The organism is Ramlibacter sp. (assembly GCF_035655895.1).
Lineage (GTDB): Bacteria > Pseudomonadota > Gammaproteobacteria > Burkholderiales > Burkholderiaceae_C > Ramlibacter.
On the sequence record NZ_DASRTN010000008.1, the window covers coordinates 330,152 to 386,494 of the forward strand.

Consider the following 56,343-nt stretch of genomic DNA (forward strand, 5'->3'; position numbering starts at 1 on the left):
CCGGGTTGTGCGACGGCGCCGTGGTCGAACTGCTGCGTCCCCGCGCATGACCGCCTTGCAGCCGCTTCCTCCCACGCCGACCGGGCGCTACCGCCACTACAAGGGGGGTGAGTACGAGGTGCTCGGGGTGGCCCGCCACAGCGAGACGCTCGAGGCGCTGGTGGTGTACCGGCCGATCCATCCCGGCGCGGCCTGCTGGGTGCGGCCGCACGCCATGTTCTTCGAGCAGATCGAGGTCGACGGCCGGCTGCAGCCGCGCTTCGTGCGCATCGAGTCCGCCTGACCGCGGCGCCTGCCCGGCCCTGCGTGCGGCCCGCGCCGGCCGCTGGCGTGGTCGGGCATGGCGCCGGGCCATGCCTGCCCGGCTGCCCCGCTTGCAAGCCGGCGGTGGCTCCCTACACTGGACCCGGGAGGGCGTGCCGTCCACGTGCCTCGACCGCGACCAAGGAGCTTCGCATGACATCTCGCCCGATCCAGCCCACCGCACCCCCCGGTGGTGTCGGCCTGCCCGATCCGATCGACATCGCGCTGCGGGCCCTGCGCTCCGCACAGGTCGAGCTCTACTGCGACCACGAGTCTGCGGCGCTCACCGCCGTGCGCGCCGCGCGCACGGCGCTGGCGGGCTCGATGGCCGGCGGCTTGCAGGTGCGCTTCCTGGTCGAAGCGGCGGTGTGGCACGTGCGGCACCACGAGTTCGCCCTCGCCCAGCATGCGCTGGCCGACGCCAGGCTGCGGCTGGCCTAGACCACTGACTTCTCGATGGCCGGGAGGCGAGGGCCGCCCGGCTCCCGCAGCGCCCGTTCAGCGGCGACCAGCCGTGCCCTTGAGCTCCGGCGGCAGCCGTCGCAGCAGCCATCGGATCGCGAAGGGGACGACGATCAGGTCGTCGAGCACGCCCAGGCCCGGGATGAAATCGGGAATCAGGTCGATCGGCGACACGAGGTAGAGCGCGATCAGGGCCGTGCCGAGCTTGAGCCAACCGGGCGCGGCCGGATGGCGCAGCGCGAACCACAGCTGCCGCGCGTCTCCGCGCAGGACGGTCCACAACACGGTCACACGTTTCCACATGGCGGGTTCCTCGTGAATGCGGCCCGGAGTGGCGCCGCGTCCGGGCCATCTGGCGCCGGACGCGGTGCACGCAAGGGCCCACGCGCCGACGTTACATTCGGCGGACACAGGAGGTCCCATGTCCGCAAGGCGCGACGGCAGGTTCCGAGCCGGTCCGACGGCTCTGCTGGTGGCGGTGGCGACCGCCGCGGGCTGCAGCCACGCGCCGCCGGTGCCGGTCGGGCGCTGCGCCCTCCGCCCCGCGGGCGCCGCTGCCTGCCTGCAGGGCCCGCCGGCCGCCGCGACGGTGCTGCCCGCGGGTGAACGGACGGTCCGCGTCGATGCCCTTTGCGAATGGAACGGCACCGGCGTGCTGCTGGAGCCAGGCGGCCGCTACGACCTCACCGTGGCCGAGGTGCTCGAGCCATGGGTCGACTGGTGGGTGCCGTCGGACCTGGCCACCGGCTGGCGCGGGATCGCACGCTGGAGCGCCCCGCTGGCGCAGCGCCGGGCCCGTGCGCCGGGGCTGCCGATCTACTCGCTGGTGGGGAGCGAGGGCCCGTCCACGGCGACGGCGTTCGCGGTCGGCTGGTCGGCCCGCCTCGTCGCCACCCAGCCCCAGGAGTTGCTGCTGTTCGCCAACGACTGGTGGGGGCGCTACGGCAACAACCAGGGCTGCCTCGACGTGCGGATCCGGCGGGTGCCGTGAGGCAGGACGCGTCGTGCCGCCCTGCCGCCCGTGCGGACGAGGCAGAACGCGCCGCATGCGGCGCGTTCCGGCAAGGACGGTTGGAAGATCGATGGCCCGGCAGGGCGCCGGCCGCTGCCCTTACTTGGTCGCGACTGGCTGGAACGACGGAACGGGGCGGCCCTTGGCGCTGGCGGCCAGACTTTCCCAGCGGGCGATCTCCTGCGGCATCGCATCCCAGTGCGAGCCGTACAGGTCGGGGCCGTAGCGCAGCATGAACAGGCTGGCGCGGGCGGCGTCCGGATCGCCGGCGTTCGCCAGCGCGATGAAACGGCCGTAGGCTTCGGCGAACTCGCCGCGCTGGTGCTGCACGACGGCCTGCTGGTACGGATCGGGCTCGCCGGGCGCACCCCAGGCGGATGCCAGCAGGGTCGCGGTGGCGATCAGCGTCAGAGCAACGTGTTTGGCTTTCATCGAAAACTCCAGTCTTGGTTCGGTTCAGGCTCGGACGGGCGCGGGCAGACACAACGGCGGGCAACTCGCAACCGCGGGCACCGCGTCCGTGCCGAGCTTCCGGAAAAACCAGCCCCGATTGCTTGAGTGACTGAACGTTACCAGTCGTAACTCAAGTAAACAAGAGAAAAGATTGAAACTTGAGATTGGGGGATACCCTGGTCCCGGCAGTCCAAGGTTCCCCGCCGCGAAACGACTACAGGCGCAGCAACCAGCAAGAGTGTCCGCTGACATCTGCGCTGATTTCGAATCCCGCGGGTCAAGCGTCAGTGCGAACGCGTAACAAATTTGGGGCGCAGGGCTCTTCCGGGACCGGGCTGCGCCAGGTGGATGACGGGCGCCGAAACCAGCGGACGCCAGCAATGCCCGAATGTCCCGAGGCCGCGACAGCGGCGGCCCACTGTCGCGGCTCAGTGCTCGCGGACCACCTGTTGGCTCGCGCGATGCACGAGAGTTCGTCCAGCGGCCATCCGGGAAACCCCTTGTCCGCGCAGCGCCACAACGGTGGGGATTCGGACCCTCCAGCGCATTCCCATTCGGACGGCCGATCGTTACATTGTGAAACGGACTGGCCGCTGCCATTTGGCGAGCCACCGCATCACCAAGGAAGGACCCCGGAATGACCCGATCCACTGTGGCCTGCGCCGCCGGCGCGCTGGCCTGGCTGGTTGCCCTCGCGCCCCTCTCCGCCGCCGCCGACATCGTGCTCGGCCACTCCGGCGACCTCACCGGCATCTCGCAGGCCGTCACCAAGGACTACCTGCGCGGCATGAACGCCTATTTCGATGAGCTCAACCGCAAGGGCGGCATCCGCGGCGAGAAGATCAAGCTGGTCAGCATGGACGACGCGTTCAATCCGGACAAGACGGTGGAGAACACCAAGGAGCTGATCGACAGGAACGTGCTGGCCCTGGTCGGCTATCGCGGCACGGCCAACGTGCAGAAGATCATCCCGGTCATCCAGGCCGCCGGCATCGCCGAGATCGGCAACACCTCGGGCGCCAAGTCGCTGCGCGACCCCCACGTTCCCAACCTCTTTCACGTGCGCGCCAGCACGACCGACGAGGTCGAGGCGGCCGTCAACCACGCCTGGACCATCGGCGTCACCCGCATCGCGGCCGCCTACCAGGACGATGCCTTCGGCAAGGAATCGCTCGACGCGATGAACGTCGCGATCAAGAAGCGCGGCGGCGCCCCGGTGGCCATCGCGCCGGTGCCGCGCGGCACGGTGGACGTCGCCAAGGCCGTCGAGGTGATCGCCGCCTCGAATGCGCAGGCCGTCTTCTACTTCGGCCAGGCCAAGCCGGCCGCGGCGCTGATCAACGGCATCCGCGCCAAGGGCTCGCGCCCGCAGTTCATCGTGACGAGCGTCGCCTCGGGACTGCACGCCGAACTGAAGGAAGCATCGGCGGGCGTGATCGTCAGCCAGGTCGTGCCCTATCCGTTCACCGAACTGGGCAACCCGGTCGTCAAGGAGTACCAGGCCACCATGGCCAAGCTGGACGAGAGCAAGCCCAGCTACAACAGCATGGAAGGCTTCCTGAACGCCAAGGTGGTGGCCACCGCGCTCCAGAAGACGCCGCCGCCGCTCACCCGCGCCAAGCTGATCGCCACCCTCGAAAGCCTGAACAACGAAGACATGGGCGGCTTCTCCATCACCTACGGCAAGCAGAGCAACCTTGGTTCGCGCTTCGTCGCGCTGACCATGATCCGCGCCGACGGTTCGTTCGCGCGCTGAGCGGGCGCGCGCCGGTCACCGGCGCGCGAACAGCGGCTGGTCGTAGTGCCCGACGCGCGTGTCGCGCCCCGCGATGCAGACCTCGCGGAACTGGTACAGCACCGCCGCGGTGGGCGCCGCGATCCAGCCGTCGCCCACCGGCATGCGCAGGATCTGCCGGGAGGGCTCCTCGGAGGGCTCCAGCAACGGCGCGTCCTGGCGCATGAATTCGCGAACCGGGATGCGGTGGATGCTGGCCACCTCGGCCGGATGGGGCACCGGCGCGCGCGCCGCACCGGCCCACACCACCACCGGCGTGATCACGAACCCCGAGCGGGTGACGTAGTCGTCGAGGCGCCCGAGCACCTGCGAGGGATCGATCTCCAGCGCGACCTCCTCGGCCAGTTCCCGCAGGGCCGCCGCCTCGGCGCTCTCGCCCTCGTCCACCCGCCCGCCGGGCAGCGCCCACTGGCCGGCATGGTTGCTGAGGGTGGCCGCCCGCCGGGTCAGGAGCAGGGCGGCCTCCCGGCTCCAGCCGACCGGCGCCGCGATGCCGGCCAGCGCGGCACCCGGTCCTTCCTCCACCAGCGCCACGGCGACTGCAGCCGGCCGGTGCTGGCCGGTGTCGGCACGGTGCACCTGGAACGCGGCGAGGTTGCGCACCACGGTCTCTCGCAGCGAGGCATCCAGCAGCATGCGTCGATTGTGCAGCGCCGCGGCGCCCTTCAGACGCGCGGCGGATCGGTCTCGCGCCCGACGTCGTGGTGCGCCACGAGCGCCGACACGGACACGGGCGTGCCATCGTCGGCCTCGTCCGCTACCGGCATGTTGCTGCCCACCGGGTCCCAGTTGCGCTGGGCGGCGCAGAACCTGACGCGATGGTGGCGGCGGCCGTCCCTATGATCCGGGGCATGTCCGTCACCATCCGCCCGGCCACCGCTGCCGATGCCGACACGCTGGCCGCCTTCAACGTGGCGATGGCCCTGGAGACCGAGCACCGCCGCCTGCGCCCGGACGTCGTCGGGCGCGGTGTGCGCCGCCTGCTGGCGACGCCGGCCCTGGGCTTCTATCTCGTGGCCGAGGCAGCCGGGCAGGTGGTCGGCTCGGCGATGGTGACCAGCGAGTGGAGCGACTGGCGCGACGGCCGCTTCTGGTGGATCCAGAGCGTGTATGTGCAGCCGGCCAGCCGGCGCCAGGGCGTCTTCCGTGCGCTGCACCGGGCGATCCATGCACGCGCCGCGGACGAGCCCGATGTCTGCGGACTGCGGCTCTACGTCGAGCAGGACAACCAGGTCGCGCTGGCCACGTACCGCAGCCTGGGCATGGCATCGACCGGGTACCGGCTGCTGGAGGAGCTGCGACCCGGCCTGCGCTGGCTGGCCGACGATGAGGGGCGGTAGCGCTCACGCCGTTACGGGTGTTGCAACTGCCGCCTTGCATTGCCGCCGATGCGCGGCCAAGCTCAGCCATTCGAGGAACGGATGGGAGGACCGGCTGTGGATCGCAAGCACGCCACCAGCACGACAACGAATCAGCAGGAGGCAGCGCCCTCCCACGGCCTGATCGCCCGGCTGCTGCGGACCTGGGGCGCCCCGGTGCTGCTGCGGGTGCGCGGGCAGCCGACGGCCGACCTGCGACCGGCCGGCTCGCGCAGCGGCCACGGCTCGGGCAGCATCGAGCCCTACCTCAGTCAGGGCCGCAGCACGCGCCCTGGCGACCTGACGTGATCCGCGCAGCAGCGGCAGGCCGTGGCGCCACCACCGATGTGGCTCTGCATGTCTGCCCTCGGCTGCTAGAGTTGCGTGCGAGGAAACAGACCGATGCGCCCTTCGTCCACTGTCGAGCTCAAGGCAGTCGCCGTGCAGCTGCTGGCGGAACTGGATGCCTATGAGCCGGATCTGGACCGGCTGATGCGGGCGGCCGACGACGAGGCGCTCTACGCCCGCAACGCCGCGCAGTTCGACGCGATCCGTGCCTTCGCCACCTGCCTGCCCAGCGTGCAGGTCTGCTGGGTCGAAGTCCTCATCAGCCGCTTCGAGCTGATGGAGGAACTCTGGCGCAAGCACGAGGCCAAGGCTCCCCGCACCCGCACCGTTGCCCTGCACGCCAAGCACAGGGCGGCCTTGCGGATCCTGCGGGACCTCTGCGCGCGCAAGTACGCGGGCGCCGGAAGTCCCGGCGCCGCCCACTGACGGATCGCGCGCGGGCGGCCCCGGCCACTCGATGGGCGCTTCGCGCCCACCGCAGGCCCGCAAGATGGTGTGTTCCCGCCGTTGGCCGGCACGTCGCCCGCGGTGCGGCCTCGTAGGGGCCGTCCTATCCCGCGGTGGGCGAACGCCTGAACGCCTGATGCGTGTCGACCGGCAACCGGGGCGCGTGCCCGCAGGTACAAAGAAGCATGTCGTCGCACACCGCCCTTCTCAAGAGCATCCTGAGATTCCACGGGCGCGACCCGCAAGGCTATGACGTGCAGCTGCAGGAGGACGGCACGGTCAGCGTCCGGGGCCCGGGCGCTGCGGCGTTCTATCCGCAGCCGGCCTGGACGACGAAGTTCATCCGGCATCTGCTGCGCGGCTTCTACGATCCCGTGACGTCGCCGGCCGGCCAGGGCGCCGGAGTGACCGAGCGCTGAAAGCGCCCGCGGTCACGCGCCATCGTGCCGCGTCGCCTGTGTCCGCACCGCGTCCGCCTTCAGGACTGCGGAAGATGGGTGAACAGCTCCACTGCCCAATCGACGAAGGCCCGCACCTTGCCGCTCAGATGCCGGTTGGGCGGGTACACCACGTGCACGGGGATCGAGGGGCACGACCACTCCGGCAGCACGCGGACCAGCTGCCCCGACGCGAGGTAGGGTGCCGCGACGAAGGAAGCAGTCTGCGACAGCCCCAGTCCGTGCAGAAGCCCTTCGAGGTGCGCATTGCTGTCGTTGACCGAGAGCTTGTAGCGGCCGGTCCATTCGATGGTTTCGCCGTCCCGCACGAACACGTCCGGATAGAAGCGGCCGGTGCGCTCGGAGAAGTACGCCAGCATCGCGTGCCCCTGGTCCAGGTCCGACGGGTGCCGTGGGACGCCATGCCGGCGCAGGTACTCGGGTGAGGCCACCGTGATCACGTCGAGATTGGCGATGCGGCGCGCCACCAGCGATTCGTCCACCAGGTCGCCGCCGCGGATCACGCAGTCGATGTTGTCGGTGATCAGGTTCACCGGTCGGTCACCCACGCCCAGGTCCAGCTGGATCTCGGGATACCGTTCGTAGAACGCCGGCAGCGCCGGGATGACCACCAGCCGCGCGACCGACGCACCGACGTCCACGCGCAGCCGGCCGCTGGGCATGGCATGCGCGTTCATCATGCTGGCCTCGATGTCGTCCAGGTCGTTCAGCACGCGGGTCGCGCGCTCGTAGTACACCGCTCCGTCGGGCGTGACGCTGACGCGCCGGGTCGTGCGGTTCAGCAGCCGCACCTTCAGGCGCGCTTCCAGGTGCTGCACGAGCTTGGTCACGGTCCCCTTGGGCAGGTCCAGCGAGACCGCGGCTTTCGTGAAGCTGCCGGCTTCCACCACGCGCGCGAACACCCGCATGGTCTGAATCTGATCCATCCATCCTCCTCCTCGGCTGGTGGTCCAGCCCGGCCGCATTGTTCACGGACTTGAAACAGAGAACTGGTCGAACACGGCTTTATCCGCTCCCGGCGCGTGCCTATAGTCGTCGCCATGTCACAACCTGCCCTTGCTCCGAACGCGCCCGGCGCGATCGCCGAGAAGCCGGCCAGCATCGCCGTGGACGGCTTCGGTCCGGTGGAGGTCCGCATCTACGGCCGCAAGCGGCCGGGGGCTGCGGCGCCGCTGGTGCTGCATTTCCACGGGGGCACCTTCGTCAGCGGCGGCCTGGACAACGGGGCCTGGATGGCGCGGATGCTGGCGCAGCTGGGCGCGGTGGTGGTGTCCGTCGCCTACCCGCTGGCGCCGGCGCATCCGTTCCCCCAGGCCGTCGAGGCCGGCTACGCAGCCCTGGCCTGGACCTACAAGCAACGCACCCGGCTGGCTGGCGCCGGCGCCAAGGTCTACCTGGCCGGCGAGGAAGCCGGCGGCAACCTGGCCGCGGCCGTCGGCATGGTGGCGCGCGACCGCGGCCACCCGCCGCTCGACGGCCAGGTGCTGGTCGCGCCCATGCTCGACCCGTGCGTGGGCACCGCGTCGCTGCGCCAGCGCCAGGCGAGCGACACCGTCTGCAAGTGGGCCGATGGCTGGCAGCAGTACCTGCGCAGCCCGCGTGACGCCGAGCATCCCTACGCGGTGCCGGCGCACGCGACGCGGCTGGCGGGGCTGCCGCCCGCGCTGGTGCTCACCGGCCAGGACGATCCGATGCGCGACGAGGCGTTGGCCTATGCGCAGCGCCTGCGCGATGCCGGCATCCCGGTCACCACCGGCGTCCTGGGGACGACCACCGGCTGGCCGGACGCGCTCGCCGAGGTGCCGCCCCCGCCGTGCCCGTGCGAGGCCGCAGTGAAGCGTCACCTGCACGCGTTCCTCTATCCGGCGACGCCACCGCCTTCGTAGAGGCTCCCCTTCCACCTCCAGACCGGTCGGCGGCCCGCCGTGCGACCTCCCCGGTGTCGACCCGCGCGGTCGGCGCCATGGCCCCCTTTTGCCCGAAAACAACGTCCAAGGAAGAAACCATGACCACCGACCGCCAACATGTTCGCCACCGCAAGCTCTGGACCGCGGTGGGCTCCCTCACCGCCCTGGCTGCCGTCGCCTCCGCGCTGTTCGCCACCGCCGGCAGCAAGGCCGGCAGCCCCGCCGATGCCGGCGTGCCGCCGCCCACGCCCGTGTCCGTCGCCGCAGTCGCCGAGAGCGAGGTCACCGTCTGGGACGAGTTCTCCGGACGCCTGGAGGCGGTCGAGCGCGTCGACGTGCGCTCCCGCGTCGCCGGCGCCGTGCAGGCCGTGCACTTCCGCGAAGGCGCGCTGGTGCGCAAGGGCGACCTGCTGGTGACCATCGATCCGGCGCCCTACGCGGCCGAGGTCGACCGCGCCGAGGCGCAGCTGGCAGCCGCCCAGGCGCGGCTGACGCACGCGCAGAGCGACCATTCGCGCGCGCAGCGGCTGTGGAACGAGCAGGCCATCTCGCAGCGCGAGTACGAGGACAGGACCAATGGTCTGCGCGAGGCCGAGGCCAACGTGCGCGCCGCGCAGGCGCAGCGCGACGTCGCCCGCCTGAACCTGGGCTATACCCAGGTGCGCGCCCCGGTCGCAGGCCGCATCGGCCGCATCGAGGTCACCGCCGGCAACCTGGTGGCGGCGGGGCCGGGCGCGCCGGTGCTGACCACGCTGGTGTCGGTCTCGCCGATCTACGCGAGCTTTGACACCGACGAGCGCATCATCACCCGCGCCCTGAAGGACATCGGCAGCCCGGGGCAGGGCGCCCGCGCCCTGATCGAGCGCATCCCCGTGCAGATGGGCACCTCGGGCGGGGAGCTGTCCCACCTCGGCCGGCTCCAGCTGATCGACAACCAGGTCGACGCCAGGAGCGGCACCGTGCGCGTGCGGGCGGCCTTCGAGAACAAGGACGGGGCCCTGATGCCGGGCCAGTTCGCGCGCATCCGCATGGGCCAGCCGCAGCCGGTGCGCGCGCTGCTCGTGAACGAGCGCGCGGTCGGCACCGACCAGAACAAGAAGTTCGTGCTGGTGGTCGGCGAGGGCAACAAGGTCGAGTACCGGGAGGTGGCGCTCGGGGCCGCGGTCAACGGCCTGCGCGTGGTGCAGGACGGCCTCAAGCCGGGCGAGCGCATCGTGGTCAACGGCCTGCAGCGCGTGCGCCCGGGCAGCGTGGTGCAGCCGCAGGCGGTGGCGATGGACGCCAAGCCGGAGCTCGCCGCGGCCAAGCCGGCCGGCGGCAAGTCCTGAACGGCGGTCCGGAGACCTCGCCATGAACCTGTCCAAGTTCTTCATCGACCGGCCGATCTTCGCCGGCGTGCTCTCGCTGCTGATCTTCCTCAGCGGCCTCATCGCCCTGCGGGGCCTGCCGATCTCGGAATACCCCGAGGTGGTGCCGCCCACGGTGGTGGTGCGCGCGACCTATCCCGGCGCCAACCCGAAGGTGATCGCCGAAACCGTGGCGACGCCGCTGGAGGAGGCCATCAACGGCGTGGAAGGCATGCTCTACATGGGCAGCCAGGCCACGACCGACGGCCTGATGACGCTCAGCGTCACCTTCCGGCTCGGCACCGATCCTGACAAGGCGCAGCAGCTGGTGCAGAACCGGGTGGCGCAGGCCGAGGCGCGGCTGCCGGAGGAGGTGCGCCGGCTGGGCATCACCACCATCAAGAGCTCGCCCGACCTCACGCTGGTGGTGCACCTGCTGTCGCCCGGCAACCGCTACGACATGACCTACCTGCGCAACTACGCGGTCCTGAACGTGAAGGACCGGCTGGCGCGCGTGCAGGGCGTCGGCGACGTGCAGCTGTTCGGCTCGGGCGACTACTCGATGCGGGTCTGGCTCGATCCGCAGAAGGTGGCGCAGCGCGGCCTGTCGGCCGGCGACGTCGTGCGCGCGATCCGCGAGCAGAACGTGCAGGCGGCCGCCGGGGTGGTCGGCGCCTCGCCGGGGCTCAAGGGCGTGGACCTGCAGCTGTCGGTGAACGCCCAGGGACGCCTGCAGAGCGAAGAGGAGTTCGGCGACATCATCGTCAAGTCGGGCGCGGAAGGCGCGGTCACGCGGCTGCGCGACGTGGCGCGCCTCGAGCTGGGTGCCGCCGGTTATTCGCTGCGCTCGCTGCTGGACAACAAGGACGCCGTGGCCGTGCCGATCTTCGCCGCGCCCGGCTCGAACGCGATCGAGATCTCGAACGGCGTGCGCGCCACCATGGCCGAGCTCAAGCAGTCGATGCCCGAGGGCGTGGACTACGAGATCGTGTACGACCCGACGCAGTTCGTGCGGGCGTCGATCGAGTCGGTGGTGCACACCCTGCTGGAGGCCATCCTGCTGGTCGTGCTGGTGGTCATCCTGTTCCTGCAGACCTGGCGTGCCAGCGTGATCCCGCTGCTGGCCGTGCCGGTGTCGGTGGTGGGCACCTTTGCCGTCATGCACCTGCTGGGCTTCTCGATCAACGCGCTCAGCCTGTTCGGGCTGGTGCTGGCGATCGGCATCGTGGTGGACGACGCCATCGTGGTCGTCGAGAACGTGGAGCGCAACATCGAGGCCGGCCTGTCGCCGCGCGACGCCACCTACCGCGCGATGCGCGAGGTGTCGGGGCCGATCATCGCCATCGCGCTGGTGCTGGTGGCCGTCTTCGTGCCGCTGGCCTTCATCAGCGGCCTGACGGGCCAGTTCTACCGCCAGTTCGCGGTGACCATCGCGATCTCCACCGTGATCTCCGCGGTCAACTCGCTCACGCTCTCGCCGGCGCTCGCGGCGCTGCTGCTCAAGGGCCATGACGCGCCCCGGGATGCGCTGACGCGCGGGATGGACCGGGTGCTCGGCGGCTTCTTCGCGCGCTTCAACCGCGCCTTCGGCCGTGCCTCGGAAGGCTACTCGAGCGGGCTCAAGGGCGTGGTCTCGCGCAAGGCGCTGGCGCTGGGCGTCTACCTGGTGCTGGCCGCCGCCACGCTGGGGCTGTTCAAGCTGGTGCCGCACGGCTTCGTGCCGGCCCAGGACAAGCAGTACCTGATCGGCTTCGCGCAGCTGCCCGACGGGGCCACCCTGGACCGCACCGAGGACGTGATCCGCCGCATGAGCGAGATCACGCTCAAGCAGCCGGGCGTGGAGCACGCGGTGGCCTTCCCCGGCCTGTCGATCAACGGCTTCACCAACAGCTCCAACTCGGGCATCGTGTTCGCGACGCTCAAGCCGTTCGACGAGCGGCGCGGCGCCGGCCAGAGCGCCGACGCCATCGCGGGGCAGTTGAACGCGCAGTTCGGCCAGCTGCAGGACGCGTTCGTGATGATGTTCCCGCCGCCGCCCGTGCAGGGCCTGGGCACCACGGGCGGCTTCAAGCTGCAGCTGGAAGACCGCGGCTCGCTCGGCTACGAGGCGCTGGACGGCGCGCTCAAGGCGTTCATGGCCAAGGCGTCGCAGGCGCCGGAGCTGGCCGGGCTGTTCTCGAGCTTCCAGCTGAACGTGCCGCAGCTGTATGCCGACATCGACCGCACCAAGGCGCGCCAGCTGGGCGTCTCGGTGACCGACGTGTTCGACACGATGCAGATCTACCTGGGCAGCCTGTACGCGAACGACTTCAACAAGTTCGGGCGGACCTACTCGGTGCGGGTGCAGGCCGACGCGCCGTACCGCGCGCGGGCCGAGGACATCGGGCTGCTCAAGGTGCGGTCGAGCACCGGCGAGATGGTGCCGCTGTCGGCACTGATGGCGGTCCGCCCGAGCTTCGGGCCGGAGCGCGCGATGCGCTACAACGGCTACCTCACCGCCGACATCAATGGCGGGCCGGCGCCCGGCTACTCGTCGGGGCAGGCGCAGGACGCCGTCGTGCGCATCGCCGCCGAAACGCTGCCGCCCGGCATCCGCTTCGAGTGGACCGACCTGACCTACCAGGAGATCCTGGCCGGCAACTCGGCGGCGTGGGTGTTCCCGCTGGCCATCCTGCTGGTGTTCCTGGTGCTGGCGGCGCAGTACGAGAGCCTGGCGCTGCCGCTCGCGATCATCCTGATCGTGCCGATGGGCCTGCTGGCCGCCATGACCGGCGTGTGGCTCTCGCGCGGCGACAACAACGTCTTCACCCAGATCGGGTTGATGGTGCTGGTGGGGCTGTCGGCCAAGAACGCCATCCTGATCGTGGAGTTCGCGCGCGAGCTGGAGTTCGCCGGGCGCACCCCGGTGCAGGCCGCGCTGGAGGCGAGCCGCCTGCGCCTGCGGCCGATCCTGATGACGTCGATGGCGTTCGTGATGGGCGTGCTGCCGCTGGTGCTGTCCACCGGCGCAGGCGCCGAGATGCGCCAGGCGATGGGCGTCGCGGTGTTCGCCGGGATGATCGGCGTGACCGCGTTTGGCCTGTTCCTCACGCCGGTCTTCTACGTGGTGCTGCGCGCCCTGGCCGGCAACCGCCCGCTCAAGCTGCACGGCGAGGTGCCGCACGTCGAAGGCTTCGCCTCGGGCGGTGGCGGCTCGTTCAAGCCGCTGCCCGCCGCCCCGCGCCAGGACTGAAGGAGATGCCGATGAAAACGATGCACATGCTGCCCCTGCTGGCCGCCCTGGTGCTGGCCGGCTGCGCCACCGCGGTGCCGGACCTGCCCGCCGAGCCTGCCGCCCCCGCCAAGTTCAAGGACGCGGGGCCGTCCTGGACCGTGGCCGCGCCCGCCGAGGCGCAGGACCGCGGTGCCTGGTGGAAGGTGTTCGCGGACCCGGGCCTGGACGCGCTGGTCGAGCGCGCGGCGCTGCGCAACACGGGCTTGCAGGACGCCGCGGCGCGGCTGGCCCAGGCGCGCGCGATCGCGCGCAGCGTCGACGCCGACCGGACCGTGCAGGCCGGGCTGGGCGGCGGGGTGGTGCGCCAGGCCGGGGCCAACACCCCCAATGGCGCCCGCCCGGCGACCCTCACCACGGCCGGCGCGAGCCTGGCCTACGAGGTCGATCTGTTCGGCCGCCTCTCGCGCGCGAGCAGCGCGGCGGCCCTCGACGTGCGGGCGCAGGAGGCCCTGCTGCAAAGCGCACGGCTGCTGGTGCAGTCCGAGGTGGCGCAGACCTACCTGGCCCTGCGGACGCTCGACACCGAGCGGGCGCTGGTGGCCGAGACCGTGGCGGCCTACCGCTCGACGTTGGACCTGACCCGGCGCCGGCACCGCGCCGGCGACATCGCCGAGCTCGACGTCGCGCGGGTGGAGACCGAGCTGGCCGCCACCGAGGCCGATGCGCTGGCGCTGGAGCGCCAGCGCGCGCAGCTGGAACACGCGCTGGCCGTGCTGGTGGGCGAGCCGGCCTCGGCGTTCTCGGTGCCGCCGTCCGAGCGGCCGGTCGCGTTGCCGCAGATCCCGGCGGGCATCCCGGCGACGGTGCTGGCCCGCCGACCCGACGTCTCCGCGGCCCAGAGCGCCATCCTGGCGGCACAGGCCCGCGTCGGCGTCGCCCGCGCAGCGTGGTTCCCGAGCCTGTCGCTCACGGCCGACGGCGGCTATGCATCGCCGGAACTGGGCGACCTGTTCAAGTGGTCCGCGCGGGCCTGGAGCGTCAGTGCCCTGCTGTCGCTGCCGCTGTTCGATGGTGGCCGCCGGGAGGCGTCGGTGCAAAGCGCGACGGCCCAGCTCGACGCCGAGCTCGCGCGCTACCGCGGCCAGGTGCTGGCGGCCTTCCGCGACGTGGAGGACCAGCTGTCGGCGCTGCGCCTGCTGCAGCAGCAGGCCGAGACGCAGGCCCGCGCCGTGAGCTTCGCGACGCGCGCGACCACCCTGTCGGAATCGCGCTACCGCAACGGCATGGACAGCCAGCTCGAACTGCTGGACGCCCGCCGCAGCGAGCTGCGCAACCGGCGCGACGCCCTGCACGTGCGCGGCAGCCAGTACCAGGCCACGGTGGGCCTGATCCGGGCGCTCGGTGGGGGCTGGGGTCCGGGCACCTGACGCGGCGGCGGCCGACCGCTTCGGGCCGGCCCGCCGGTCCGACGCCGGCGACATGTGCGACGGCGTCAGGTGAGCAGCCGCTTCGGGGAGCAGCCCTCTCGCGCCCGCCTTCAGACGGGCGCCAGCGTCCCTGTCGTGCTTTTGACCAGTGCTTGCGAGATCGACGCCATCAGCGCGTCCGGCCCGATCGGCTTGGGAAGCACGGTGAAGCCCGCTTCGGTGGCCTGCGAGAGCCGATCCGTGTAGCCGGTCATCAGCAGGATCGGGAGATCGCGCCGCTGCTGCGCGACACGCAAGGCCAGGTCCACGCCGGTCATCGGGCCTGCCAGGGAGATGTCGCTCAGGAGGATGTCGCAGGGACGGCCTTGCTGCAGGTGCTCCCACGCCGCCTCCGCGTGGTCGTAGCGCTGCACGCGCAGGCCAGCGTCGGCCAGCAGCACCGACAGCGACCGAGCGATCTCGTCGTTGTCCTCCACGAGGAGCAGGTCGCCTTGCAGCTTGAGTTCTGCCATCGGGGCACGCTCGGGTCTGCTCGCGCTGCGTGTTCCCGCCGGCAAGGTGAGGATCACCGTGGTTCCCTTCCCGGGCTCGGTGTCCAGGCGCAGCTCCCCGCCTGCCTGTTCGACGCAACTCTGAACCTGGCTCAACCCGAGCCCCGTGCCTTTCCCGACCGGCTTGGTGGTGAAGAATGGCTGGAGCACCTTGTCCACGAGCTCCGGAGGAATCCCGTGGCCGTGGTCCCGGACGCAGATGCGCACCCGCTCCTGGTGGCCAGGGGCACCTTCGGTGCACGGACTGGCGGCGATCGACATCCGGCCACCATCCGGCATCGCATCTCTCGCATTGATGCAGAGATTGATCAGGGCCAGCTCCAGTTCGGCTTCGTCTGCGCGCACGGCCGGAAGGTCCGGCTCCAGGGAGACCTCGATCTCGTAGTTGCGCCCCAGGCTGCTTTTCAGGAGATCCGCGACTGCGGGGATGAGCCCCTGGAGCGAGACGTTGCTCACCTGCAGGGGCTGGCGCCGGGCGAACGCCAGGAGTTGCCGCGTGAGCTGGGCGCCCGTGGCGACCGCCCGCTGGATGGGAGCCAGTGCGGGTGTGGTGGGTTTGCCCCGCTGTTCCAGCTTCTGCGCCAGCACGGCGCTGTTTTGCACCACCATCAGAAGGTTGTTGAAATCGTGCGCCACGCCGGCAGTGAGTCGACCGAGCGCCTCCATCTTCTGGGACTGTCGCAGGGCCCGCTCTGCCCGCAAGCGGTGTTCGTACTCCTGCGCATGGATCCTGGCCATCGCGTGTTCCCCCCGCACGCGCCGGATGGCGTACCAGCAGAGACCGGCCAGCAGGAGGGACAGCGGAATCGTGAAGGACGCCAGCAGCCATGTCGCGCGCCGCCAGGGTGCCAGCACCAGGTCACGGTCGGCGGTGGCGGCAACGTACAAGGGCAAGGCACCCACCTTGCGGAACGCGACGAACCGGAACCGGTTGTCGATGGTGCTCACGCCGGCATGTTCTCCGCTCAGCAGGCCGGCGCGCATGTCTCGCAGCGTCGGGCTGGCAGGACCGAGGCGGGCACTCATCTCCACGTCGGGGTGGCGGGAGATGATGACGCCGTCGGAGCGCAGGAGGACCACGGAGAAGGCTTCGTCCTGCTGCACCAGCTCCCTGAAGAGCTTGCCGAAGTAGCTGGGAAAGAGCGAGATGGACAGCACGCCTGCAAAGCGGCCGTCCGGTCGCGAGAGCCGCTTGGTGAAGTCGAAGAACGGCTCGCCCGTCAACTTGCTTCTCAGCGGCTCGCTGACGTACCAGTCGCGGCTGTCGGTGGTGGTGGCCCACTGGAAATACTCACGGTCCTGCACGCTGAGGCTGGCCGGCGGATCCGGCCGGATGCTGCTGGCCACCGGATGGCCACTCTCATCCCAGATCCAGATCGACTGGAACTGCTGCAGGTCTCCGGCCAGTCCCCGCAGGGTGCCGTGCAGTTCGGCCCGGTGCTGCCGCAGCGTCGCGCTGGACCGGCCACCGACCACGCCGACGACCGCGCGCGACACGACCTCGTTGGTCTCGACGACGCGTGCCGACTGCTCCTGGGCGATCTGCGCTACCCGGGCCAGTCGCAGGCGGCTGTCGCGCACGGCAGCCTGGTAAGACGTTGCCGCGACGTAGGCCAGCAAGACCGTAGGCCCGACCAGGGACGCGAGGAGCGCCCATCGCAGCCACTTCGTTGCCGTCGAGGGAGCCTGCTGCACGGCAGGAGCAGGGGTACTCTGGTGCGCGGTGCCGTCTTCATCAACGGAGGATGTCATGGCGGCTCGAAGGTAGGAGGGCCCTGATTCTGGCTCATCTGGCGTCATTCTTCACCGGCGGACCTGACGGCACACCGAACCCGCAACGACCACCTGTCTCGACCGCTTTGCCGCAGCTGGCAATCTCTCAACGGTCCCAGGTCAGGGCTATAATCGCCCGCTACGCCGGAATAGCTCAGTTGGTAGAGCAGCGCATTCGTAATGCGAAGGTCGGGGGTTCGACTCCTCTTTCCGGCACCAACGAATCGCCGTCTCGCGGATGTCCCGCGCATCCAGGCCGCCAAGCACCATGGCGGCTTTTTTGTGTCGGCTCCGTCGCCACTTGCGGATCCCACCGCACGGCAGCCACACACACCAATGCTGCTGCCCGATCGACTCAGCTGGCAGTGGGTCGACGGTCCAGCAGCTGTTCGACCAGGAGCAGGAGCTCCGAAGGCTGTGCAGGCTTGGTGAGGTGCGCGGCAAAACCCGCTTGCGCAGCCTTTGCCTTGTCGACGGCGCGTCCGTAGCCTGAGAGAGCGACGAGGCTGCCGGACCAGTCGATGCCGTTTCCGCGCGCAGCCCTGGCCAGCTCGTAGCCGTCCATCCCCGGCATCCCGATGTCGAGGATGGCGATCTCCGGCTGGAACGTCTCCAGGAGCCGCAAAGCTTCCGAAGGGTCGGCCGTGATCGTCACGTCGTAGCCGGCGATCTGCAGGATGTCGCCCACGGTCTGCAGGGCGTCCAGATTGTCGTCGACCACGAGGATCCGGCCTGACTTGCGCGACGCCGCGGGCACCGGATTCGCAGGCGATGTTTGCGGAGCGTCGATGGTGGGCAGGGTGATGTTGAAAACGCTTCCCAGACCCAGCCCGTCGCTCGAGGCCGTGACCCGGCCGCCATGCAGTTCGACGACGCTGCGCACGATGGCAAGGCCCAGCCCGAGGCCGCCGTCCGACCGGGCAAGCGGCTGGGGCGATTGGTAGAACGGTTCGAACACGTGCGCCAGCATGTCCGCCGCGATACCGATGCCCCGATCGCGGACTTCGATCTGCACCTCGCGCGACGCCGGGGTCACGCGCAGGACCGTTGGCGCCTCGCCACCGAATCGCAGAGCGTTGGTCAGGAGGTTCGAGACTGCCTGGACCAGACGGGTCTCGTCGCCTTCCACCCAGACCGCAGCCGGGGGGAGCTCGACGCGCAGGTCTCGATTCCTGTCCTCGAACGCCGGCTGGAGGGCCTCCAGGCACCGTTCGATGACCGTGAACACGTTGACGGGGCCCCTGTCCATCTGCAGCTTGCCGCGGCTGATCCTGGAGATGTCGAGCAGGTCGTCCACCAGCCGCCGCAGGTGGTCGACCTGGCGGCGCAGCACCTTCCGCTCCCGTGCGGTTGTCGCGTCCGCCTTCAGATCCAGGAGGTGCAGGACGTTGACCATCGGGGAGAGAGGGTTGCGCAGTTCATGACCGAGCACGGCAAGGAACTGGTCCTTGGCCTGGGCCGCTTCGTCGGCTCTGGCGAGCGCGTCGCGCATGGATGCACTGCTGTCGCTCAGGCGTTCGGACGCGGCGCGCAGTGCCTGGGAGAGCTCGTCGAGTTCGACGATCCGGCTGCGCGGCACGTGCGTGGACCTGCCGTCCCCGATCTGAACCGCCGCGTCGCGGATGCGGGAGATGGCGCGCGCGATTCCGGCGGACAACCGGTAGGCGAGCAAGGCGCAGATCAGGATGGAGCCGAGGACGCCGGCGAGGTACCAGGCCAGGCTGCGTGCCAGGGCGCGATGCGCTTCCTCGACCGGCGCTCCGACCACCACCGTCCAGCCATGAGGCTTGAGCCTGGTGAAGCTGGTGAGAAGTTGGTCTCCTTCCAGCGAGGAGGTCTTGCCTGTCCCGCCGTCTCCATTCGATTCGATCAGTCTGGCGACCGAGGGATGGGCGCTCCCGCCGAGCGTGCTGTTCTGATTCTTCGAACGTGCGACACGGCGCCCGGAACCGTCGAAGACAGAGACGACCCAGGAGCCGGGAACCTGCTGCTTGCGCACGACGTCGAGAATCCGGTCGGGCTTGACCGCTGCCGTCAGGACATAGGCCAGCTTCCCGTCGACCTCGACCGGCCATCGGACCGGGAACGCCGCCCCCTCGACCTGTCCCGGCAGGACGGCGCCAACCGCGGGGCGACGCGTGGACAGCACGGCTTCGAGGCTCCGTGGATCCACCACGCGTGCATCGGCCGCACCGAAGGGGAACGCGGTCTTGAACAGGACGCGGCCCTGCGCGTCGACGAGCACCACGCCAGACCATTCGGGCCGGGCCGCCACTTCGCCCTTCATCTGCTCATAGAAGGCGGGCAGGTCGCCTGCGAGGAGCCGTGGCGACCGCCCCGCGGTGGCGAGGCTGCGGAAGGTCCAATCGATCTCGGATTCGACGGCGGATGCCAGGGCCCGGGAAAGCTCGAACGTGGAGCGCTCCAGTTGCGCTTGCTGCCCTTGCACCGCCTCCCAGATGGCCCATGCCGCCATGAGCGACATCGGCACCAGGCCGAGCGCGGCGAGTCGAAGCAGCAGCTGGCGCAGGCTCTTGGGGGAAAGGGAAGGCATGAAGGAGCAGTCGGGCAAGCGAGTCTATCTCTCAGCCCCGACCTGGGTTCCATCAGTGGCGGCGCCCGGCTTCGGCACCGATCGCCTGCGCTGGAGATGGCCGCGGGCGACAGGCCTGCCGTTGCCTAGGCGCTCGGGCGCATCGGGCTCAGCCAGGCGTCCGCCTCGCCGCCGGCCTGCACGCCGGGCTGGGCGGGCAGGCGGGCATCCAGGTAGCGCAGCAGCAGGGGCAGCACGATCTCCTGGTTGCCCGGACGCGAGAAGGTGTGGTCGGCGTCGGGCACGTAGGCCATGCGAAAGCGCGGTGCGCCCTGCAGGCGGCGGCCGTCGCGGCCGAAGTGGAACTCGACGTAGTCGCGGCCATCGTCGGCGTCGGCCACCAGCATCAGCACGTCGGTGCCGCGCGCGCACAGGCGCTGCATCTTCGCGAGCAATGGTTCCTCGGCGCGGCCGAAGGCCAGCCAGCGCCGCAGCCGGGCCGCGGCCAGCGCCAGGAAGCGGCGGGCGATCAGCCGCACGTTGACCTGGCCACGCAGCACCCGGCGCCACACCGCGGGCTTGAAGAGGGCACGGCGGTAGTGGTCGCTCGACTTCGCGTACTGCTGCATCGAATCCTGCCAGCGGTCGCCGGCCCGGCCGGGCGTCCATTCAAGCAGGCGTGAGTTCATCAGCACGATGCCGCCGACCCGCTCGTCGACCAGCGCCGTCTGGAACGCCACGTACGAGCCCGAGCAGATGCCCATGAGCACGACGTCGCGGCAGCCGCGCTGCGCCAGCGCGTCGATCGCGGCGCGCACGTCCTGCGTCGACGTCTTGGCGTAGAGATCGGCCCACGGCCGCCCCGGCGCGGGCGGACTGTCGCCGATGCCGCCCAGGTCGAGCCGCAGCACCGGATAGCCGTTGTTGGCCAGCGAGCGGGCGATGCTGGTGTAGATGCGATGCGGTCCCACGCGGTGGTTGCCGCCCACGTTCAGCAGCAGCACGCCGGTCTGCCCGCGTCGGTCCTGCCCGGTGCCGCCCGCTGGTTCGGCCAGCACGCCGACCAGGGAGGCGCCGGGGCCCGCGCGCACCACGGTCTCGCGCACCGCGCCGGTGCTGCGCCACTGCAGCTGTTCGACAGGCGCGGGTGCCGGGTCCTGGCGCACGCCGGCGGCGGGCGACGCGGCCAACCAGCCGGCCACGGCCTGCAGCGTCGGCGCGTCCAGCACGCCGGCACGCGGCTCGTCGACCATCGCGGCGTAGCCGGGCAGCACGCGGTGCTCGACCTCGGCGCCCAGCGCGCGCAGCGCCTTGGGCAGCGGGCCCTCGCCCGGCAGGTCGTCGCGCCCGACCACCAGCACCCGCTGGGCGGGCCGGCACTGCGGGCGGGTCGCGTCCAGGGCGAGCAACTGTTCCACCGTCTCGGCGGCATGCGCATGGCCCATCGCGTGCAGCGTGCCGTCCGCCTCCTGCACGCCGGCGGCCCGCAGTTCGCGCACGAAGGCCTTGCCGGTCGGGCAGGGCGCCCACAGCAGCAGGCTGTCGACACCGCCCAGGCGCGCGGCGGTCTCGACGGCGAGCGTCGCACCCAGGCGGATCCCGAGCAGCGCGACCTGCCGCGCCTGCGATCGCGCGCGCACCTGCGCGACCGCCGCTTCGGCGCCGGCAAGCCAGGCCTCCACCCGGCCCGGGGGCAGCGCGTCGTCGCCCGCGTCCCCGGTGCCGGGGTAGTCGAAGCGCAGGACCGGGAATCCGGCCCGCGCCAGCGCGGTGGCCAGCTGCACCTGGGTCGGGTAGCTGCAGGTCGCCTCGTGGCCGACCGGGCTGCACAGCACGACGGCCAGGTCGCGCCAGGGCAAGGCCGGCGCGTGGTACCAGCCGAAGCACCAGCCACCGCCGACGTCGAAGGTCAGGCTCGCAGGGGGCGGCGCGGCAGCAGATGCCTCGGTGGAGTCGGCGGCGGGTGCGGCGGCAGCGGGAGACGGAGTCATGCGGGAGCGTCCACCGGCACGCCGGTGCTCAGGTTGAGGGCGTGAAGGCTGCCGGCCAGCGCCGCGCCCGGCTTGCTCCGGCGCAGGCGCAGCTCGCGGCTCTCGCCGGGCGCCAGATGGAAGTGGTCGTCGTCGGGCAGCCAGCCCGGCACATCGAGGTGGACGTCGATCGCCCATTGCCGGCAGGCGACGGCGAGCACGGCCTCGTCGTCGCCGTGCAGGGACAGCCGCGCGGTCAGGCCGATGTCCGCCGCGGGGCGTGCTGCCAGCAGCGGCGCGAGCCCGATCGGGAAGTGGAGGGCGCGGGCCAGCTCGCCGCCCTGGGCATCGAGCAGGCGCACCCGGACCAGCTCGCAGGCCGGCGGGCCGAACCGCCAGGCGTGGTTCAGGTCCAGGAAGTGCTCGAGCAGCTCCGCCAGCGCCACGCTGCAGCCCGTGCGCGGCGCGAGGTCGAGGGGGCGCCGGCCACTGGCGACCAGCACCTGGCCGTCACGCCACGCGCTCAGCTCCAGGCTGGCGGCATGGGCGTGCGGCGTCTCGTTGACGACGTGCGCCACCAGCCCGTCGCCGCCTTCGTCGGTGACCAGCACCGCGAGCGGCTGCAGCACGCGCCGCAACGCCTGCCACGACGCCTTCGGCTGGCCCGTGTCGTCGAGCACACCCCAGCCGGCGCCGGCCCACAGGTCGCGCAGCAGGAGCAGCAGGGCGCCGTCGCAGGACGATCCCGGCCGCCGCCACTCGCTGTAGGCGGCCGCCATCACCTCGGCCGTCGCCAGCCGGCCGAACGCCAGGTAGCGGTCGTGGTCCGAGTGGCGCAGCCGGGCCGGATCGACGCCGAACAGTTCGCGCACGTAGTGGTCGCGCACGTCGTCGAAGTCCCAGCCGGCGCCCAGGTCGCGCGGCGAACGCTGCTTCCAGGCCGGGTGGTGCACGCGGGTGGCCAGGCCCCCCGGCAGCCGTTCCAGCGCCGACGGCGAGGGGATGTTGGCGAAGGCCAGGCATTCCGTGGCGAAGCGCAGTCCGCTGCGCCGCGCGTCGTCGAGCCCGCGCTCGTAGGCCCCCACGCCGTAGTAGGAGGTCGTGCCGGCGCCGGCCTGGTGCGGGAATGCGCCGCCGTGTGCGCTGGACGGCCAGTAGACGGCCTCCGGCGCGAGTTGCCCGCACAGCGCCGGCAGCACCTGATGGAAGAACGCCGGCTGCCAGGTGTCGCGCGGCGCTCCCCACATCGCCGCCTGCTGCTCGACCTCGCTGTTGCCGCACAGGACCGCCACGCTCGGATGCGGCGCCAGGCGCTGCAGCTGCTGGCGCGCCTCGGCCACCGCACCCGCGGCGAAGCCCTCCTCGCCGAACGGATAGTCCATGTTCGCGAACATGAAGTCCTGCCAGACGAGCAGCCCGAGCGCGTCGCAGGCCCGGTAGAAGTGGTCTTCCTCGTACACCAGCGTGCCGGCCAGGCGCAGCATGTTCATGCCGGCGTCGCGCACCTGGCGCAGGGCCGACTCGCAGGCCTGCGGCGTGGAGCGCAGGCTCACCACGTCCAGCGGCGTCCAGCCGGCGCCGCGGCAGAACACCGGCGCGCCGTTGACGCGCAACTGGAAGCCGCCGCGGCTGCGGTCCACCTCGATCCGGCGAAACCCGACCGACCCCAGCGGCAGCTCCTGCCGCGTGCCGTCGCGTGCGACGAGTCGCAGGCCCGCGCGGTACAGCGCCGCCTCGCCGTGCGTGTGCGGCCACCACAGGGCCGGTTGCGCGACCTCGACGATGGCCACCGCCTCGTGCGCCGTCGCGCCGCGCACGAGGGTTTGCGCATGGCAGCGGCCCTCGGGCGCGTGCAGCACCAGCTCCGCCGATTCGAGGTCGCGCGACCAGGAGGTCGGCGGTCGCAGCCGGAGTTCGCACCGCCCGCGTCCGTCCACCAGCGACGCGCGCAGCGAGGGCTGCAGGGCCGCCCCGTCGCTCCACCAGATCCCGCGCCAGGGGCCAACGGGTGCCGCCGGAGGCGACCACCCAGGCGTGCGGCCCAGGAGTGTTGTGCGCTGCCAGCGCAGCTGCTGGTGCGCCACCATGGGGGTGCGCCAGCGAGGACGCGGCCGGCGGCGATCGAGCTCCGGCGCGAGGGCGGCAAACCGCAGCAGGAGCTCGTTGTCGCGTTCGTTCAGCAGGTCGGCGACCGCCGCCTCGTGGGCCACGAACATGTTGTCGGACCACAGCAGCGGCCGCCCGTTCAACCAGACCTGGGCGCGCGTGGCCAGTCCGTCGAAGCCGAGCCGGGCGGCGGCGACGCCGGGCCGGTCGAACCGCGCGCGGAACCACCAGTCCTGGGCGTCGAAGTCGCGCGGCGGCGCGTCCAGCGACCACTGGCCGAGTTCACGCAGGGCGGCGGCCACGGTCTGGGCGCACGAACTCGCCTGCCATCCGTCCTGCGGCGCCGCCTCCGTGCCGCCGGGTTCGGCCCCGCAGAACTCCCAGCGCGCCGCGAGCGGCTGCCGCGCCGGGAGGGCGGGATGCGCCTCGCCCATCGGGATCTCAGCCGGCGATGAGTTCGCGCAGCGCCCGCTCGATCGACGCGATGCTGCGGAAGACGTTCCGCTTGAGCATGTGGTCGGGGAACTCGACTTCGAACTCGCCTTCCAGCGCCAGCATGACGTTCACGCTGGCGTGCGAGGTCATCCCGGACTGGTACAGATCGTCGTCGTTGGACAGCTTGTCGACGTCGACACCAAGGCGAGCATGGTCGCGCAGGATGCGGCGGATCGCGGTTTCAGCATGAAGCAGGGTCGTCATGCATGGGAATTTTGATCAGCGCCCTAGCTCGTCCCTGTCGGACAGCGCCGCAACCACGGCCGCAGCGTAGTCGCCGTCATGGCTCAAACAGACTATGCAGCGCGCAATGCCTGCCGCGCGCGCCGCCTGCGCCGCGACACCATGCAGCACCAGCTCGCAGCTGCCGTCCGCGTGCCGTCGCACTTCCATCTCGCGCCAGTTCACGCCGGCCTCGCTCAGGCCCACTGCCTTGATGGTCGCTTCCTTCGCCGCGAAGCGGGCTGCCAGCCGTTGTGCGTGCTGGTCCGGTGCGCTGCGTGAATAGGCGATCTCGCCCGGCGCGAACAGCCTGCCTTCGAACCGCTCGCCGAACGCGCGCAGCGATTCGGCGATGCGCGGGATGTGCACGATGTCGATGCCGAGTCGGACGACGCCCGACAGGTCTGAAGGCATTCCGCCCGTGAGAGATTCGATGAGTTGGTGGCTGTGCAAATTGCCCATTCGATCGCCCCACGAGCGTGCAACGCGGTGCTATTGTCCTTCGCACATTCTCATGCATGGGAGACCAAGGCAGTCATGGAATCTCACTCTGCACCGGCGTTCGCCGAGCTCATCGAAGCTGTGCGCAAGGTGGCCACGGAAGTTGCATCGGCGCACGCCGCCGACGTCGACGCGAAGGCACGCTTTCCCATCGAGACGCTGGCCGCCTTGCGCGAGGTCGGCGTGCTCGCGGCGGCCGTCCCGCGAGCGCTCGGCGGCCCCGGCTGCAACGTGCAGGAGCTCGCGCAGATCTGTTCCACGCTGGCGCAGGCCTGTGGGTCCAGCGCGATGGTGCTGGCGATGCACTACATCCAGCTGGCCTGCCTGGCGCGCCACGGAATGCACAGCGCGTTCTTCCGCGGCTACCTGAAGGACCTGGTGCGCCGGCAGGACCTGCTGGCCTCGATGACGTCCGAGGTCGGCACGTTCGGCGACACGCGCTCGAGCATCTGCGCGGTGCGCCGCAGCGACGGCCGCTTCCAGCTCGACAAGGATGCGACCACCGGCTCCTACTGCGCCCACGCCGACGCCATCCTCGTGACCTGCCGGCGCGACGAGGACGCGGCCCGCAGCGACCAGGTGCTGGTGCTCGTGCGGCGCGAGGACTGCACCCTCACCCAGACCACCAGCTGGGACACGATGGGCATGCGCGGCACCTGCAGCCCCGGCTTCAAGCTGGCCTCCAGCGGACGCGAGGAGCAGATCCTCCCTGGTGCCTTCGCGGACAGCTCGGCCCAGACCATGGTGCCGTACTCGCACATCCTGTGGGCCTCGCTGTGGTGGGGCATCGCCGCGGGCGCCGTGGCCCGCGCCGCCAGCTTCGTGCGCGGCCAGGCCCGCCAGACACCCGGCAGCGTGCCGCCCACCGCCGCGCGCCTGGCGCAACTTCAGGTGCAGTTGCAGGCGGCCAGGCAGAACTGGCTCGGTGCCGCGCGCGATTTCGACGCGGTGGCGGAGGACCGCGACGAGCTGATGGGCATGGGCTGGGCCCTGCGACTGAACAACCTGAAGATCGCCGCGTCGGAGGCCACGCCCCAGATCGTGCACGGCGCGCTGCAGATCGTCGGCATCCTGGGCTACAAGAACGACAGCCCGTTCAGCCTGGGCCGCCATTACCGCGACGCCCTGTCGGGCTCGCTGATGATTTCCAACGAGCGCATCGCCGCCAAGAACGCATCGATGCTGCTGGTCTACAAGGACGCCGCCTGATGGACACCCGCACCTACGACATCGACAGTTTCTCCGCGAGCCTGGTCGAGCACGGCCTGATCGTGCCCACCGGCATCCGCGGTGCCTACGGGCGGGGCCCGGCCTTCGAGGACATCCTGCGCCGCTTCGACGACCTGGTCACGCGCACCGCGGCCCCGGACGGCGCCCGCGAGCTGATGTTCCCGCCGATCCTGGCCCGCGCCATGATCGAGAAGGTCGGCTACATGGACAACTTCCCGCAGCTCGCGGGCTCCATCCACAGCTTCACGGGCACCGACGCGCAGGCCCGCGAGCTCTCGGCCAGGGTGCACGCCGGCGAGCGCTGGGAGGACATGCTCGCGCCCACCGACGTGATGCTCACGCCGGCGGCGTGCTATCCGGTGTATCCGACCTTCAGCGGCACCCTGCCGGAGGGCGGGCGGCTGGTCACGGTGATGAACTGGGTGTTCCGCCACGAGCCGTCGGACGAACCGACCCGGCTGCAGCACTTCCGCATGCGCGAGTACATCCGGGTCGGCCGCCCCGACGACGTGGTGGCCTGGCGCGACGCCTGGCTGCAGCGTGGCCTGCGGCTGCTCGAGGGCCTGGGCCTGCCGGTGCAGAGCGACGTGGCGTCCGATCCGTTCTTCGGGCGCGCCGGCAAGATGATGGCCGCCAACCAGGTCGACCAGCGCCTGAAGTTCGAGATCCTGTGCCCGGTGATCTCGCGCGAGAAACCCACCGCGATCTGTTCGTTCAACTGGCACCAGGACCACTTCAGCTCCAAGTTCGGCATCCGCAACGCCGACCAGACGGCGGCGCACACTGCCTGCCTGGGCTTCGGGCTGGAGCGGGTGACGCTGGCCCTGATCAAGGCGCACGGCTTCGATCCGGCTGACTGGCCGCAGAAGGTGCGCGCCCAGCTGTGGCCCTGACCACGCCCGCCATCGGACCCCTGCCATGAGCACCATCGCCGTCCTGCCCGGGCTGACCCCCGAGAGCTACCGCCGGCACCCGCTGCACGGCGACAGCGCCGCGTGGCCCGAGAAGAACTGCTACGCCGACCTCTGGATCGGCTTCCTGCACACGCTCGGCCTGGAGCCGCTCGCGATGCTGGCGTTCACGGTGGCCGTCGATTTCGAGGGCGACCAGTGGACGTTCTTCAAGCCGCCGCTGGACGAACTGCGCGCGCTGTTCGGCGTCGACGTGCAGGAGCTCACCGTCTGGCGGCCGCTGGTCGAGCACGCGAAGGAACACCTCGCGGCCGGCAAGTTGATCAGCACCGAGTCCGACGCGTTCTGGCTTCCCGACACGGCGGGCACCGACTACCGGCGCAGCCACACCAAGACAACCATCCTCCTGGCCGACCTCGACCTGCAGCGCGAGCGCCTGGGCTACTTCCACAACGCCGGGTACTACGAGCTGGCAGGGGAGGACTTCCGCCAGCTGTTCCGGCTCGATGCCGGCCCGGACCCGGCCTTCCTGCCGCTGTTCGCGGAGGTGGTGCGCATCGACCGCATCGTGCGCCGGTCGTCGTCGGACCTGTCGGACATCTCGTTCGAGCTGCTGCGCAAGCACTTCGCCTGGCGGCCGCGCAGCAATCCGTTCTCGCGCTTCGCCGCCCGGATGCTGCAGGACCTGCCGGCACTGCAGGAGCGGGGACTCGCGCACTACCACCAGTGGGCGTTCGCCTCCATCCGCCAGGCCGGCGCCGCCTTCGAGCTGCTGGCGGCCCATCTGCGGTGGCTCGCCACCCAGGGCTATCCGGAGGTGGGCGAGTCGGCCCAGCGCTTCGAGGCGATCGGCCAGGCGAACAAGACACTGATCCTCAAGGGCGCCCGGGCGGTGAACTCGGGCAGGGCTCTGAACGCCGACGACCTGCTGCAGGCCATGGCGGCCGACTGGGAGCGCGGCATGGCACTGCTCGGTCCGCTGCTGGCCGAGCCGTGCTGAGCGCCCGGCGGGACGCCGGGGTCAGAACGACCAGCCGGCCTGCAGCAGCAGGCGGCCGCGCGAGGCCTCTTCGCTGCGCGCCTCCTGGCCCTGCAGCCGGTAGGCCCACCAGGCCTTGACGGTCAGCCCCTGCGGGTGCGCGGCCGACCAGCCGAGGCCGACGTCGCTCAACGTGCGCGACGGATCGGACTTCACCGCGCGGGCGGTGGCGACATTGGTGAACGCCAGCCATTGCTGCTGGAAGCCGCCCACGACCGGCAGTGGCCGGCCCAGCTCCAGCCGCAGCGCCGTGGCATCGCTGCCACTGAGTTCGCCGGGCGGATAGGCCATCACGCCACCGGCACCCGCCACCGACAGGCGCTCGCTGGAATCGAGGTTCTTGCCGCCCAGTGCGGTCTGGTGGCGCAGGCCCGCCGTCAGCGTGAACTGGTGCGGCAGCATGGTCAGCCGCGACAGCGACAGGTTCAGCTTGCTGAAACGGCCATCGGTGTCGGGCCCGCCGGCGGCCTGGTCGAACTGCAGGGCGGTCTCGCTGCGGATGTCCAGCACACCTGCGGTCAGCGTGGCGCTGGCCTGCGTGAGGCCTTCGCGGCCCAGCAGCTTGCGGTCGTCACGCAGGCCCAGCGTGGCGCTCAGCGCGTCGGAGCGCTTGGGCGTCACGGTCGACGTGCTGCGGATCTCGTCGCGCAGGTCCTTGTGCGACAGGGCCAGGCCGGCCTCCACGGTCTGCGCCTCGGTGCGCTTGACGGGGTAGCTCAGGGCCAGGTCCACCGCGTCGGCACGCCCCACCACGCCTAGCGGCGCGAACACGCCGGCCAGCTCGTAGGTCGTGCGCGACACGGCGGCCTCGCCGCGCAGGCCGTTCGGTGCCAGGCTCGCCGAGTAGGCCAGGCGGCCGTTCAGCAGGTCGCCCGACCGGGTGGCGAGACCCGAAGCCGACAGCCGGTCGCCGCGTCCGCTGGGGGAGTTCCAGTCCCAGCGCGCGCTCAGGCGCTCGCGGCCGGTGTAGCGCGAGCCGTGGTTGTCGACCAGCACGTAGCCGGTGTGGCGGCGGGTGGCGGCCGTCTCCACGGCGAAGTCCGAGGTGCCGACTGCCTGGCCTGGCATCACGTCGGCGCGGACGACGCGCACCCCGGGCGTGTCGTTGATGATGAGCATGGCGCGCTCGAGCGTGTCGGTCGAGACGATGTCGAACTTCTTCACGTCGTCGAGCATCGCCTGCACGATGTCGTCCGCCACCAGCGAGCCGTTCTTCAGGACGAAGCGGCCGTAGTTGCCTTCGACCGCGCGCAGCGTCACCACGCCGTCCTTGATCTCCTGCTGCGGCACGTAGACGCGTGCGACGAAGTAGCCGCGTGCGCGGTAGAAGCGGGTCAGGCGCGTGGCGACCTCCTCGATCTGCGCCAGCGTCAGCGGCTTGCCGGCGGCGCCGGCAATCTCCGCCTGCAGGCTGGCAGTGTCGATCTCGCGGTTGCCCACGAGCTCGAAGCGCTGGACGGCGATCTCGCGGCCGCCGCGCGGCAGGGCCGCCATCGGCGGCTCGGTCGGCTTGCCGCCCAGCGCGGGCAGCGGTGCGGCGGGGCGGCTGGGCAGCGGCTGCGGCAGCTGCTGCAGCACGGTGCCGGCGTCGGGCACGGCCTGCGCGTGCGCCAGCTGGAAGGCCGACAGCACGGCCAGCGAGAGGGTGGTTCTTCGGACGAGGGACATGGGGATTCGGAAAGGTTCGGGACTGCCGGGGCGCATCACTTGCGGATCACGAAGAGCTGCTGCTCGACGCCACCGGGCAGGCGCACGCCGCCGTTGACGATGTGCACGCGGCTGTTGCGGCTGGCGGGAACGCGCACCTCGGCGCTGGCGCCGGGCATGCGGTCGGAGCCGGCGACGGTGCCTTCGGACGCGGACCCCTGCGACGCCGTGCCCGACGAAGCGGACGAGGTCGCGGAACCGGTCGAAGCCGAGGCAGGCGACGAGGACGTGGAGGACGGGGAGGCACCGGCACCCTCCTGGCCGGCGCCGAGCATCTCGCGTGCCTGGCTCAGGCTCACAGCGGTGTTGGGCGTGTCGCCGTCCAGCGTCGGCGTGACGAGCAGGTCGCCGGCGGCGCCGGGCAGCTGCGGGGCGCCGTGGGGCAGGGACACCACCTGGCCGGGCACCGGGCCGGCGGTGCGGACCGGCTCGGGCGCGGCGGGCAGGGCGGCCGGGAGGCTGACGGTGATGGTCTGCGCCACCACGTTCTCGATCACCGGCGACACCGGCACCGGGACCGGGACGGGCGGCTGGGCGACCACCACCGGAGCCGGCGGCGTGCCCGGCACGGTGACCACGGTCGGCGCCACGATCTCGGTGCCGCCGCCGGCGACGACCTGGTCGACCAGCGTGCCGATCGCCGACAGCGGGGCGGCGCCGTAGTACCAGGTGACCTGCCGGGTGGCCCCGGCCGCCATCGAGCCGTAGTTCATGAAGATGCCGTAGGAGCCGTCCTGGACCGGGGTGACGACCTGCGACACGCGCGGGTCCTTGTTCACCACGTTGCCGAAGCTGCAGCAGCGGTCGGTCACCGTGTCGGCATCGATGTTGGTCGAGTGGAACAGCACCGCCGAGCCGGGCGTGCCGGCGGTCGACGGGTTGAACTCCGAGATGATGATCGAGCGCGCCTGCTGCGACGCCGTGGTGATCGCCTCGAAGCCGTTGGCGGTGATGTTGCCCTTGGTCTTGACGTTGGCGTCGCTGATGGCGACGTAGTCGTCGCGGGTGCCGACCCACATCCGCACGTTGTCGGCCGCGGCCGCGCCGGTGTTGATGGTGCGGGTGACCGCCTTGACGAAGCGGTCGCCGGCGGCCAGCGAGTAGTCGTGCGTCATGCGCAGCGTCTCGCCCGTCACCGGCGCGGTGACGTCGTACGCCACCCGGACCACGCCCACGCCGTTGCCCAGTCCGGAGGCATCGACCGACAGGCCCGATATCGCGGGCGCCAGGCTGGTGTTGCCACGGTCGGTGGACAGGACCGTGCCGGCGTTGTTCCAGCCGCTGGTGGATGAGCCGCCCACGCCGACGGCCATGTCCATGTCGTAGTTCCAGTAGGTCAGCTTCATCCACTGGGCCAGGGTGGGATCGAAGTAGAACGGCTGGCGCAGGTTGCCGGCCGCGTTGACCGAGTCGGTCAGGCCGTTGCCGATCGCCAGCAGACCGTTGTCGATCGTGTTCGTGGTGACCTGGGTGAGGGCCGTGTCGCTGTAGACCTGCAGCTTGTAGCCGCCACCGGCCAGGCCGAAGTGCGAGCCGTCGACGTTCAGGCCATCGGCCGCCTGCGCCACGTCGTACAGGCTGGCCTGGTGCGCGTCGCGGTAGGCCGCCACGGTGGTGGTGGCCGGATCGACATTGGCCAGGTCGGACTGCGTCGCGTTCTGCTTGACCAGGATGCGCAGGTCGGCCCGGCCGGCAAAGGCGACCGAGCTGTCCTCGACGGTGACCGCGTCGCCGGCGCGCAGCGTCAGCGCGTTCGGGCCGGCGGCGTTCGTCAGGCGGATCGCTGCGCTGTTGATGTTCAGCGAGTCGGCGGCCTCGATCGTCATCGTGTTGCCCGCGTTCACGCTGGTCTGGCTCGCGGGCGTGATGTAGGCGCTGCCCGCCGGCGGCCGGTAGGCACCGCTCAGGTTGACCTGGCCCGTCGCCCGCACGGCCACGGCATCGGTCGCGGTCCACTGGATGCCGGGGTTGTTGCCGAAGGACAGGTTCGCGACGTCGGCCGTGATCCGGGCCGCATCCACATGGGTGTTGGCGCCGACGTCGACGTCCTTGCCGAACAGGTCGACGCGGCCGCCGTTCGCGGCCAGCGCGACGCCGGTGCCCAGCGTGATGTCGACCAGCCGGTCGTTGGACGGCACGCCGGCGGCGAGTGCGCCGCCCAGCACCAGGTTGCCGCCGTTGGTGGCGACCGCCGCGTCGGCGGCCAGCGTGATCGAGGCCGCATTGCCGCCGCCGTTGTTGGCGGACAGCAGGACGTCGAGCTTGCCGGCCGTCGAGCCGATGGACACGCCGGCGTCGAGCACGATGCTGTTGTGCGCCTTGAGCGTGAGGGAGGTGTCGCCGCCGGCAGTCTTGGCGATGCTCTCGCGCACCAGGATGTCGCCGTTGCCGGCGGTGCCGGCACCGCAGCCGGCCACGCCGGTGCAGGAGGCGCCGCCCACGGCGGTCTCGATGGTCACGTTGCCGTTGGCCAGCGCGGCGCCGAGCGCGGCGCCGCTGATGTCGCCGCCGGCGCCGATGACGAAGTCCTCGGGGTCGATCAGCCACTGGCCGTGCGTGCCGGCGGCGGCGCGGGTGGTGACCGTCGCGTCGGCGGCGATGCCGACGCGGGCGGCGCTGGTCTCGACGAAGCCGCCGTGGCCGCCCTGCGGTGCGCTGGCGTCCAGGCGTCCGCCCACCTGGATGGCGTCGGATTGCAGTCCGCCGAGCAGGTAGATGCGGCCTTCCTTGTCGGCGACGGTCTGCGCGCGGATCTCGCCGGTGTTGTTCACCACGGTCGACATCACGTCGTCGAGGCCGCGCGCCGTCAGCACCACCAGGCCGCCGTCGGCCAGGATGGCCTGCTTGTTCGCGACCATCGCGTCGAGCACGCCACGGTCGACCGTCACGCCCACCAGGGACGAGCCGTTGAAGTTCAGGCTCACCTTGTCGCCGGCGGCCAGCACGGCGGCGCCCAGGCGGGCGGTGATCACGCCTTCGTTCACCACCTGGCTGCCCAGCAGCGCGACGTGGCCGGCATCGGCGGCGCGCAGCTGGCCCAGGTTGATCACGCCGGCCCGGCTGCCGTTGGCGCTGAACTGGCTGCGGCCGGCCATGAAGTCGGCGTCGCTGATGTCGAGGGTGCTGGCCACCAGGCCGGCGGCGTCGACCTGCGCCGTGCGGCCGAACAGGATGCCATTGGCGTTGAGCAGCCAGACCTGGCCGTTGGCACGCAGCGCGCCGTCGATCACGGAGCGCTCGGTGCCGACCACCCGGTTGAGGATGACCGCGGCGGCGTCGGGCTGGGCGAAGGTCACCGAGGCGCCGCTGCCGATGCTGAAAGACTGCCAGTTGATGGCGGCGCGCTGCGAGCCCTGGGTGACCGTCAGGGCGTTGCCCTGGGCCTGGATGCTGGCCTGGCCGGCGGTGACCGTGCCGCCGGTGGGCAGCACGCCCGGTGCCTGCTGGGCGGCCGCGGCGATCGCCGTCAGCGCGAAGGCCGCCACGGCGGCCCGGGCGGCGGTGGTGGCGCTGCTGGACCTGCCGCGGCCGGGAGCGGCTTCGGAGACGGCGACGTGTGCACCCAGGCGGGCGTTCCAGAGGGTCTTGTGGATGCGGTTCATGGCAAGGCGATGGCGGGCGCAGGCGCCCGGAGAGGAGAAGCACCAAGTGTCACGAGATGCAACTCATCCGGATGCCAGGAAAAGCTGGCGCGCCCTCGGGCATTTCCTCCTCAAGTTCCGGCCGGTGCTGCCGGGGGCTGGAGGCGCGTCGCGACGCCGCGACGGCCGTCGCGAACGGTTGATCCGGATCAATGCCGGCTGCGCCCGGCCATGGTTGCGAAAGCAGGCGTTTCGCGCCTGCCGACCCGCCATGACAAAGCCGCCGGTGGTGCCGGCGGCTTCGAGGGGGGAGACGGGCGGCCGGTGCCGCCCGGGATCAGCCCTGGGGCGGGGCCGACTCGCGGTGGTAGGCCGTGACGCGCTCGACCTCGTTGCGCGACCCGAGGATCACGCTCACGCGCTCGTGCAGCTTGGTCGGCTGGATGTCCAGGATGCGCTCGCGTCCGTTGGTGGCCGCGCCGCCCGCCTGCTCGACCAGCCAGCCCATCGGGTTGGCCTCGTACAGGAGGCGCAGCTTGCCCGGCTTGTCCGGATCGCGCTTGTCCCAGGGGTACAGGAACACGCCGCCGCGGGTGAGGATGCGGTGCACGTCCGCCACCATGGACGCGATCCAGCGCATGTTGAAGTCCTTGCCGCGCGGACCTTCCTTGCCGGCCAGGCACTCGTCGATGTAGCGCTTCACCGGCGTGTCCCAGTGGCGCATGTTCGACATGTTGATGGCGAACTCCTTGGTGTCCTCGGGAATGCGCACGTTCTCCTGCGTGAGCACGAAGGAGCCCTGCTCGCGATCGAGGGTGAACATCGCGACGCCGTCGCCGACGGTCAGCACCAGCGTGGTCTGCGGTCCGTAGACGCAGTAGCCGGCCGCCACCTGCTTGGCACCGGCCTGCAGGAAGTCCTGCTCGCTCACGCCGGGGGTGCCCTCGGGCTTGCGCAGCACGCTGAAGATGGTGCCGATGCTCACGTTGACGTCGATGTTCGAGGAGCCGTCCAGCGGGTCGAACAGCAGCAGGTACTCGCCCTGCGGGTAGCGGTTGGGCACCACGTAGATGCCGTCCATCTCCTCGCTGGCCATCGCGGCGAGGTGGCCGCCCCACTCGTTGGCTTCGATCAGCACCTCGTTGGCGATGATGTCCAGCTTCTTCTGGACCTCGCCCTGCACGTTCTCGCTCTCGGCCGACCCGAGCACGCCGCCCAGGGCGCCCTTGTTCACGGCGTGGCTGATGCTCTTGCAGGCGCGCGCGACCACCTCGATCAGCAGCCGCAGCTGCGACGGGATGTGGCCTTCGTTGCGCTGCTGCTCGACGAGGTAGCGGGTGAGGGATATGCGACTCATGGGACTCCTGCTTCAGTCGGCCAGCGCGCGGGTGACGACCTCGCGCACGTCGTTGGAAAGATCGGGCTTGGCCGCCACGCGCGCGATCGCCTCGCGGGCGGCGCTGCGCATGGGCTCGGCCAGCTTGCGCCAGCGGTCCAGGGCGCGGGCCAGCCGCGCCGCCACCTGCGGGTTCAGGCCATCCAGCTCCATCACCCGCTCGCTCCAGAACACGTAGCCGGCGGCATCGGGCCGGTGGAAGGCACCGGGGTTCGCGCTGCAGTAGCTGAAGATCAGGCTGCGCGCGCGGTTCGGGTTGCGGATGTTGAAGTCGGGGTGCTGCATCAGCTGCCGCACCATCGGCAGGATGTTGCCGCCGCGGTCCGGGGCGGCCGCCTGGAGCGCGAACCACTTGTCCAGCACCAGCGCCTCGTCCTTGAACATCGCATGGAAGCGCTGAAGGGCAGGGCGGGCCAGTTCCTGGCCGCTGACGACCAGGGCCGACAGCGCATTGAAGCGGTCGGTCATGTTCGAGGCGTCCTTGAAGCGCTGGTAGGCCTTGCCGGGCCACACCGTGTCGCCCGAGCGGCGCGCCGCGATGCACAGGTGCGTGAGCGCCAGCCCGGCCAGCGCGCGGCGGCCCGAGGAGACCGGATCGGGGCTGTAGGCGCCGGTGGCCTGGTGGTGCTCCCAGGCCCAGGCCCAGTCGTCCACCAGCGCGCTGGCCAGCTGCTCGCGCATCGCTTCGCGCACCGCGTGCACCCGTTGCGGATCCACCTCGTCCAGCTGCTCGGCGATGTACGCCTCGGCGGGCAGCGTGAGCACCAGCTCCTTGAAGGCGGCGTCCAGCGTCGGGTGGCGCAGGATGCTGCGCATCGCCTGCAGGTACGGTTCGTCCAACGCGGCCGGCGCGCCGCCGCCGCGGATGGCCGCCAGCGCGCGACGCACGGCCAGCCGCTGCGCCGCCTCCCAGCGGTTGAAGGGGTCGGTGTCGTGCTCCAGCAGCGCGAGCAGCTGCTCGTCGGTGTACTCGTGCTCCAGGATCACCGGCGCGGAGAAGCCGCGCAGCAGCGAGGGCACGGGCTGCGAGGCCAGGCCGGTCACGGTGAAGGATTCGCTCGCCTGCGTGAGCACGTGCATGCCGTTCGCGACCTCGCGCCCGTCGGCCACGATCAGGCCCCAGGCGATCGGGATCACGAACGGTTCCTTGGCGGGCTGGCCGGGCGTCGGCGGGCAGCTCTGGGCCAGCGTGAGCTCGTAGCTGCCGGCAGCGGCGTCCCAGCGGCCGGTGGCCTGCACGCGCGGCGTGCCGGCCTGGCTGTACCAGCGCTTGAACTGCGGCAGCAGCTCGGCCAGCCGCGAGCCGGGATTGGCGTCGGCGATCGCCTGCGCGAAGTCGTCGCAGGTCACGGCCTGGCCGTCGTGGCGCTGGAAATACAGCGTCATGCCGCGCGCGAAGCCGTCGCGGCCGACCAGCGTCTGCATCATGCGCACCAGCTCGGCGCCCTTCTCGTACACGGTGACCGTGTAGAAGTTGTTGATCTCCAGGTACTGGTCGGGGCGCACCGGGTGCGCCATCGGGCCGGCGTCCTCGGGGAACTGCGCGGTGCGCAGCACGCGCACGTCCTCGATGCGCTTGACGGCCCGGGCCGAGGCCTCGCCGGCCAGGTCCTGGCTGAATTCCTGGTCGCGGAAGACGGTCAGGCCTTCCTTGAGCGACAGCTGGAACCAGTCGCGGCAGGTGACGCGGTTGCCGGTCCAGTTGTGGAAGTACTCGTGGCCGACCACCGACTCGATGTTGCCGAAGTCGGTGTCGGTCGCGGTCGCCTGGCTGGCCAGGACGTACTTCGTGTTGAAGATGTTCAGGCCCTTGTTCTCCATCGCGCCCATGTTGAAGTCGCTGGTGGCGACGATCATGAAGCGCTCGAGATCCAGCGGCAGCCCGAAGCGGGCCTCGTCCCAGGCGACCGAGGCGATCAGCGAGTTCATCGCATGCTCGGTCTTGTCGAGATCGCCCGGGCGGACGTACACCTGCAGCAGGTGCGGCTGGCCGCTGCGCGAGGTGATGCGCTGCTCGCGGCAGACCAGCTGGCCGGCCACCAGCGCGAACAGGTAGCAGGGCTTGCGGTGCGGGTCGACCCACCTGGCGAAATGGCGGCCCTCGGGCAGGTCGCCCTGTTCGACCAGGTTGCCGTTGGACAGCAGCACCGGGTAGCGCGCCTTGTCGGCGCGCAACGTGACGGTGTAGCTGGCCATCACGTCCGGCCGGTCCAGGAAGTAGGTGATGCGCCGGAAGCCCTCGGCCTCGCACTGCGTGAAGAACGAGTCGTTGCTCACGTACAGGCCCATCAGCTTGCTGTTCTTGGCCGGTGCGCAGGTGGTGAAGATCTCCAGGTCGAACGGCTGCTCGCCCTCCGGCAGGTTCTCCAGCACCAGGCGGTCGCCTTCCATGCGGAACGAGGTGCCCTGGCCGTTGACCAGCACGCGGGCGAGGTTGAGCTCGTCGCCGTCGAGCTTGAGCGCCTGCGCCGGCACGGCCGGATTGCGCCGCACGCGCATCTTGTTGAGCACGCGCGTCTTGACCGGGTCGAGGTCGAAACACAGGTCGACCGTGTCGATCCAGTAGGCGGGTGCCTGGTAGTCGGCGCGGTAGATGACCGCGGATTGTCCTTCTCTCATCTGTCGTCCTTAGACGCCCTGCTTGAGCGAGGCTTGGATGAAGGGATCGAGATCGCCGTCCAGCACCTTCTGGGTGTTGGAGATCTCGACGTTGGTGCGCAGATCCTTGATGCGGCTCTGGTCCAGCACGTAGCTGCGGATCTGGTGGCCCCAACCGACGTCGGTCTTGGTGTCCTCCAGCTTCTGCTGCTCTTCCATGCGCTTGCGCATCTCGTGGTCGTACAGCCGCGAGCGCAGGCGCTGCCAGGCGACGTCGCGGTTGCTGTGCTGGCTGCGGCTGTCCTGGCACTGCACGACGATGCCGGTGGGCACGTGCGTCAGGCGCACGGCGGAGTCGGTCTTGTTGATGTGCTGTCCGCCGGCGCCGGAGGCCCGGAAGGTGTCGACCCGCACGTCGGCCGGGTTGATGTTGATCTCCACGGAGTCGTCGACCTCGGGGTAGACGAACACGCTGGCAAAGCTGGTGTGGCGGCCGCCCGCGGAGTCGAAGGGCGACTTGCGCACCAGGCGGTGCACGCCGGTCTCGGTGCGCAGCAGGCCGTAGGCGTAGTCGCCCTCGACCTTGATGGTGGCGCTCTTGATGCCCGCCACGTCGCCCGGCGTCTCGTCCTCCACCGAATACTTGAAGCCCTTGCGCTCGGCGTACTTCAGGTACTGGCGCAGCAGCATGCCGGCCCAGTCGCAGGCCTCGGTGCCGCCGGCGCCGGCCTGGATGTCCAGGAAGGCATTCATCGGATCGGCCGGCTTGTCGAACATGCGGCGGAACTCGAGGTCCTCGACCAGCCCGGTCAGCTTGGCGGTCTCGCCCTCGATGGTGGCCAGCCCGGCTTCATCGCCATCCTCCTTGCTCATCTCGTAGAGCTCGAGGTTGTCGGCCAGTTCGCGGTCGAGCTCCTGCAGCGTCAGCACCACGCCGTCGAGCTCCTTCTTCTCCTTGCCCAGCTGCTGGGCCTTCTTCGGATCGTTCCAGACCGCCGGATCTTCCAGCGCGGCGTTGACGGTCCTCAGGCGCTCCGATTTGGCATCGAAGTCAAAGATACCTCCGGAGATCCACGGTCCTCGCCTGGAGGTCCGTGAGGGTGGTGCCGATGAGGTTGATGCGTTCTGCGTCCATGGTCGTCGTGCTTTCGTAAACGTTCGATTTTCTCACGCGCCCGCTGCCGGCAAGGGCAGTCGCATGGTGAACTCGGCGCCTTCGCCTGGGGCGCTGCGCAGATCCAGGCGGCCCCCGTGCGCCTCCATGATCTGCCGGCTGATGTACAGGCCCAGGCCGAGGCCGGGCACGTTGCGCGTGCTGGTGCCGCGCTCGAACTGCTGGAAGATGCGGTCCTGGTCCGCCGGTGCGATGCCGGGGCCGGCGTCCTGCACCGACAGGGCCGCTTCGCTGCCCTCGACCTGCAGCCGCACGGCCACCGGCTTGCCGGCGCCGTAGCGCAGCGCATTGGTGAGCAGGTTCAGGAGCACCTGCTCCAGCCGGAATTCGTCGGCCGTCACGGGCAGCGACCCGGGTGCGGCCAGCGTCAGCGGGGTGCCGGCCGCGCGGGCCTGCTCCTGCATCGACTCCACGCCCCGCCGCGCGATGGTCGCCAGGTCGGTGGGGCCGGGCTTCATCGCCAGCTGGCCGGTGCGGGCGCGCGACACGTCGATCATGTCGTCGAGCAGGCGGATCATGCTGCGGATCTGGTGCTCGTCGCGGGTCACCAGCTGCCGGAATCCCTCGGGATCGGGCACCTGGCCCTTGGCCGCCATGCGCAGCCGCAGCTGCGCCTGCAGGTACAGCGTGTTGAGGGGATTGCGCAGCTCGTGCGAGACCATCGAGAGGAAGTCGTCGCGCATGCGCACCGCGCGTTCCAGCTCGGACTGCATCTCCAGCAGGTGCTGGCGCTGGCGGAACAGGTCGACGAACACGTCGACCTTGTTGCGCACCGCGTGCGGGTCGAGCGGCTTGTGCAGGAAATCGACCGCACCCGATTCGTAGCCGCGGAACGCGTAGTTCAGCTCGCGCCCGGCGGCGCTGACGAACACGATCGGAATGCCGCGGGTGCGGTCGGTGCCACGCATCAGCTCGGCCAGCTCGAAGCCGTTCATCGAGGGCATCTGCACGTCGACGATGGCCAGGGCGAACGGGTGCTCGAGCATGAGCGACAGCGCCTCCTCGCCCGAGCGGGCGCAGAAGATGCGGCGGCCAGGCCCGCGCAGCAGCGCCTCCAGGGCGACCAGGTTCTCCTGCAGGTCGTCGACCAGCAGCACGTTGGCGTCGGGCAGGGCTTGGCTCATGGGCAAAGGATGGATTGCAGCTGCTCGCGCAGCTGGGCCAGCGGCAGCACGTGGTCCGGGCCGGCTGCCTCGATCGCCGCCAGCGGCATGGCCGCGTGCGCGGCTTCGGCGGGGTCCTGCACCGCCGTCCAGCCGCCGTGCTGCCGGACGGCGGCCAACCCGGCGGCGCCGTCGTGGTTGGCGCCGGTCAGCACCACGCCGGCGAGCGCGGCGCCGTAGACGTCGGCGCAGGCTTCCAGCAGCACGTCGATGGACGGCCGCGAGAACAGGACGGGGGGCTCGCAGCTGAGCGCGAACGTGCGGTCCGCCTCGACCAGCAGATGGTAGCCGGGCGGCGCGAAGTAAAGGCGCCCGGGCACCACCGGCGCGCCCGGGCGCGCTTCCTCCACGGTCACCCGGATGCGGTGCGCGAACACCTCGACCAGGCGGCTCTCGTGGTCGTCGGGCAGGTGCAGCACCACCAGAACCGGCACGCGCCAGGGACCCGGCAGGCCGACCAGCAGCTGCAGCAGCGCGTCGATGCCGCCAGCCGAGGCGCCGATCGCGACTGCCTCGATGGCGGCCCGGTGCATGGAAGCGGGCGTGCCGCTCATGCGAGCCTCCGGTACAGGCGCTCGGCCCGGCTGACCGGCTCGAAGCGCGCGGCGTAGGCCGAGAAGTCGAGCGTTTCCTTGGAGCCCAGGCCGAGGAAGCCGCGGTGCGACAGCGAGTCGTGGAACAGCCCGAGCGCGCGGTCCTGCAGGCGGCGGTTGAAGTAGATCAGCACGTTGCGGCACGAGACCAGCTGGGTCTCGGAGAACACCGCGTCGGTGGCCAGGCTGTGGTCGGCGAAGGTGATGCTGTCGCGCAGCGACTTGTCGAACAACGCGCCGCCATACGCCGCGGTGTAGTACTCGCTGAAGCTGCGCAGCCCGCCCGCACGCTGGTAGTTGCGGGTGAAGGCCTGCATGTGCTCGAGGCTGAAGATGCCCTGCCGGGCCTTGTCCAGCGAGGCATGGTTGATGTCGGTGGCGTACAGGATGGTGCGCTCGAGGAGGCCCTCCTCGCGCAGCAGGATGGCCAGCGAGTACGGCTCCTCGCCGGTGCTGCAGCCGGCGACCCACACCTTGACCGACGGGTAGGTGCGCAGCACCGGCACCACGTGGCGGCGCAGGGCCAGGAAGTAGTCCGGGTCGCGGAACATCTCGCTGACCGGGACCGTGAGGTACTGCAGCAGGACCGCGAACTGCCCGGCGTCGTGCAGCACGCGCTCCTGCAGCGCCGAGACCGACGGCGCGTCCATCTTCTTCTGCGCCTGCAGCACGCGCCGCTTGAGCGATGCCGGCGCGTAGTCGCGGAAGTCGTGGCCGTAGCGCAGGAACACCGCCTCGACGAGAAGGCGGATCTCGATGTCTGCCACCGACGCCATCAGAAGCGCTCCATCTTGGGCATCCACACGCGCAGCAGCGAGAACAGCCGCTCCAGCTCGATCGGCTTGGCCAGGTAGTCGTTGGCGCCGGCATCGAGGCAGCGCTGCTGGTCCTCCTTCATCGCCTTGGCGGTGACCGCGATGATGGGCAGCTTCTGCCAGCGCGGATCCTGGCGGATCTCGCGGGTCGCGGTGTAGCCATCCATCTCCGGCATCATGATGTCCATCAGCACCAGGTCGATGGTGTCCGGGTTGTGCCGCAGCTTCTCCAGCGCTTCCAGGCCGTTGCGCGCCGTCTCGACGGCCGCGCCCTTGTGCTCCAGCGCGCTGGTGAGCGCGAAGATGTTGCGCATGTCGTCGTCGACCAGCAGGATGCGCCGGCCCTCGAACGCCTTGTCGCGGCTGCGCGCAGTGCGCAGCATCTTCTGGCGCTCGGCCGACAGCTGGTTCTCCACGCGGTGCAGGAACAGCGTCACCTCGTCCAGCAGGCGCTCCGGCGACCGCGCTCCCTTGATGATGATCGAGCGCGAGTACCGCAGCAACTCCGCCTCCTCGTCGCGCGTGAGGTTGCGGCCGGTGTAGACGATCACCGGCGGGAACGAGCGGCTCTCGCCCGAGGCCATCCGGCGCAGCAGTTCCTGGCCGCTCATGTCCGGCAGCGTGAGGTCGATCACCATCACGTCGAACACGGCATCGGCGAGCGCCTGCAGTGCTTCGCTGCCCTGCGACACCGGCACGATCTCGACGTCGCGGTCGCCGATCAGCTTGGCGACGCTGTCCCGCTGCCGCGCATCGTCCTCGACCAGCAGGACGCGCTTGACCTTCTGGCTCAGCTTGGACTCGAGGCGGGCGAAGACCTCCTGCAGTTCGTCGCGGGTCGCCGGCTTGCGCGCGTAGCCGATCGCACCCAGGTGCATCGCGGTCTCGGTGCGGTCCTCCACCGAGATCACGTGCACCGGCACGTGGCGGGTGCGCGGGTCCTCCTTCAGGCGCTGCAGCACCGACAGCCCGGAGTCGTCGGGCAGCCGCATGTCCAGCAGCACGGCGTCGGGCAGGTGCTCGCGCGCCAGGGCCACGCCTTCCTCGGCCTGGTGGGCGACGATGCAGCGGTGGCCGAGCTCGTGGGCCAAGTCGGACAGGATGCGCGCGAACGGCTCGTCGTCCTCGATCACCAGGACCGTGCGGCGGCCGTCGGCCGGCGTGGCGCGGTCGTCGGCGAACGCGGGCCCGCTGCGGGTGGGCGCGCCGGGCGTCGGTGCGCTCGGCAGCGGCATCGCCGCGGGCGCGCGCGATGCGGGGGGCGCGACCGGCGAAGGTGCCAGCGCGACCGGGTCGCGCGCCAGCGCTGCGCGGTACTCCAGCGGCAGGACCAGGGTGAAGGTGCTGCCCACGCCGGGCGCGCTGCTGACCGTGATCTCCCCGCCCAGCAGCCGGGCCAGGTCGCGCGAGATCGACAGCCCCAGGCCGGTGCCGCCGAAGCGCCGGCTCACCGTGCCGTCGGCCTGCCGGAACGCCTCGAAGATCAGCTCCTGCTGCGACGCCTCGATGCCGATGCCGCTGTCGCGCACCTCGAAGGCCAGCGCGTCGGTCCCGCTGCGGGTGACGTGCAGCGCGACCGAGCCGGCCTCGGTGAACTTGACCGCGTTGCCCATCAGGTTGCGCAGGATCTGCTCCAGGCGCTGGCGGTCGGTGTACAGCGTGGCGGGCACGTCGCTGGCCACCAACAGGTCCAGCTGCAGTCCCTTGCGTGCGGCCAGCGGCTGGAACATGCCCCGCAGGCCCTCGGTGACCGACGCCACCGGCGTGACTTCGGCGCGCACCTCGAGCTTGCCGGCCTCGACCTTGGCGATGTCCAGGATGTCGTTGATCAGGTTGAGCAGGTCGTTGCCGGCGGCGTAGATCGATTCGGCGAACTTCACCTGCTCGGCGTCGAGGTTGCCCTGGACGTTGTCGGCCAGCAGCTTGGCCAGGATCAGCGAGCTGTTGAGCGGGGTGCGCAGCTCGTGCGACATGTTGGCCAGGAACTCGGACTTGTAGCGGCTGGCCCGCTGCAGTTCGTCGGCGTGCTGCTCCAGTGCGTTCTGCGCGCGCTGCAGGTCGTCGCGCTGGGTGGCCAGGCGTTCGGCCTGTTCCGACAGCTGCAGGTTGGTCTGCTCCAGCTCGGCCTGCTGGCTCTCCAGGTGGGCCTGCGATTCCTTCAGGGCGCGGGACTGCTCCTCCAGCTCCTCGTTCGCGGTGCGCAGCTCTTCCTGCTGCACCTGCAGTTCCTCGTTGAGCTGCTGGGTCTCCTCGAGCACGTCCTGCAGGCGCTTGCGATAACGGGCGGCCTCGATCGAGGCGCCGAAGACGTTGGCCGCCGCGGCGATCAGCTCGCCGTCGCGCGGCTCCAGCGGGCGCAGGAAGCCGACCTCGACCACTCCCACCAGCCGGCCTTCGTGCTCGACCGGCGCCAGCAGCACGGCGCGGGCGGGCGATTCGCCCAGGCCGGACGCCACCTGCAGGTAGCCGGGCGGCACGTCCTCCAGCGTGATCTGCCGGCGCTGCGCCGCGCACTCCGCCACCAGGGTCCGGTCGGAGGGCAGGCGCCCGCCGGTGGCCTGCGCCTGGGCAGACCAGCCCCAGGTCGCCGCGCGGGCGAAGCCACCGCCGGTCTCGGCCAGGTAGACCGCGCCGACGGCGATGCCCAGGGTCTGGGACAGGACCTCCAGCGCGGCATGGCCCACGGCTTCCAGGTCCTGCTCGCGCGCGAGCCGTTCCGACATGCGCGACTGGCCCTCGCGCAGCCACGCATGGGCCTGCAGCACGTCGGCCTGCCGCCGCTGCTCGGCCAGTGCCTCCTCGAAGGTGGCCGACAGGGCCAGCAGGTCCTGCCGCCCGCGCCAGGCGAGCACCACGCCGGTGAGCAGCATCAGGCCGACGAACGCGACCACGCTGACGACCGCGTTGTGGTTGGCGGTGTCGCTGCGCTGCTGGCGCAGCACGGTCTCGGTCTGGATGAACTGGTCGAATTCGCCGCGGACGGCGTCCTTCATGCTCTTGCCCTGGCCGGCGGCGGCGCCGATCTGGTACAGCGGATCGGCGCGCCGGCGGGCGATCTGCGCAGTGGCGTAGGCGTCCCAGCGCTGCTGGATCGCCTGCACGCGGTCCAGCCGCTGGATCTGCACGGGGTTGTCCTGCACCAGGCCGTGCAGGCGATTGCGCGCCGGCGCCAGCTCGGACGCCGCGCGGTCGTAGGGCTCCAGGAAGCGCTCTTCGCCCGTGAGCATGAACCCCCGCAGCGCTCCCTCGCGCTCGAGGTCGAGCTTCTGCACCGCGTAGGCCTCGGCGATGACGCGGTCGCTGTGCTCGACCCAGCGCATCGCCTCCATCATGTACAGGATCACGCCGACGAACACCACCGCGCTGAGGACCGTGAGGACCAGCGGGAGGACGACGTTGCGGGAGAGGATCTGGCGGAAGCGGGTGGACTCTTGGGGCGCGGACATGGACGGCAGGGCCCGGGCTCCGGCCCGGGCAACCGGCAAGTGTGCCGGAAACCGTCCAGCCAGTGGGCCGCCAGGCGGGCCGGCGGCGCGGGCAGCGAGGGCCGCTGCCCGCAGGGGCGCGTCAGGCGCGTGGCGCGCCCGGACTCAGCGGGTGCCGCCCAGGTACGACTGGGCGCGCCGGTTGCCGGCGCTGGCGGCGCGTTCGAACCAGCCCAGCGCCTGCTTCTGGTCGGCCGGGACGGTCGCGCCCTCGAAATAGGCGATCCCGAGGAAGTAGCTCATCTCGCTGCGACCCCGGCGGATGCCTTCCTCGGTCGATTTGCCCGAGCGCTTGACGATCGCCGGGATGTCGCCGCGGCCGGCGGCGTAGGCTTGCATCTGCTCGACCGTGGTGGAGAAGAAGCGGTCGCGCGCCTGGATGGCCGCGGCCCTGTCGGGCATGGTGCCGATCAGTTCGTCGGCCAGCACGGGCAGCGCCTCGAACGGCGTCATGCCGCCCTTCATGCGCGGCGAGTACCAGGCGCGCAGCATCACCCGGTCGAGCGGCAGCAGGCCGTCGACCTTGATCGGGAAGTAGCTCAGCACGGTCTTGCCGGCCGGATGGCCGCGCACGCCCATCAGGTGCATGGCCTCGTGGTACGCGCAGCGCCACGCGTCCTTGCTGCGCATCTGGATGGTCGCGTTCTCGACCCGGTCCTCGGTGCGGAAGTCCAGGTAGGTCACGCAGGGCTGGTTGTCCTCCAGCGCGGTGTCGGGCGTGATCTCGACCTTCAGGTTGGCCACCTGCTCGGCATTGGGCTGGTCGCTCACGTCCACCAGCTTCACGCCCGCTTCGTCGGTCACGGTGCGCAGCGCCTTCAGCACGTGGTCGCGGTGCTGGGCGAGGTCGACGCCCGTCATCCGCATGCGGATCTCGTTCTCCCAGCGCACGATGCGCGTGGGCGTCCCGCTCTGGTGCCACAGCACTTCCCAGAGCGTTCCCAGGCCTTGCTCAGTCTCATCCGCAGCGAGCGCGGCGCAAGGGGCGAGCAACGCTGCCACCAGCGTCCAGAACTTCCTGCTCATCCGAGTCACCTCAACGTTTCGGGTGAGTCTACGAGTAGGAGCGCTCCTACGACAGCATCAGGCCGTCGTCCGACAGACAAGCCGGCAGGATGCCAATTTTTTCCAGCAGCTGAGGCGCCGGCGCGTCAGACGCGCCACAGTGCGGCCGCCGCGATCGGGCGCCGGGCGGCCTCAGGGCGCGTCGAGGAAGGACTCGATGTGCTGGGCCAGTGCCAGCGGCTGGTCGTGGTGCAGCATGTGGCCGGTGTCCTGCAGCACGGCCTTGCGCACCTGGGGCACGGCCTGCAGCCGCTCGTGGAATTCGGCGCGGGTGAAGCGGCCCTCCCACCACTGGCCCAGGCTGTCGTCGCTCGCCTCCACCCACAGCGTGGGACAGGCGATGCGCGCGTACAGGGCCAGCACCTCGTCGACACGGAACAGCTGGGCGTTGGTGATCTTGTGGGCGGCGTCGCCCAGGATGCGCCAGCGGCCGTCGGCCTGCGGCCGCGCCCACTGGCGGGCCAGCCAGTCCGCCTTGTCCTGCGACAGCCGCCGGTTGGTCTTCATCAGGCGTCGCGCCACGCCGTCGGCCGACTCGTAGGTCTTCAGCTCGAGCGTGCCGCGGTGGAAGGCCTTGAGTTCGTCCATCCACTTCGCATAGCGGCCGGGCGCCTGGGTGGGGCGGGCGGCGGGCATGCCGAAGCCCTCCAGGTTCACCAGCCGCCGGATGCGCTGCGGCCGCGAGCCGGTGTACAGCATCGCCACGTTGCCGCCCATGCTGTGCCCCACCAGGTCGACCGGCTGCTCGCCCGCATAGTGGTCGAGCAGGAAGTCGAGGTCGGCCAGGTAGTCGGGGAACCAGTAGTTGTCGGTGCCGGGGGCCTCGGTGTCGCCGTAGCCACGCCAGTCCGGCGCGATGACGTAGTGGTCGCGCGAGAACGCGTCGACCATGAACTGCCAGGAGGCCGCGACGTCCATCCAGCCGTGCACCAGCACCAGGGGGACCTTGCCCGGCCCCGGCTCGCCCCAGAGGCGGACGTGGTAGCGCAGCTGGCGGATCGGGACAAACTCGCTGCGCGACGTGCGTTGGGGTTGGTACATTGCCGCGGAATGATAGGAGGCCCCGGGATGAGCGTCAGTCAAGGCAGCGACAAGACCGACCACCACGCGCGCATGCACGCGCAGTTCCGCTGGGCGGTGCCGGCGCAGTTCAACATCGCCCAGGCGTGCTGCACGCGGTGGGCCCGCGGCGCCGACGGCGCGGCGCGGATCGCGGTGCGGGCGCACGGCGCCGGGCGCGAGGGCGGGCTCCTGACCTTCGCGTCGCTGCAGGCGCAGGCCGATCGCCTGAGCAACGTGCTGGTCTCGCTGGGCGTGCGCCGCGGCGACCGGGTCGCGATCGTCATGCCGCAGCGCTTCGAGACCGCCATCGCCTACATGGCGGTGTTCCAGATGGGCGCGGTGGCGATGCCGCTGTCCATGCTGTTCGGCCCGGAGGCCCTGGCGTACCGCCTCCAGGACAGCGAGGCCGGCGTGGCGATCTGCGACGAGAGTTCCATCGGCAGCCTGCTGGCCGTGCGCGATGACTGTCCCTCGCTGCGCACGCTGGTGGGCGTGGGTGCGGCCGCCCTGCGGGCCGACCTCGACTGGGGCGTCGAGCTGGCGCGGCATCCGGCCTCGTTCACCGCCGCCAGGACCAAGGCCGACGAGGGCGCCGTCCTGATCTACACCAGCGGCACCACCGGCCCGCCCAAGGGCGCGCTGATCCCGCACCGCGCCCTGATCGGCAACCTGCCGGGGTTCGTCTGCAGCCAGAACTGGTTCGGCTTTCCGCCCGGGGCGGTGGCGCTGACCGACCCGTCCCCGGTGCGCGAACGGGCCGGGGAGCGGACCGGCCAGGACGTGGCACGGCCGCCCGGGGCGGACCAGAACAGCGCGGTGTTCTGGTCGCCGGCGGACTGGGCCTGGACAGGCGGGCTGATGGACGCGCTGCTGCCCTCGCTCTACTTCGGCCGGCCGATCGTGGCCCACCAGGGCCGCTTCAGTCCCGAGCTGGCGTTCGCGCTGATGCAGGAGCACGGGGTCACGCACACCTTCCTGTTCCCGACGGCGCTCAAGGCGATGATGAAGGCCTTCCCGCAGCCGCGGCGGCAGTTCCGCCTCAAGCTCCAGGCGATCATGAGCGCCGGCGAGGCCGTCGGCGACGCGGTGTTCGCGTACTGTCGCGACGAGCTGGGCGTGGTGGTCAACGAGATGTTCGGCCAGACCGAGATCAACTACGTGGTCGGCAACTGCAGCATGGAATGGGGCGCGCCGTCCGCCGCGCGCGGCCCGGCGCCGGTCGATGGGGCGCAGCCCGGCCCGGGGCGGCCTGCTGCGGGCGTGGCGGTCTCGCGCGACGCTGTCGGCTGGCCGGCGCGGCCCGGCAGCATGGGGCGGCCCTACCCCGGGCACCGGGTCGCGGTGATCGACGAGGACGGCCACGAGTGCCCGGTCGGCGTGCCGGGGGACGTGGCGGTGAACCGCTTCGACGTCCACGGCGACCCCGACCCGATCTTCTTCCTGGGCTACTGGCGCAACGAAGCCGCGACCCAGCGCAAGTTCACCGGCGACTGGTGCCGCACGGGCGACCTTGCCGTGCGCGACGCCGACGGCTATCTCTGGTACCAGGGGCGGGCCGACGACGTGTTCAAGGCCGCCGGCTACCGCATCGGGCCGAGCGAGATCGAGAACTGCCTGGTCAAGCACCCGGCGGTCGCGAACGCCGCGGTGGTGCCCAAGCCCGACCGCGAGCGCGGCGCCGTGGTCAAGGCCTACGTGGTGCTCGCGCCGGGACGCACCGGCGACGACGCGCTGGTGGCCGAGCTGCAGCAGCACGTGAAAGGCCGGCTCGCGCCCTACGAGTACCCGAAGGAGATCGAGTTCATCGACGCGCTGCCCATGACGACCACCGGCAAGGTGCAGCGGCGGGTGCTGCGGCTGCGCGAGGAGGAGCGGGCACGCGCGGCGGACGGACGTTCCTGAAGGTCAGCGCTCGGCGCCCATCACCAGTCCCTCGATCTGGTGCTTCTGGGTGATCGGCACCAGCTCGTCGACGACGCGGCAGACCAGGTGGTCGCGCGCCAGCGGCGGCAGCGCGGCGTGGTAGTCCCGCGTCACCATCACGTCGTGCAGCGCGGCGTGGCCGGCGCCCGGGGCGTCGACACCCAGCACCAGCACCGGTCGCGAGATCGGCGACAGGTGTTCGGTGCCGCGGTGCATGGTCAGCGCCGAGCGGCAGCTCACGTCGCCTGCCTGCGGGTACTTGCGCACGGCCCGCTGTGCGTAGCGCGGCGATTCCGAGGCGGGCGGGAACATCCCGTGCCGCCACTCGCGCCCGTCCTCCCACTGCGTGCCGTGCGCGACTTCCAGCGGCCCCATGTCGGGCGTCACGTCGACGCCGGTCACGTTGAACGCCAGCGAGGTGATCCGCCGGTCGTTCCAGGTCTCGCGCGGCGAGGCAAAGTCGCGGTGCCAGGGCTGGTACTTGGCCCCCTGCACCGGCACGTCGAAGCCGATCTCCACGATCTCGTAGCGGGGACCCAGCACGGCCTCGCACATGCCGGCGACCCACGGATGGGTCACCAGGTCGACGAAGCCGCGGAAGGCCTGCGGATGGGCCTCGACGTACCAGCGCCGCGGCCCGCGGCCCACGGCGCCGCCGGGCCGCTGGATCGCCTCCCAGAACGCGGTCATCATGTCCTCGCGCAGCGCGTCGACCCAGTCGCGGGTGAACGCGCCCTTGCAGGCGGTGATGCCGTCCTCGTGCAGGGCCTGGAGGCTGGCACCGAGGTCGGCGGCGGAGAGCGGGTGGGCGGGCGTCATAGGGCCGGCACCGTAGCAGCGGCCTGTCGGGCTACGAAGGCTGAGCTTCGATTGCGCGCGGGTTCGTGAATTCCGGCGCGCCGGTGTGCGTTCCAGCGCGGCCGTCCAGGTTCAGTCGTGGCGGCGCTGGCAGTTCTCGCACCAGAAGCTGCGCCGCTGGGTGACGCCCAGGTGCCCCTTGTGGAACGGGATGTCGCACCGCGGGCAGATGCGCTTGGTGTGGGCGAGCCAGTGCTGGCGCAGCACGAACGCCTTCTTCCATTCCAGGAAGTCGAAGCTGTACTGGCGGGCCTGCGCCACCAGTTCGCGCAGCTTGGCCGGCGGCAGCGCCCCCACGCGCGAGAGCGGGTGCACGCGGATGCGGAACAGCACCTCGTTCTTGATGATGTTGCCCACGCCCGCGAAGATGCCCTGGTCCAGCAGCGCGTCGCACACCAGCGCGTCCGGGTCCTCGCACAGCCGGCGGCGGGCCTGCCTTGGGTCCCAGTGGTCGGACAGCACGTCCGCGCTCCAGTCGTACAGCAGGTCGAGGGGCTCTTCCACCAGGCGCGCCGCGCAACTGTAGAAGTTGAGCTCGCGCCCCTTGGCGAACCCGAGTCCGATGCGAAGCGGCTTGTCCGGCTTGCGCGCATCGATGCAGTAGCTGCCGAACATCAGCAGGTGGATGCGCAGGGCGACGTCGGGCAGCTCCAGCAGGAAGTGCTTGCCCCAGGTGCGCACGGCCTGCACGGTGCGGCCCTTCAGGCGCGACGCATCCAGCGTGGCGTTGCCTTCGACCCGCAGGATGCGCCGGCCCTCGAACACCTGCGCCTGCTCGCGCAGGATGACGAGGGAGGGGCCTTCGGGCATGGGTGGCGGGGTGCGGGGGGACAGTTGGTTTATTCTGCGCAGCTTCGTTTTTGCGGCCCTGTCATCCTTCTTCCATGAACCTCGTCCAACTCGGCGCCAGCGACCTGCGCGTCACCCCGATCTGCCTGGGCACCATGACCTTCGGCGAGCAGGTCGGCCAAGCCGACGCACACGCCATCCTCGACCGGGCCCTCGCCCGCGGGATCAACTTCCTGGACACGGCGGAGATGTATTCGGTGCCGGCGCGCGCCGAGACCTTCGGCGCCACCGAGACCATCCTGGGCCACTGGTTCCGCAAGACACCGGGCGCGCGCGGCAAGGTGGTGCTCGCCACCAAGGTGGCCGGCCCGTCGCGCGGCATGCCCTGGATCCGCGAAGGCGCCGGCATGACGGCGGCCGACATCGTGGCCTCCTGCGAGGGTTCGCTGCGCCGCCTGCAGACCGACGTGATCGACCTCTACCAGATCCACTGGCCCGAGCGCAACGTGCCGATGTTCGGCTCGCTCTACTACGAGCCCGCCAAGGAGCGCACCCAGACGTCGATCCACGAGCAGCTGGAGGCGTTCCAGAAGCTGGTGCGCCAGGGCAAGGTCCGCCACATCGGGCTGTCCAACGAGACGCCGTACGGCGTGCACGAGTTCGTGCGGCTGGCCGAGCAGCACGGCCTGCCGCGCGTGGCCACCGTGCAGAACGTCTACTGCCTGGTCAGCCGCGCGCTGGAGAACGGGCTGGACGAGACCATGCACCGCCTGAACGTCTCGCTGCTCGCGTATTCGCCGCTCGCCTTCGGCCTGCTCACCGGCAAGTACGACGAGGCCGGCATCGACGGGCCGGGCACACCGCGCGAGGCGCGCATCGGCAGGTTCGAGTCGGTGCGCAAGCAGCGCTGGGGCCGCCCCGAAGCGCTGGAGGCCGCCAGGCGCTACAACGCGCTGGCCCGCCGCCATGGCCTGACGCCCACGCGGATGGCGCTGGCCTGGTGCTACACCAAGTGGCAGGTGGCCAGCACCATCATCGGCGTGCGCACGCTGGCCCAGCTCGACGAGGACCTGGACGCCTGGGGCACCACGCTGCCGCCCGAACTGCTGGCCGAGATCGACGCGATCCGCTGGAACCTGCGCGACCCCGCCAACTGAACCCGACCGGACGCCTGCACCCATGGCCCACCTCGTCGTCCACGGCGGAACGCCCCTGGCCGGACGCATCGTCCCGTCCGCCAACAAGAACGCGGTCCTGCCGATCCTGTGCGCCACCCTGCTGACGCGGGCGCCGGTGCGACTGCACGGCATCCCCGACATCACCGATGTGCGCCGCATCCTCGACATCTTCGAGCAGCTGGGCAGCGACGTGCGGGTCGACTTCGCCGCCGGCGTGGTCGACCTGCACCACGCGCGCACCGCGTTCGATCCGCGGCGGCACCACCTGCCCGAGGAGATGCGTTCGTCCATCATGCTGGTGCCCGGGCTGCTGGCCCGCTTCGGCGTGGCCCGCATCGAGCAGGACGTGCAGGGCTGCACGCTGGGCGTGCGCGAGATCGATCCGCATGTGGAGGTGATGGAGCGGTTCGGCGCCCGCGTGGAGCGGCTGCCCGACGCACTGCTGATGCGCACTGAAGGGCCGCTGCGCGCCAGCGCCCACTGGCTCGACTACGCCAGCGTGACCACGACCGAGAACTTCGTGCTCTGCGCCGCGCTGGCGCGGGGCACCAGCACGCTGGTGAACGCCGCGAGCGAGCCGCACGTGCAGGAATTCTGTGCCTTCATGCAGCGGCTGGGCGCGCAGATCGAGGGCGTGGGCACCAGCCGGCTGACAGTCCACGGCGTGGACGCCCTGGGCGGCGCCGAGTTCCGGTTCACCGAGGACTTCCACGAGGCCGTGACCTTCATGGCCCTTGGCGCCGTGACCGGGGGCTGCATCGAGGTGAAGAACTCGGCGCCGGAGCAGTTTCCGCTGATCGACCGCACCTTCGCCAAGTTCGGCGTCGAGGTGCTGCATGAGGGCGGCTGGTCGCGCGCGGTCGCGGCCGGCGGCCTGCGGGTGCGCGAGCCGTTCACGCGCAACATCCTGCAGAAGGTCGAGGCCGCGCCCTGGCCCTACCTGCCGGTCGACCTGTTGCCGATCTTCGTGGCGCTGGGTGTGCGCGCCGAGGGGAGCGTGATGTTCTGGAACAAGGTGTACGACGGTGCCATGGGCTGGACCAGCGAGCTGTCCAAGTTCGGCGCCCACACCGTGCTGGCTGATCCGCACCGGGTCATCACCTTCGGCGGCAAGCCGCTCGTGCCGGCCGAGGTCGACAGCCCCTACATCATCCGGGTGGCGATCGCGCTGCTGATGCTGGCCGCGAGCATCCCCGGCCGCAGCGTGATCCGCAATGCCTCGCCCGTGCGGCGTGCCCATCCGCGCTTTGCCGAGAACATCCGCGGCCTGGGCGCCCAGGTCGAGTGGGTGGAGGCCGACTGATCCATGGCGAGGAAGGAACACGTCAGCGAGACGCCGGCCACCGCGCTGCTGCGGGCGCATGGCGTGGCCTTCACCGAGCACCCGTACGAGTACGTCGAGCACGGCGGCGCCGAGCACAGCGCGAAGGTGCTCGGCCTCGATCCGTTCACCGTGGTCAAGACGCTGGTGATGGAGGACGAGAAGGCCCGTCCGCTGATCGTGCTCATGCATGGCAACCGCAAGGTGTCCACCAAGAACCTGGCGCGCCAGATCGGCGCCAAGTCGGTCGAGCCCTGCAAGCCCGAGGTCGCCAACCGGCACAGCGGCTACCTGGTCGGCGGCACCTCGCCGTTCGGCACGCGCAAGCAGATGCCGGTGTACGTGGAGGCGTCCATCCTCGCGTTGCCGCGCATTGTGCTCAACGGTGGCCGGCGCGGCTACCTGGTGGGCATTGATCCGAGGGTTTGCGTCGAGCTGCTGTCGGCCCGGCCGGTGCACTGCGCCCTGGAAGAGTAGGGCGCCGCCAGCCGCCGCGCACTGTCAGCCAGCGTCAGCCGCGGCACGCGGCCCCGTGCCCACAATCCGGCTCTCACAACGACACGGGAGACGCGCATGCCTTGGCAACAGATCTACGACCCGATGGGCAGCATGGTGCTGTCCACCCTGCTGGCCGCCATTCCGGTGGTGGTGATGCTGGTGGGGCTGGGGTTCCTGCACATGAAGGCGCACGTGGCGGCGCTGGCCGGCCTGGTGGCGGCGCTGGTGATCGCGGTGGTGGCCTTCGGCATGCCCGCCGGCATGGCCGGACGCGCCGCCTGGCTCGGGGCGCTCACGGGGCTGCTGCCGATCGGCTGGATCGTGCTGAACATCATCTTCCTGCACCAGCTCACCGAGCGGAACGGCTCGTTCAAGATCCTGCAGGACTCGATCGCCGGCATCACCGAGGACCGTCGGCTGCAACTGCTGCTGATCGCCTTCTCGTTCGGCGCGTTCTTCGAGGGCGCCGCCGGCTTCGGCACGCCGGTGGCGGTGACCGCGGCGATGCTGATCGGCCTGGGCTTCTCGCCGCTGGCCGCGTCAGGCCTCTCGCTCATCGCGAACACGGCGCCGGTCGCGTACGGCGCACTGGGCACGCCCGTCATCACGCTGGCCAAGGTGCACGGCTACGACGTGATGGCGGTGTCGGCGATGGTGGGCCGCCAGCTGCCGTTCTTCTCGCTGCTGGTGCCGTTCTGGCTGATCTGGGCGTTCGCCGGCTTCCGCGGCATGCTGCAGATCTGGCCGGCCATCCTGGTGACGGGCCTGTCGTTCGCGATCCCGCAGTTCCTGGTGTCCAACTACATCGGCCCCGAACTGGTGGACGTGATCGCCGCCGCGGTGTCCATGGTCACGCTGGCGCTGTTCCTGCGCGTGTGGAAGCCGGCCCAGGTCTGGACGTCGGTGGTGCCGCGCGGCCACGAGGCGCACGCCGGCACCGCCGGCGCGGTGGCGGCCCGCACCGTCCATGCGCGTGGCGACGTGCTGCGTGCCTGGATGCCCTGGGTGCTGCTCGCGGTGTTCGTGTTCCTCTGGGGGCTGCCGCAGGTCAAGGCCTGGCTGAACGGCATCTTCGCGCCGAACTACCCGATCGCCGGCCTCGACAAGCTGATCGAGAAGGTCCCGCCGGTGGTGCCGCAGCCCACGCGCGAAGGCGCCGTCTATGCGTTCACGCTGCTCTCGGCCACCGGCACCGGCATCCTGCTGGCTGCGCTGGTGGGCGGGCTGCTGATGAAATACAACCCGGTCGAGATCTTCCGCGTCTATGGCGCGACGTTCTGGAAGGTGCGCTACTCGCTGCTGACCATCGCGCTGATGCTGGCGCTCGGCACGGTCACGCGCTACTCGGGCCTGGACACCACGCTGGGCCTGGCCTTCGCCGCCACCGGCCCGCTCTATCCGTTCTTCGGCACCCTGATGGGCTGGCTGGGCGTGGCCCTCACCGGTTCCGACACCGCGTCCAACGTGCTGTTCGGCGGCATGCAGAAGGTGGCGGCCGAGCAGCTCGGGCTGCCGGCCAACCTGATGGGGGCGGCCAACAGCTCGGGCGGCGTGATGGGCAAGATGATCGACGCGCAGTCGATCGTGGTGGCCTCCACCGCCACCGGCTGGATGAACAAGGAAGGCGAGATCCTGCGCTACGTGTTCTTCCACTCGATCGCGCTGGCCGCGCTGGTGGGCATCCTGGTCACGCTGCAGGCCTACGTGTACCCGTTCACCGAGATGGTGATCCGCTAGGGCTGCGGCTGTTCGCGCAGGCGGGTGCGCAGGGCCCGCGCGAACGCGATGCCGGCAGCCGGCAGGGCCAGCGCCGAGGCGGTCAGCACGGCCAGCGGCCCGAACCGGTCGAAGGCGCCGCCGGCCAGCGTGACCCCCAGCGCCTGGCCGGTGAACAGGCAGAACGCGAACAGCGACACCGAGGTGCCACGCGCGCTTGGTGCCATCTGCGTGGCATGCGTCTGCAGGGTGTTGTGGTACAGGTAGGTGCCGAAGCCCACCAGCAGGGCGACGGGCGCCGCCGTCCACACCACTGGCGAGGCCAGCCAGCCCAGGTAGCCCAGCCCCATCAGCCAGCCACCGGCCAGCACCATGCGCTCCTGGCCCATGCGCCGCACCAGCATGCGGGCCGACATCGCGTACACCAGGCCGCCGACCGCGTAGAGCGCGAGCATGCCCGAGGCCGCCGACAGGCTCAGGCCGAAGCGCTGGTGCAGCATCGCCGGAAGGTAGGCCATCGGCCCCAGCAGGAATGCGCCTTCGGCCGCCGCCGCCCCCAGCACCTTCCAGCTCCACGGCGACGAGAGCACCAGCCGCCATTGCCGGTGGACCGGCACCGGATCGGCCGGCGCCGGCGACGACGCGGCCGAGATCGCCCGCAGCCGCGCCAGCAGCAGGGCGCCGACGACGGCGTAGCCGGCCGCCATGGTGACGAAGGCGCCGCGCCAGCCGAACGCGCTGTCGCCGAACAGGCCGCCCACCAGCTGGCCGGCCATGATCCCCGAGAGCGTGCCCGTGAGCAGCCGCGCCAGGGTCGGCTGCCGCTCCTCGATCGGCACGGCGTCGCCGATCCAGGCCATGGCCAGCGGGATCACGCCCGCCGCCGCCATGCCCCAGCCCACCCGCGCCGCCAGCAGCGTGGGAAAGCCGGGCGCCAGGGCCGCCACCAGCGCCAGCGCCGCGCACCCGAACACGGCGATGCAGACCATCCGCGCCTTGCCGAAGCGGTCGCCCAGCGGCCCGAACACCAGCTGCATGACGCCGTAGGCGATGGAGAAGGTGATGACCACCTGGCCCGCGACGCCCGCCGTCACCTGGAAGTCGCGTGCCAGGCGTGGCAGCAGGCCATCGCAGATGCGCAGCGCGGCGCCGCCCAGGAAGGCGGCGATCGCGAGCAGGTTGACCGTGCGGTGGGTGGCGCGCAGCGCGGCGGCGTCGGAGGCGGGAGGGGTCATGCGAGGCGGCGAGCTTGCCACAAGGCCAGCCGACGGCCCGGAGGAAGACTCCGCCCGGTCCCGCACGGGCGCCGCGTGCGGGCCGACCGCTGGGCGGCGGCTCGCCCGGCTGTTCCTGCCTGAGGCGGCGATGGCGGCGTGCCCGCCGCAGGCCCCGGCCCGGCGCCTCCAGCGGCATTCGGTCACGGAACGCGGGGCCCGCGTCGCGTCCGGGCCGCGTCGCAGCGCCGCCGCACGCACGGAGGCCGGCGCGGTGGGCGACTGCTGCGGTCGAGCTGGCAGAATCGCCGCCCGTGGACACGCTCACTCCCTTCCTCGCCGCGAT

Annotated in this window: 46 protein-coding genes and 1 tRNA gene (2 of these 47 only partly in view); 23 read left to right on the forward strand and 24 right to left on the reverse strand. The window is 71.0% G+C overall.

Features of this window, described 5'->3' with window-relative positions:
• The 3 genes from VFE82_RS11190 to VFE82_RS11200 all read left to right on the forward strand — a co-directional run.
• Nucleotides 1-50 carry the 3' portion of a response regulator gene (locus VFE82_RS11190; RefSeq protein ID WP_325000387.1) on the forward strand. Its footprint begins 1,036 nt before the window's first position, so 50 of the gene's 1,086 nt are visible here — the last part of the coding sequence; its start codon lies off the left edge, out of view; its stop codon occupies nucleotides 48-50.
• Nucleotides 47-283 (forward strand): DUF1653 domain-containing protein, encoded by a 237-nt coding sequence (locus VFE82_RS11195; RefSeq protein ID WP_325000388.1) that lies wholly within the window; start codon nucleotides 47-49, stop codon nucleotides 281-283. The genes VFE82_RS11190 and VFE82_RS11195 overlap by 4 nt, the downstream gene beginning before the upstream one ends.
• Before the next feature lie 173 nt (nucleotides 284-456).
• The gene (locus VFE82_RS11200) at nucleotides 457-744 is read left to right on the forward strand and encodes a hypothetical protein (protein WP_325000389.1); all 288 of its coding nucleotides are present in this window, start codon (nucleotides 457-459) and stop codon (nucleotides 742-744) included.
• A gap of 57 nt (nucleotides 745-801) precedes the next feature.
• Here VFE82_RS11200 and VFE82_RS11205 read toward each other — a convergent pair whose 3' ends face one another.
• On the reverse strand, nucleotides 802-1,068 hold the full coding sequence (locus tag VFE82_RS11205) for a YkvA family protein (protein WP_325000390.1): 267 nt from the start codon (nucleotides 1,066-1,068) through the stop codon (nucleotides 802-804).
• A 118-nt stretch (nucleotides 1,069-1,186) separates the two neighbouring features.
• Between VFE82_RS11205 and VFE82_RS11210 the strand changes: the two genes are divergently transcribed.
• Entirely contained in the window at nucleotides 1,187-1,756 is a 570-nt protein-coding gene (locus VFE82_RS11210; protein WP_325000391.1) for a hypothetical protein, read from the forward strand.
• 120 nt (nucleotides 1,757-1,876) lie between these two features.
• Here the strand turns inward: VFE82_RS11210 and VFE82_RS11215 are convergent, their stop codons facing one another.
• On the reverse strand, nucleotides 1,877-2,209 hold the full coding sequence (locus VFE82_RS11215) for a hypothetical protein (RefSeq protein WP_325000392.1): 333 nt from the start codon (nucleotides 2,207-2,209) through the stop codon (nucleotides 1,877-1,879).
• A gap of 658 nt (nucleotides 2,210-2,867) precedes the next feature.
• On the opposite strand from VFE82_RS11215, the gene VFE82_RS11220 reads away from it, so the two are divergent.
• Nucleotides 2,868-3,986 (forward strand): ABC transporter substrate-binding protein, encoded by a 1,119-nt coding sequence (locus VFE82_RS11220; protein WP_325000393.1) that lies wholly within the window; start codon nucleotides 2,868-2,870, stop codon nucleotides 3,984-3,986.
• 15 nt (nucleotides 3,987-4,001) lie between these two features.
• Here the strand turns inward: VFE82_RS11220 and VFE82_RS11225 are convergent, their stop codons facing one another.
• Complete coding sequence (locus VFE82_RS11225; protein WP_325000394.1) at nucleotides 4,002-4,661, reverse strand: CoA pyrophosphatase; 660 nt, start codon at nucleotides 4,659-4,661, stop codon at nucleotides 4,002-4,004.
• Between the two features lie 215 nt (nucleotides 4,662-4,876).
• Here VFE82_RS11225 and VFE82_RS11230 point away from each other — a divergent pair, with 215 nt between their 5' ends.
• The 4 genes from VFE82_RS11230 (at nucleotide 4,877) to VFE82_RS11245 (ending at nucleotide 6,597) form a co-directional block, all read left to right on the forward strand.
• Nucleotides 4,877-5,365: a GNAT family N-acetyltransferase gene (locus VFE82_RS11230; protein WP_325000395.1), complete on the forward strand. Its 489-nt coding sequence runs from the start codon at nucleotides 4,877-4,879 to the stop codon at nucleotides 5,363-5,365.
• A 96-nt stretch (nucleotides 5,366-5,461) separates the two neighbouring features.
• Entirely contained in the window at nucleotides 5,462-5,692 is a 231-nt protein-coding gene (locus VFE82_RS11235; RefSeq protein ID WP_325000396.1) for a hypothetical protein, read from the forward strand.
• 93 nt (nucleotides 5,693-5,785) lie between these two features.
• Nucleotides 5,786-6,157: a hypothetical protein gene (locus tag VFE82_RS11240; protein WP_325000397.1), complete on the forward strand. Its 372-nt coding sequence runs from the start codon at nucleotides 5,786-5,788 to the stop codon at nucleotides 6,155-6,157.
• A gap of 206 nt (nucleotides 6,158-6,363) precedes the next feature.
• The gene (locus tag VFE82_RS11245) at nucleotides 6,364-6,597 is read left to right on the forward strand and encodes a hypothetical protein (protein WP_325000398.1); all 234 of its coding nucleotides are present in this window, start codon (nucleotides 6,364-6,366) and stop codon (nucleotides 6,595-6,597) included.
• Between the two features lie 59 nt (nucleotides 6,598-6,656).
• Here VFE82_RS11245 and VFE82_RS11250 read toward each other — a convergent pair whose 3' ends face one another.
• Complete coding sequence (locus VFE82_RS11250; protein WP_325000399.1) at nucleotides 6,657-7,562, reverse strand: LysR family transcriptional regulator; 906 nt, start codon at nucleotides 7,560-7,562, stop codon at nucleotides 6,657-6,659.
• A 114-nt stretch (nucleotides 7,563-7,676) separates the two neighbouring features.
• On the opposite strand from VFE82_RS11250, the gene VFE82_RS11255 reads away from it, so the two are divergent.
• The 4 genes from VFE82_RS11255 (at nucleotide 7,677) to VFE82_RS11270 (ending at nucleotide 14,530) form a co-directional block, all read left to right on the forward strand.
• Nucleotides 7,677-8,522, forward strand: coding sequence for an alpha/beta hydrolase (locus VFE82_RS11255; protein ID WP_325000400.1), 846 nt, complete (start codon nucleotides 7,677-7,679; stop codon nucleotides 8,520-8,522).
• A gap of 119 nt (nucleotides 8,523-8,641) precedes the next feature.
• On the forward strand, nucleotides 8,642-9,871 hold the full coding sequence (locus VFE82_RS11260; protein WP_325000401.1) for an efflux RND transporter periplasmic adaptor subunit: 1,230 nt from the start codon (nucleotides 8,642-8,644) through the stop codon (nucleotides 9,869-9,871).
• A gap of 22 nt (nucleotides 9,872-9,893) precedes the next feature.
• Nucleotides 9,894-13,121: an efflux RND transporter permease subunit gene (locus VFE82_RS11265; RefSeq protein WP_325000402.1), complete on the forward strand. Its 3,228-nt coding sequence runs from the start codon at nucleotides 9,894-9,896 to the stop codon at nucleotides 13,119-13,121.
• Nucleotides 13,122-13,132: 11 nt separating this feature from the next.
• Nucleotides 13,133-14,530 carry an efflux transporter outer membrane subunit gene (locus tag VFE82_RS11270; protein WP_325000403.1) on the forward strand — a complete coding sequence of 466 codons (1,398 nt, stop codon included), beginning with the start codon at nucleotides 13,133-13,135 and terminating at the stop codon, nucleotides 14,528-14,530.
• Between the two features lie 110 nt (nucleotides 14,531-14,640).
• Here VFE82_RS11270 and VFE82_RS11275 read toward each other — a convergent pair whose 3' ends face one another.
• Nucleotides 14,641-16,881: a hybrid sensor histidine kinase/response regulator gene (locus VFE82_RS11275; RefSeq protein WP_325000404.1), complete on the reverse strand. Its 2,241-nt coding sequence runs from the start codon at nucleotides 16,879-16,881 to the stop codon at nucleotides 14,641-14,643.
• Between the two features lie 116 nt (nucleotides 16,882-16,997).
• Here VFE82_RS11275 and VFE82_RS11280 point away from each other — a divergent pair.
• Nucleotides 16,998-17,073: transfer RNA gene (locus tag VFE82_RS11280), tRNA-Thr, on the forward strand.
• A 136-nt stretch (nucleotides 17,074-17,209) separates the two neighbouring features.
• Here the strand turns inward: VFE82_RS11280 and VFE82_RS11285 are convergent.
• From VFE82_RS11285 to acpS, 5 genes are all read right to left on the reverse strand, one after another.
• Complete coding sequence (locus tag VFE82_RS11285) at nucleotides 17,210-19,408, reverse strand: hybrid sensor histidine kinase/response regulator (protein ID WP_325000405.1); 2,199 nt, start codon at nucleotides 19,406-19,408, stop codon at nucleotides 17,210-17,212.
• A 125-nt stretch (nucleotides 19,409-19,533) separates the two neighbouring features.
• Entirely contained in the window at nucleotides 19,534-21,378 is a 1,845-nt protein-coding gene (locus tag VFE82_RS11290) for an alpha/beta fold hydrolase (protein WP_325000406.1), read from the reverse strand.
• Nucleotides 21,375-23,897 (reverse strand): glycosyl hydrolase 2 galactose-binding domain-containing protein, encoded by a 2,523-nt coding sequence (locus VFE82_RS11295; protein ID WP_325000407.1) that lies wholly within the window; start codon nucleotides 23,895-23,897, stop codon nucleotides 21,375-21,377. Before VFE82_RS11295 ends, VFE82_RS11290 begins: the two co-directional genes overlap by 4 nt.
• Before the next feature lie 7 nt (nucleotides 23,898-23,904).
• Complete coding sequence (locus tag VFE82_RS11300; RefSeq protein ID WP_325000408.1) at nucleotides 23,905-24,162, reverse strand: acyl carrier protein; 258 nt, start codon at nucleotides 24,160-24,162, stop codon at nucleotides 23,905-23,907.
• Nucleotides 24,163-24,177: 15 nt separating this feature from the next.
• Nucleotides 24,178-24,642 (reverse strand): holo-ACP synthase, encoded by a 465-nt coding sequence (gene acpS, locus VFE82_RS11305; RefSeq protein ID WP_325000409.1) that lies wholly within the window; start codon nucleotides 24,640-24,642, stop codon nucleotides 24,178-24,180.
• A 75-nt stretch (nucleotides 24,643-24,717) separates the two neighbouring features.
• On the opposite strand from acpS, the gene VFE82_RS11310 reads away from it, so the two are divergent.
• The 3 genes from VFE82_RS11310 to VFE82_RS11320 are packed head-to-tail and all read left to right on the forward strand — an operon-like array spanning nucleotide 24,718 to nucleotide 27,822.
• Nucleotides 24,718-25,890, forward strand: a complete 1,173-nt coding sequence (locus tag VFE82_RS11310; protein WP_325000410.1) for an acyl-CoA dehydrogenase family protein — start codon at nucleotides 24,718-24,720, stop codon at nucleotides 25,888-25,890.
• Entirely contained in the window at nucleotides 25,890-26,804 is a 915-nt protein-coding gene (locus VFE82_RS11315; RefSeq protein ID WP_325000411.1) for an amino acid--[acyl-carrier-protein] ligase, read from the forward strand. The genes VFE82_RS11310 and VFE82_RS11315 overlap by 1 nt, the downstream gene beginning before the upstream one ends.
• A 25-nt stretch (nucleotides 26,805-26,829) precedes the next feature.
• Nucleotides 26,830-27,822, forward strand: coding sequence for a DUF1839 family protein (locus VFE82_RS11320; RefSeq protein ID WP_325000412.1), 993 nt, complete (start codon nucleotides 26,830-26,832; stop codon nucleotides 27,820-27,822).
• A gap of 21 nt (nucleotides 27,823-27,843) precedes the next feature.
• Here the strand turns inward: VFE82_RS11320 and VFE82_RS11325 are convergent, their stop codons facing one another.
• From VFE82_RS11325 to VFE82_RS11375, 11 genes are all read right to left on the reverse strand, one after another.
• Nucleotides 27,844-29,529 (reverse strand): ShlB/FhaC/HecB family hemolysin secretion/activation protein, encoded by a 1,686-nt coding sequence (locus VFE82_RS11325; protein WP_325000413.1) that lies wholly within the window; start codon nucleotides 29,527-29,529, stop codon nucleotides 27,844-27,846.
• 35 nt (nucleotides 29,530-29,564) lie between these two features.
• Nucleotides 29,565-33,170: a filamentous hemagglutinin N-terminal domain-containing protein gene (locus tag VFE82_RS11330; RefSeq protein ID WP_325000414.1), complete on the reverse strand. Its 3,606-nt coding sequence runs from the start codon at nucleotides 33,168-33,170 to the stop codon at nucleotides 29,565-29,567.
• A gap of 316 nt (nucleotides 33,171-33,486) precedes the next feature.
• On the reverse strand, nucleotides 33,487-34,506 hold the full coding sequence (locus VFE82_RS11335; protein WP_325000415.1) for a class 1 fructose-bisphosphatase: 1,020 nt from the start codon (nucleotides 34,504-34,506) through the stop codon (nucleotides 33,487-33,489).
• A gap of 12 nt (nucleotides 34,507-34,518) precedes the next feature.
• Nucleotides 34,519-37,164: an aminopeptidase N gene (gene pepN / locus VFE82_RS11340; RefSeq protein WP_325000416.1), complete on the reverse strand. Its 2,646-nt coding sequence runs from the start codon at nucleotides 37,162-37,164 to the stop codon at nucleotides 34,519-34,521.
• Nucleotides 37,165-37,173: 9 nt separating this feature from the next.
• A protein-coding gene (prfB, locus tag VFE82_RS11345; RefSeq protein WP_325000417.1) for a peptide chain release factor 2 occupies nucleotides 37,174-38,278 on the reverse strand; the annotation gives its coding sequence in 2 pieces (ribosomal slippage) (nucleotides 37,174-38,196 and nucleotides 38,198-38,278; 1,104 coding nt in all).
• A gap of 32 nt (nucleotides 38,279-38,310) precedes the next feature.
• On the reverse strand, nucleotides 38,311-39,441 hold the full coding sequence (locus tag VFE82_RS11350) for a hybrid sensor histidine kinase/response regulator (protein ID WP_325000418.1): 1,131 nt from the start codon (nucleotides 39,439-39,441) through the stop codon (nucleotides 38,311-38,313).
• Nucleotides 39,438-40,034 (reverse strand): chemotaxis protein CheB, encoded by a 597-nt coding sequence (locus VFE82_RS11355; RefSeq protein ID WP_325000419.1) that lies wholly within the window; start codon nucleotides 40,032-40,034, stop codon nucleotides 39,438-39,440. The genes VFE82_RS11350 and VFE82_RS11355 overlap by 4 nt, the downstream gene beginning before the upstream one ends.
• Nucleotides 40,031-40,849, reverse strand: a complete 819-nt coding sequence (locus VFE82_RS11360) for a protein-glutamate O-methyltransferase CheR (RefSeq protein ID WP_325000420.1) — start codon at nucleotides 40,847-40,849, stop codon at nucleotides 40,031-40,033. Before VFE82_RS11360 ends, VFE82_RS11355 begins: the two co-directional genes overlap by 4 nt.
• Nucleotides 40,849-44,334, reverse strand: a complete 3,486-nt coding sequence (locus VFE82_RS11365; RefSeq protein WP_325000421.1) for a response regulator — start codon at nucleotides 44,332-44,334, stop codon at nucleotides 40,849-40,851. The genes VFE82_RS11360 and VFE82_RS11365 overlap by 1 nt, the downstream gene beginning before the upstream one ends.
• A 144-nt stretch (nucleotides 44,335-44,478) precedes the next feature.
• Nucleotides 44,479-45,399: a hypothetical protein gene (locus tag VFE82_RS11370; RefSeq protein WP_325000422.1), complete on the reverse strand. Its 921-nt coding sequence runs from the start codon at nucleotides 45,397-45,399 to the stop codon at nucleotides 44,479-44,481.
• A 171-nt stretch (nucleotides 45,400-45,570) separates the two neighbouring features.
• Nucleotides 45,571-46,479 (reverse strand): alpha/beta hydrolase, encoded by a 909-nt coding sequence (locus VFE82_RS11375; protein WP_325000423.1) that lies wholly within the window; start codon nucleotides 46,477-46,479, stop codon nucleotides 45,571-45,573.
• Between the two features lie 27 nt (nucleotides 46,480-46,506).
• On the opposite strand from VFE82_RS11375, the gene VFE82_RS11380 reads away from it, so the two are divergent.
• Nucleotides 46,507-48,402 carry an acyl-CoA synthetase gene (locus VFE82_RS11380; protein WP_325000424.1) on the forward strand — a complete coding sequence of 632 codons (1,896 nt, stop codon included), beginning with the start codon at nucleotides 46,507-46,509 and terminating at the stop codon, nucleotides 48,400-48,402.
• A 3-nt stretch (nucleotides 48,403-48,405) separates the two neighbouring features.
• Here the strand turns inward: VFE82_RS11380 and VFE82_RS11385 are convergent, their stop codons facing one another.
• Both VFE82_RS11385 and VFE82_RS11390 read right to left on the reverse strand, forming a co-directional pair.
• Nucleotides 48,406-49,242 carry a phytanoyl-CoA dioxygenase family protein gene (locus tag VFE82_RS11385; RefSeq protein WP_325000425.1) on the reverse strand — a complete coding sequence of 279 codons (837 nt, stop codon included), beginning with the start codon at nucleotides 49,240-49,242 and terminating at the stop codon, nucleotides 48,406-48,408.
• A 111-nt stretch (nucleotides 49,243-49,353) separates the two neighbouring features.
• Nucleotides 49,354-50,091 (reverse strand): DNA-formamidopyrimidine glycosylase family protein, encoded by a 738-nt coding sequence (locus VFE82_RS11390; protein WP_325000426.1) that lies wholly within the window; start codon nucleotides 50,089-50,091, stop codon nucleotides 49,354-49,356.
• A 74-nt stretch (nucleotides 50,092-50,165) separates the two neighbouring features.
• On the opposite strand from VFE82_RS11390, the gene VFE82_RS11395 reads away from it, so the two are divergent.
• The 4 genes from VFE82_RS11395 to VFE82_RS11410 all read left to right on the forward strand — a co-directional run bounded on the left by VFE82_RS11395 (nucleotide 50,166) and on the right by VFE82_RS11410 (nucleotide 54,804).
• Nucleotides 50,166-51,227 (forward strand): aldo/keto reductase, encoded by a 1,062-nt coding sequence (locus VFE82_RS11395; RefSeq protein WP_325000427.1) that lies wholly within the window; start codon nucleotides 50,166-50,168, stop codon nucleotides 51,225-51,227.
• 22 nt (nucleotides 51,228-51,249) lie between these two features.
• On the forward strand, nucleotides 51,250-52,551 hold the full coding sequence (locus VFE82_RS11400; RefSeq protein WP_325000428.1) for a UDP-N-acetylglucosamine 1-carboxyvinyltransferase: 1,302 nt from the start codon (nucleotides 51,250-51,252) through the stop codon (nucleotides 52,549-52,551).
• Between the two features lie 3 nt (nucleotides 52,552-52,554).
• Nucleotides 52,555-53,046, forward strand: a complete 492-nt coding sequence (locus tag VFE82_RS11405) for an aminoacyl-tRNA deacylase (protein ID WP_325000429.1) — start codon at nucleotides 52,555-52,557, stop codon at nucleotides 53,044-53,046.
• 96 nt (nucleotides 53,047-53,142) lie between these two features.
• On the forward strand, nucleotides 53,143-54,804 hold the full coding sequence (locus tag VFE82_RS11410; protein WP_325000430.1) for an L-lactate permease: 1,662 nt from the start codon (nucleotides 53,143-53,145) through the stop codon (nucleotides 54,802-54,804).
• Here the strand turns inward: VFE82_RS11410 and VFE82_RS11415 are convergent.
• On the reverse strand, nucleotides 54,801-56,018 hold the full coding sequence (locus VFE82_RS11415) for an MFS transporter (RefSeq protein ID WP_325000431.1): 1,218 nt from the start codon (nucleotides 56,016-56,018) through the stop codon (nucleotides 54,801-54,803). The two genes, VFE82_RS11410 and VFE82_RS11415, sit on opposite strands and share 4 nt — an antisense overlap.
• 293 nt (nucleotides 56,019-56,311) lie before the next feature.
• Here VFE82_RS11415 and plsY point away from each other — a divergent pair, with 293 nt between their 5' ends.
• Nucleotides 56,312-56,343, forward strand: partial view of a glycerol-3-phosphate 1-O-acyltransferase PlsY gene (plsY, locus tag VFE82_RS11420; RefSeq protein ID WP_325000432.1) — the beginning only. 610 nt of this gene lie beyond the right edge of the window; 32 of the gene's 642 nt are visible here — the first part of the coding sequence; it begins with the start codon at nucleotides 56,312-56,314; its stop codon lies beyond the right edge, outside the window.

Coding starts and splice junctions, on each gene's coding strand:
- VFE82_RS11245 (WP_325000398.1), top strand. CDS start 6,364: ATGTCGTCGCACACCGCCCTTCTCAAGAGCATCCTGAGATTCCACGGG.
- VFE82_RS11275 (WP_325000404.1), bottom strand. CDS start 16,881: ATGACGCCAGATGAGCCAGAATCAGGGCCCTCCTACCTTCGAGCCGCC.
- VFE82_RS11365 (WP_325000421.1), bottom strand. CDS start 44,334: ATGTCCGCGCCCCAAGAGTCCACCCGCTTCCGCCAGATCCTCTCCCGC.
- VFE82_RS11380 (WP_325000424.1), top strand. CDS start 46,507: ATGAGCGTCAGTCAAGGCAGCGACAAGACCGACCACCACGCGCGCATG.
- VFE82_RS11405 (WP_325000429.1), top strand. CDS start 52,555: ATGGCGAGGAAGGAACACGTCAGCGAGACGCCGGCCACCGCGCTGCTG.
- VFE82_RS11260 (WP_325000401.1), top strand. CDS start 8,642: ATGACCACCGACCGCCAACATGTTCGCCACCGCAAGCTCTGGACCGCG.
- VFE82_RS11360 (WP_325000420.1), bottom strand. CDS start 40,849: ATGGCGTCGGTGGCAGACATCGAGATCCGCCTTCTCGTCGAGGCGGTG.
- VFE82_RS11295 (WP_325000407.1), bottom strand. CDS start 23,897: ATGGGCGAGGCGCATCCCGCCCTCCCGGCGCGGCAGCCGCTCGCGGCG.
- VFE82_RS11320 (WP_325000412.1), top strand. CDS start 26,830: ATGAGCACCATCGCCGTCCTGCCCGGGCTGACCCCCGAGAGCTACCGC.
- VFE82_RS11330 (WP_325000414.1), bottom strand. CDS start 33,170: ATGAACCGCATCCACAAGACCCTCTGGAACGCCCGCCTGGGTGCACAC.
- VFE82_RS11390 (WP_325000426.1), bottom strand. CDS start 50,091: ATGCCCGAAGGCCCCTCCCTCGTCATCCTGCGCGAGCAGGCGCAGGTG.
- VFE82_RS11210 (WP_325000391.1), top strand. CDS start 1,187: ATGTCCGCAAGGCGCGACGGCAGGTTCCGAGCCGGTCCGACGGCTCTG.
- VFE82_RS11205 (WP_325000390.1), bottom strand. CDS start 1,068: ATGTGGAAACGTGTGACCGTGTTGTGGACCGTCCTGCGCGGAGACGCG.
- VFE82_RS11250 (WP_325000399.1), bottom strand. CDS start 7,562: ATGGATCAGATTCAGACCATGCGGGTGTTCGCGCGCGTGGTGGAAGCC.
- VFE82_RS11230 (WP_325000395.1), top strand. CDS start 4,877: ATGTCCGTCACCATCCGCCCGGCCACCGCTGCCGATGCCGACACGCTG.
- VFE82_RS11375 (WP_325000423.1), bottom strand. CDS start 46,479: ATGTACCAACCCCAACGCACGTCGCGCAGCGAGTTTGTCCCGATCCGC.
- VFE82_RS11370 (WP_325000422.1), bottom strand. CDS start 45,399: ATGAGCAGGAAGTTCTGGACGCTGGTGGCAGCGTTGCTCGCCCCTTGC.
- VFE82_RS11385 (WP_325000425.1), bottom strand. CDS start 49,242: ATGACGCCCGCCCACCCGCTCTCCGCCGCCGACCTCGGTGCCAGCCTC.
- VFE82_RS11240 (WP_325000397.1), top strand. CDS start 5,786: ATGCGCCCTTCGTCCACTGTCGAGCTCAAGGCAGTCGCCGTGCAGCTG.
- VFE82_RS11200 (WP_325000389.1), top strand. CDS start 457: ATGACATCTCGCCCGATCCAGCCCACCGCACCCCCCGGTGGTGTCGGC.
- VFE82_RS11355 (WP_325000419.1), bottom strand. CDS start 40,034: ATGAGCGGCACGCCCGCTTCCATGCACCGGGCCGCCATCGAGGCAGTC.
- VFE82_RS11215 (WP_325000392.1), bottom strand. CDS start 2,209: ATGAAAGCCAAACACGTTGCTCTGACGCTGATCGCCACCGCGACCCTG.
- VFE82_RS11395 (WP_325000427.1), top strand. CDS start 50,166: ATGAACCTCGTCCAACTCGGCGCCAGCGACCTGCGCGTCACCCCGATC.
- VFE82_RS11310 (WP_325000410.1), top strand. CDS start 24,718: ATGGAATCTCACTCTGCACCGGCGTTCGCCGAGCTCATCGAAGCTGTG.
- VFE82_RS11415 (WP_325000431.1), bottom strand. CDS start 56,018: ATGACCCCTCCCGCCTCCGACGCCGCCGCGCTGCGCGCCACCCACCGC.
- VFE82_RS11290 (WP_325000406.1), bottom strand. CDS start 21,378: ATGACTCCGTCTCCCGCTGCCGCCGCACCCGCCGCCGACTCCACCGAG.
- VFE82_RS11300 (WP_325000408.1), bottom strand. CDS start 24,162: ATGACGACCCTGCTTCATGCTGAAACCGCGATCCGCCGCATCCTGCGC.
- VFE82_RS11315 (WP_325000411.1), top strand. CDS start 25,890: ATGGACACCCGCACCTACGACATCGACAGTTTCTCCGCGAGCCTGGTC.
- VFE82_RS11335 (WP_325000415.1), bottom strand. CDS start 34,506: ATGAGTCGCATATCCCTCACCCGCTACCTCGTCGAGCAGCAGCGCAAC.
- pepN (WP_325000416.1), bottom strand. CDS start 37,164: ATGAGAGAAGGACAATCCGCGGTCATCTACCGCGCCGACTACCAGGCA.
- VFE82_RS11325 (WP_325000413.1), bottom strand. CDS start 29,529: ATGTCCCTCGTCCGAAGAACCACCCTCTCGCTGGCCGTGCTGTCGGCC.
- VFE82_RS11255 (WP_325000400.1), top strand. CDS start 7,677: ATGTCACAACCTGCCCTTGCTCCGAACGCGCCCGGCGCGATCGCCGAG.
- VFE82_RS11410 (WP_325000430.1), top strand. CDS start 53,143: ATGCCTTGGCAACAGATCTACGACCCGATGGGCAGCATGGTGCTGTCC.
- VFE82_RS11195 (WP_325000388.1), top strand. CDS start 47: ATGACCGCCTTGCAGCCGCTTCCTCCCACGCCGACCGGGCGCTACCGC.
- VFE82_RS11350 (WP_325000418.1), bottom strand. CDS start 39,441: ATGAGCCAAGCCCTGCCCGACGCCAACGTGCTGCTGGTCGACGACCTG.
- VFE82_RS11220 (WP_325000393.1), top strand. CDS start 2,868: ATGACCCGATCCACTGTGGCCTGCGCCGCCGGCGCGCTGGCCTGGCTG.
- VFE82_RS11225 (WP_325000394.1), bottom strand. CDS start 4,661: ATGCTGCTGGATGCCTCGCTGCGAGAGACCGTGGTGCGCAACCTCGCC.
- VFE82_RS11400 (WP_325000428.1), top strand. CDS start 51,250: ATGGCCCACCTCGTCGTCCACGGCGGAACGCCCCTGGCCGGACGCATC.
- VFE82_RS11265 (WP_325000402.1), top strand. CDS start 9,894: ATGAACCTGTCCAAGTTCTTCATCGACCGGCCGATCTTCGCCGGCGTG.
- VFE82_RS11285 (WP_325000405.1), bottom strand. CDS start 19,408: ATGCCTTCCCTTTCCCCCAAGAGCCTGCGCCAGCTGCTGCTTCGACTC.
- acpS (WP_325000409.1), bottom strand. CDS start 24,642: ATGGGCAATTTGCACAGCCACCAACTCATCGAATCTCTCACGGGCGGA.
- VFE82_RS11270 (WP_325000403.1), top strand. CDS start 13,133: ATGAAAACGATGCACATGCTGCCCCTGCTGGCCGCCCTGGTGCTGGCC.